This is a genomic window from Amycolatopsis sp. NPDC050768, assembly GCF_040654155.1.
Taxonomy (GTDB): domain Bacteria; phylum Actinomycetota; class Actinomycetes; order Mycobacteriales; family Pseudonocardiaceae; genus Amycolatopsis.
This window is the reverse complement of sequence record NZ_JBFAHL010000003.1, coordinates 339519-396018: the sequence shown is the minus strand read 5'-3', so window position 1 is coordinate 396018 and position 56500 is coordinate 339519. Positions and strand designations below refer to the sequence as shown.

The 56500-nt window shown below is 68.9% G+C and carries 53 protein-coding genes and 2 pseudogenes (1 of these 55 running past the window's edge); 31 read left to right on the top strand and 24 right to left on the bottom strand.

Going from position 1 to position 56500, the window contains the following annotated elements; genetic code table 11:
* Both AB0H62_RS11980 and AB0H62_RS11975 read left to right on the top strand, forming a co-directional pair.
* Positions 1-313, top strand: the 3' end of a protein-coding gene (locus AB0H62_RS11980; RefSeq protein ID WP_360585789.1) for an acyl-CoA dehydrogenase. 1532 nt of this gene lie to the left of the window's left edge; the window shows 313 of its 1845 coding nt (coding positions 1533-1845); its start codon lies beyond the left edge, outside the window; the stop codon is at positions 311-313.
* Between the two features lie 229 nt (positions 314-542).
* Positions 543-818 carry a GlsB/YeaQ/YmgE family stress response membrane protein gene (locus tag AB0H62_RS11975; protein ID WP_220245201.1) on the top strand — a complete coding sequence of 92 codons (276 nt, stop codon included), beginning with the start codon at positions 543-545 and terminating at the stop codon, positions 816-818.
* Between the two features lie 55 nt (positions 819-873).
* Here AB0H62_RS11975 and AB0H62_RS11970 read toward each other — a convergent pair whose 3' ends face one another.
* Genes AB0H62_RS11970 through AB0H62_RS11960 form a run of 3 tightly spaced genes read right to left on the bottom strand, consistent with a single transcriptional unit; the run spans position 874 to position 4908 of the window.
* A complete protein-coding gene (locus AB0H62_RS11970) occupies positions 874-2706 on the bottom strand; it encodes a VanW family protein (RefSeq protein WP_360585787.1) in 1833 nt (610 codons plus the stop codon).
* A 23-nt stretch (positions 2707-2729) separates the two neighbouring features.
* The gene (locus AB0H62_RS11965) at positions 2730-3062 is read right to left on the bottom strand and encodes a co-chaperone GroES (RefSeq protein WP_360585785.1); all 333 of its coding nucleotides are present in this window, start codon (positions 3060-3062) and stop codon (positions 2730-2732) included.
* Between the two features lies 1 nt (position 3063).
* A complete protein-coding gene (locus AB0H62_RS11960) occupies positions 3064-4908 on the bottom strand; it encodes an NHL domain-containing thioredoxin family protein (protein WP_360585783.1) in 1845 nt (614 codons plus the stop codon).
* Positions 4909-5060: 152 nt separating this feature from the next.
* Between AB0H62_RS11960 and AB0H62_RS11955 the strand changes: the two genes are divergently transcribed.
* Positions 5061-5627, top strand: coding sequence for a hypothetical protein (locus tag AB0H62_RS11955; protein WP_220245199.1), 567 nt, complete (start codon positions 5061-5063; stop codon positions 5625-5627).
* A gap of 7 nt (positions 5628-5634) precedes the next feature.
* On the opposite strand, the gene AB0H62_RS11950 is transcribed toward AB0H62_RS11955, so the two are convergent.
* Positions 5635-7935 carry an oxidoreductase gene (locus AB0H62_RS11950; protein ID WP_360585781.1) on the bottom strand — a complete coding sequence of 767 codons (2301 nt, stop codon included), beginning with the start codon at positions 7933-7935 and terminating at the stop codon, positions 5635-5637.
* Positions 7936-8221: 286 nt separating this feature from the next.
* On the opposite strand from AB0H62_RS11950, the gene AB0H62_RS11945 reads away from it, so the two are divergent.
* From AB0H62_RS11945 to AB0H62_RS11930, 4 genes are all read left to right on the top strand, one after another.
* A complete protein-coding gene (locus AB0H62_RS11945; RefSeq protein WP_220245197.1) occupies positions 8222-8728 on the top strand; it encodes a PE domain-containing protein in 507 nt (168 codons plus the stop codon).
* Between the two features lie 3 nt (positions 8729-8731).
* A complete protein-coding gene (locus tag AB0H62_RS11940) occupies positions 8732-9352 on the top strand; it encodes a DUF3558 domain-containing protein (protein ID WP_220245196.1) in 621 nt (206 codons plus the stop codon).
* A 3-nt stretch (positions 9353-9355) separates the two neighbouring features.
* Entirely contained in the window at positions 9356-10606 is a 1251-nt protein-coding gene (locus AB0H62_RS11935; RefSeq protein WP_360585778.1) for a hypothetical protein, read from the top strand.
* Positions 10607-10760: 154 nt separating this feature from the next.
* Complete coding sequence (locus tag AB0H62_RS11930) at positions 10761-11639, top strand: ESX secretion-associated protein EspG (protein ID WP_360585776.1); 879 nt, start codon at positions 10761-10763, stop codon at positions 11637-11639.
* A 70-nt stretch (positions 11640-11709) separates the two neighbouring features.
* Here AB0H62_RS11930 and AB0H62_RS11925 read toward each other — a convergent pair whose 3' ends face one another.
* From AB0H62_RS11925 to AB0H62_RS11910, 4 genes are all read right to left on the bottom strand, one after another.
* On the bottom strand, positions 11710-12483 hold the full coding sequence (locus tag AB0H62_RS11925; protein WP_360585774.1) for an amino acid ABC transporter ATP-binding protein: 774 nt from the start codon (positions 12481-12483) through the stop codon (positions 11710-11712).
* Positions 12480-13448 carry an amino acid ABC transporter permease gene (locus AB0H62_RS11920; protein ID WP_360585772.1) on the bottom strand — a complete coding sequence of 323 codons (969 nt, stop codon included), beginning with the start codon at positions 13446-13448 and terminating at the stop codon, positions 12480-12482. The genes AB0H62_RS11925 and AB0H62_RS11920 overlap by 4 nt, the downstream gene beginning before the upstream one ends.
* A 24-nt stretch (positions 13449-13472) precedes the next feature.
* The gene (locus AB0H62_RS11915) at positions 13473-14396 is read right to left on the bottom strand and encodes an ABC transporter substrate-binding protein (RefSeq protein ID WP_360586009.1); all 924 of its coding nucleotides are present in this window, start codon (positions 14394-14396) and stop codon (positions 13473-13475) included.
* Positions 14397-14649: 253 nt separating this feature from the next.
* Positions 14650-16080, bottom strand: a complete 1431-nt coding sequence (locus AB0H62_RS11910; RefSeq protein ID WP_360585770.1) for a M20/M25/M40 family metallo-hydrolase — start codon at positions 16078-16080, stop codon at positions 14650-14652.
* 352 nt (positions 16081-16432) lie between these two features.
* On the opposite strand from AB0H62_RS11910, the gene pdhA reads away from it, so the two are divergent.
* The 3 genes from pdhA to AB0H62_RS11895 are packed head-to-tail and all read left to right on the top strand — an operon-like array spanning position 16433 to position 19999.
* Positions 16433-17638, top strand: a complete 1206-nt coding sequence (gene pdhA, locus AB0H62_RS11905; RefSeq protein WP_220245190.1) for a pyruvate dehydrogenase (acetyl-transferring) E1 component subunit alpha — start codon at positions 16433-16435, stop codon at positions 17636-17638.
* Positions 17638-18630, top strand: a complete 993-nt coding sequence (locus AB0H62_RS11900) for an alpha-ketoacid dehydrogenase subunit beta (RefSeq protein ID WP_220245189.1) — start codon at positions 17638-17640, stop codon at positions 18628-18630. The genes pdhA and AB0H62_RS11900 overlap by 1 nt, the downstream gene beginning before the upstream one ends.
* A gap of 16 nt (positions 18631-18646) precedes the next feature.
* On the top strand, positions 18647-19999 hold the full coding sequence (locus tag AB0H62_RS11895; protein WP_360585768.1) for a dihydrolipoamide acetyltransferase family protein: 1353 nt from the start codon (positions 18647-18649) through the stop codon (positions 19997-19999).
* 48 nt (positions 20000-20047) lie between these two features.
* Here AB0H62_RS11895 and AB0H62_RS11890 read toward each other — a convergent pair whose 3' ends face one another.
* Complete coding sequence (locus AB0H62_RS11890; RefSeq protein ID WP_360585766.1) at positions 20048-20182, bottom strand: hypothetical protein; 135 nt, start codon at positions 20180-20182, stop codon at positions 20048-20050.
* A gap of 6 nt (positions 20183-20188) precedes the next feature.
* Here AB0H62_RS11890 and AB0H62_RS11885 point away from each other — a divergent pair, with 6 nt between their 5' ends.
* The 3 genes from AB0H62_RS11885 to AB0H62_RS11875 are packed head-to-tail and all read left to right on the top strand — an operon-like array spanning position 20189 to position 21031.
* Entirely contained in the window at positions 20189-20416 is a 228-nt protein-coding gene (locus AB0H62_RS11885; RefSeq protein ID WP_360585764.1) for a hypothetical protein, read from the top strand.
* Between the two features lie 15 nt (positions 20417-20431).
* Positions 20432-20818, top strand: coding sequence for a hypothetical protein (locus tag AB0H62_RS11880; RefSeq protein ID WP_360585762.1), 387 nt, complete (start codon positions 20432-20434; stop codon positions 20816-20818).
* A gap of 12 nt (positions 20819-20830) precedes the next feature.
* Positions 20831-21031, top strand: a complete 201-nt coding sequence (locus AB0H62_RS11875) for a hypothetical protein (protein ID WP_360585760.1) — start codon at positions 20831-20833, stop codon at positions 21029-21031.
* Here the strand turns inward: AB0H62_RS11875 and AB0H62_RS11870 are convergent.
* Positions 21013-21525 (bottom strand): GAF domain-containing protein, encoded by a 513-nt coding sequence (locus AB0H62_RS11870; RefSeq protein WP_360585758.1) that lies wholly within the window; start codon positions 21523-21525, stop codon positions 21013-21015. The two genes, AB0H62_RS11875 and AB0H62_RS11870, sit on opposite strands and share 19 nt — an antisense overlap.
* Positions 21526-21654: 129 nt before the next feature.
* Between AB0H62_RS11870 and AB0H62_RS11865 the strand changes: the two genes are divergently transcribed.
* From AB0H62_RS11865 to AB0H62_RS11855, 3 genes are all read left to right on the top strand, one after another.
* Positions 21655-22221, top strand: coding sequence for a TetR/AcrR family transcriptional regulator (locus AB0H62_RS11865; RefSeq protein ID WP_360586007.1), 567 nt, complete (start codon positions 21655-21657; stop codon positions 22219-22221).
* A gap of 62 nt (positions 22222-22283) precedes the next feature.
* Positions 22284-24170, top strand: coding sequence for an ABC transporter ATP-binding protein (locus AB0H62_RS11860; protein ID WP_360586005.1), 1887 nt, complete (start codon positions 22284-22286; stop codon positions 24168-24170).
* A 76-nt stretch (positions 24171-24246) separates the two neighbouring features.
* The gene (locus tag AB0H62_RS11855) at positions 24247-24891 is read left to right on the top strand and encodes a TetR/AcrR family transcriptional regulator (RefSeq protein ID WP_220247242.1); all 645 of its coding nucleotides are present in this window, start codon (positions 24247-24249) and stop codon (positions 24889-24891) included.
* Positions 24892-24935: 44 nt separating this feature from the next.
* On the opposite strand, the gene AB0H62_RS11850 is transcribed toward AB0H62_RS11855, so the two are convergent.
* Together AB0H62_RS11850 and AB0H62_RS11845 are read right to left on the bottom strand one after the other, a co-directional pair.
* A complete protein-coding gene (locus AB0H62_RS11850; RefSeq protein ID WP_255638770.1) occupies positions 24936-26123 on the bottom strand; it encodes a GGDEF domain-containing protein in 1188 nt (395 codons plus the stop codon).
* A gap of 313 nt (positions 26124-26436) precedes the next feature.
* Positions 26437-27696, bottom strand: a complete 1260-nt coding sequence (locus tag AB0H62_RS11845; protein WP_220245182.1) for an MFS transporter — start codon at positions 27694-27696, stop codon at positions 26437-26439.
* Positions 27697-28038: 342 nt separating this feature from the next.
* Here AB0H62_RS11845 and AB0H62_RS11840 point away from each other — a divergent pair, with 342 nt between their 5' ends.
* Positions 28039-29940: an FAD/NAD(P)-binding protein gene (locus AB0H62_RS11840; protein ID WP_360586003.1), complete on the top strand. Its 1902-nt coding sequence runs from the start codon at positions 28039-28041 to the stop codon at positions 29938-29940.
* Here AB0H62_RS11840 and AB0H62_RS11835 read toward each other — a convergent pair.
* Both AB0H62_RS11835 and AB0H62_RS11830 read right to left on the bottom strand, forming a co-directional pair.
* A pseudogene (locus AB0H62_RS11835) lies at positions 29883-30930 on the bottom strand (IS481 family transposase). The gene AB0H62_RS11840 and the pseudogene AB0H62_RS11835 sit on opposite strands and share 58 nt — an antisense overlap.
* A complete protein-coding gene (locus AB0H62_RS11830) occupies positions 30927-32267 on the bottom strand; it encodes an MFS transporter (protein WP_360585755.1) in 1341 nt (446 codons plus the stop codon). The pseudogene AB0H62_RS11835 and the gene AB0H62_RS11830 overlap by 4 nt, the downstream one beginning before the upstream one ends.
* A gap of 184 nt (positions 32268-32451) precedes the next feature.
* Between AB0H62_RS11830 and AB0H62_RS11825 the strand changes: the two genes are divergently transcribed.
* The gene (locus tag AB0H62_RS11825) at positions 32452-33330 is read left to right on the top strand and encodes a LysR family transcriptional regulator (RefSeq protein ID WP_220245179.1); all 879 of its coding nucleotides are present in this window, start codon (positions 32452-32454) and stop codon (positions 33328-33330) included.
* A 61-nt stretch (positions 33331-33391) separates the two neighbouring features.
* Here AB0H62_RS11825 and AB0H62_RS11820 read toward each other — a convergent pair whose 3' ends face one another.
* Entirely contained in the window at positions 33392-34711 is a 1320-nt protein-coding gene (locus tag AB0H62_RS11820) for a PQQ-binding-like beta-propeller repeat protein (RefSeq protein WP_360585753.1), read from the bottom strand.
* A 242-nt stretch (positions 34712-34953) separates the two neighbouring features.
* Here AB0H62_RS11820 and AB0H62_RS11815 point away from each other — a divergent pair, with 242 nt between their 5' ends.
* Positions 34954-35511, top strand: coding sequence for a hypothetical protein (locus tag AB0H62_RS11815; RefSeq protein ID WP_360585751.1), 558 nt, complete (start codon positions 34954-34956; stop codon positions 35509-35511).
* Between the two features lie 13 nt (positions 35512-35524).
* Here the strand turns inward: AB0H62_RS11815 and AB0H62_RS11810 are convergent, their stop codons facing one another.
* The gene (locus AB0H62_RS11810; protein WP_220245176.1) at positions 35525-36187 is read right to left on the bottom strand and encodes an HAD family phosphatase; all 663 of its coding nucleotides are present in this window, start codon (positions 36185-36187) and stop codon (positions 35525-35527) included.
* Positions 36184-36831, bottom strand: a complete 648-nt coding sequence (gene ribB / locus AB0H62_RS11805; RefSeq protein ID WP_360585749.1) for a 3,4-dihydroxy-2-butanone-4-phosphate synthase — start codon at positions 36829-36831, stop codon at positions 36184-36186. The genes AB0H62_RS11810 and ribB overlap by 4 nt, the downstream gene beginning before the upstream one ends.
* Positions 36832-37035: 204 nt before the next feature.
* On the opposite strand from ribB, the gene AB0H62_RS11800 reads away from it, so the two are divergent.
* The 11 genes from AB0H62_RS11800 (at position 37036) to AB0H62_RS11750 (ending at position 49610) form a co-directional block, all read left to right on the top strand.
* A complete protein-coding gene (locus AB0H62_RS11800) occupies positions 37036-38316 on the top strand; it encodes an acyl-CoA dehydrogenase family protein (protein ID WP_360585747.1) in 1281 nt (426 codons plus the stop codon).
* Positions 38313-39317 carry a phosphotransferase family protein gene (locus AB0H62_RS11795; RefSeq protein ID WP_360585745.1) on the top strand — a complete coding sequence of 335 codons (1005 nt, stop codon included), beginning with the start codon at positions 38313-38315 and terminating at the stop codon, positions 39315-39317. The genes AB0H62_RS11800 and AB0H62_RS11795 overlap by 4 nt, the downstream gene beginning before the upstream one ends.
* 104 nt (positions 39318-39421) lie before the next feature.
* Positions 39422-40459 carry an LLM class flavin-dependent oxidoreductase gene (locus AB0H62_RS11790; protein WP_360585743.1) on the top strand — a complete coding sequence of 346 codons (1038 nt, stop codon included), beginning with the start codon at positions 39422-39424 and terminating at the stop codon, positions 40457-40459.
* A complete protein-coding gene (locus AB0H62_RS11785) occupies positions 40456-42027 on the top strand; it encodes a long-chain fatty acid--CoA ligase (RefSeq protein ID WP_360585741.1) in 1572 nt (523 codons plus the stop codon). Before AB0H62_RS11790 ends, AB0H62_RS11785 begins: the two co-directional genes overlap by 4 nt.
* Positions 42024-43142 carry an LLM class flavin-dependent oxidoreductase gene (locus tag AB0H62_RS11780; protein ID WP_220245170.1) on the top strand — a complete coding sequence of 373 codons (1119 nt, stop codon included), beginning with the start codon at positions 42024-42026 and terminating at the stop codon, positions 43140-43142. Before AB0H62_RS11785 ends, AB0H62_RS11780 begins: the two co-directional genes overlap by 4 nt.
* 28 nt (positions 43143-43170) lie before the next feature.
* Positions 43171-43971 carry an alpha/beta hydrolase gene (locus tag AB0H62_RS11775; RefSeq protein ID WP_360585738.1) on the top strand — a complete coding sequence of 267 codons (801 nt, stop codon included), beginning with the start codon at positions 43171-43173 and terminating at the stop codon, positions 43969-43971.
* Positions 43968-44681 (top strand): SDR family oxidoreductase, encoded by a 714-nt coding sequence (locus AB0H62_RS11770; protein WP_220245168.1) that lies wholly within the window; start codon positions 43968-43970, stop codon positions 44679-44681. The genes AB0H62_RS11775 and AB0H62_RS11770 overlap by 4 nt, the downstream gene beginning before the upstream one ends.
* A 148-nt stretch (positions 44682-44829) precedes the next feature.
* Positions 44830-45918, top strand: coding sequence for an LLM class flavin-dependent oxidoreductase (locus tag AB0H62_RS11765; protein ID WP_220245167.1), 1089 nt, complete (start codon positions 44830-44832; stop codon positions 45916-45918).
* A gap of 87 nt (positions 45919-46005) precedes the next feature.
* On the top strand, positions 46006-46491 hold the full coding sequence (locus tag AB0H62_RS11760) for a flavin reductase family protein (RefSeq protein WP_360585736.1): 486 nt from the start codon (positions 46006-46008) through the stop codon (positions 46489-46491).
* Positions 46491-47732, top strand: coding sequence for a bifunctional 3,4-dihydroxy-2-butanone-4-phosphate synthase/GTP cyclohydrolase II (locus AB0H62_RS11755; RefSeq protein WP_360585734.1), 1242 nt, complete (start codon positions 46491-46493; stop codon positions 47730-47732). Before AB0H62_RS11760 ends, AB0H62_RS11755 begins: the two co-directional genes overlap by 1 nt.
* 51 nt (positions 47733-47783) lie before the next feature.
* Positions 47784-49610: a GAF domain-containing protein gene (locus AB0H62_RS11750; protein WP_360585732.1), complete on the top strand. Its 1827-nt coding sequence runs from the start codon at positions 47784-47786 to the stop codon at positions 49608-49610.
* A 1-nt stretch (position 49611) separates the two neighbouring features.
* On the opposite strand, the gene AB0H62_RS11745 is transcribed toward AB0H62_RS11750, so the two are convergent.
* From AB0H62_RS11745 to AB0H62_RS11725, 5 genes are all read right to left on the bottom strand, one after another.
* Positions 49612-50046: an SRPBCC family protein gene (locus AB0H62_RS11745; protein WP_220245164.1), complete on the bottom strand. Its 435-nt coding sequence runs from the start codon at positions 50044-50046 to the stop codon at positions 49612-49614.
* On the bottom strand, positions 50043-50516 hold the full coding sequence (locus AB0H62_RS11740) for a MarR family transcriptional regulator (RefSeq protein WP_266118251.1): 474 nt from the start codon (positions 50514-50516) through the stop codon (positions 50043-50045). Before AB0H62_RS11740 ends, AB0H62_RS11745 begins: the two co-directional genes overlap by 4 nt.
* 697 nt (positions 50517-51213) lie before the next feature.
* Positions 51214-51426: a hypothetical protein gene (locus AB0H62_RS11735; RefSeq protein ID WP_360585729.1), complete on the bottom strand. Its 213-nt coding sequence runs from the start codon at positions 51424-51426 to the stop codon at positions 51214-51216.
* A 107-nt stretch (positions 51427-51533) separates the two neighbouring features.
* Complete coding sequence (locus AB0H62_RS11730; protein WP_360585727.1) at positions 51534-52172, bottom strand: HNH endonuclease family protein; 639 nt, start codon at positions 52170-52172, stop codon at positions 51534-51536.
* A 147-nt stretch (positions 52173-52319) separates the two neighbouring features.
* The gene (locus AB0H62_RS11725) at positions 52320-52991 is read right to left on the bottom strand and encodes a hypothetical protein (protein WP_255638547.1); all 672 of its coding nucleotides are present in this window, start codon (positions 52989-52991) and stop codon (positions 52320-52322) included.
* 74 nt (positions 52992-53065) lie between these two features.
* On the opposite strand from AB0H62_RS11725, the gene AB0H62_RS11720 reads away from it, so the two are divergent.
* Positions 53066-54352 carry an adenylosuccinate synthase gene (locus tag AB0H62_RS11720; RefSeq protein WP_220245160.1) on the top strand — a complete coding sequence of 429 codons (1287 nt, stop codon included), beginning with the start codon at positions 53066-53068 and terminating at the stop codon, positions 54350-54352.
* 44 nt (positions 54353-54396) lie between these two features.
* Here AB0H62_RS11720 and AB0H62_RS11715 read toward each other — a convergent pair whose 3' ends face one another.
* Positions 54397-56037 carry a Na+/H+ antiporter gene (locus AB0H62_RS11715; RefSeq protein ID WP_360586001.1) on the bottom strand — a complete coding sequence of 547 codons (1641 nt, stop codon included), beginning with the start codon at positions 56035-56037 and terminating at the stop codon, positions 54397-54399.
* 168 nt (positions 56038-56205) lie between these two features.
* Positions 56206-56370, bottom strand: a pseudogene (locus AB0H62_RS11710) (alpha/beta hydrolase); the annotation flags it as partial.
* Positions 56371-56500: the final 130 nt, after the last annotated feature.

Genomic DNA, 56500 nt, shown 5'->3' with positions numbered 1-56500 from the left:
CGGCGCGATGATCGGCTTCCTCACCGCTTCGCAGGAAGACCCGCAGAGCATCAACAAGGTCGGCCAGCACACCGTGCGGCTGCTGATGTCGATGGGCGACCTGCTGGTGGGCTGGCAGCTGCTCAAGCAGGCCGAGGTCGCGATCGCCAAGCTCGACGCGGGCGCGGCGGCCAAGGACGTGGCCTTCTACGAGGGCAAGGTGGCCGTGGCGTCGTTCTTCGCGAAGTCCGTGCTGCCGGAGCTGTCCTCGCGCCGCACGATCGTCGAAGGCGCCGACAACGCGCTGATGGAGCTGGACGAGGCGGCTTTCTAAGCTCTTCCCGTTCCCCTGCGGATGCCCTCGGCCCATCTCGGGCAGGGGGCATCCGTGTTTCTTCGGGTGACTTCGCCCGCTGCGGGTGATAGCTCCCGCCGCGGGTCACGGCACGCTGGTGCCAGGTGGGTGATTTCGCCGTGGTCTCAAGTTTCGGCCGTCCGTTCCCAGGGCATCCGGACGCCGAGTCCGCGGCTCGGCCCGGAACCCATCTGGCAGAGGAGTTTCGATGACCGTCTCAGGCATCATCAGCGCCATCGTGATCGGCTTGATCCTCGGCCTGCTCGGCCGCTTGGTCGTGCCCGGCAAACAGAACATCCCGATCTGGCTGATGCTCCTCGTGGGCATCGCAGCCGCCTTCGTCGGCAGCGCCATCGCGCGCGGCATCGGATACGCCGACACGAGCGGTATCGACTGGCTCGAAATCATCACTCAGGTCGGTGTCGCCGCACTCGGCGTGGCCTTGGTCGCGAGCCTGTGGAGCAGGCGAAGTATCAACAGGTGACTTCGCGGCCCGGCCCCTTCTGGGGGCCGGGCCGTTCCGTCCGGTGTGGACGCTGTCAGCAGATGACGATCGGCTGCGGTGAGTACGTGGTGTTGCGCGTTTCCTCGCGGACCTCGTTGCCCGTCGCCAGGTCGTGGAACACGCGCGTGTCGGACACGCTGAAGCCCGGCGCGCCGATGGACGGCCGGCACGCGCCGTCGGCACCGGGTCCGAACTGGACGGTCGGCGAGACCTCGTCGGACGTGCCCCCGGTGCGGCCCTCGACGAGGTAGTGCTTCGTGCCCCAGATCCGCACGGTGACGGAATCCCCGCTGACGCTGGCCTGGATCGCGAAGCCCGTGTCGTCGTTGTCGGTGATCTTCAGCTCCACCGGGTTCCCCGCGTCGTCGATGGCTTTCGCGTCGCGGCCGGCGGGGTAGCGGTCGAAGTAATGGTCGTGGGCGAGGTGGCCGCCGTCGCCGAGGCCGGCGAGGTACGCCGCGTTGTACAAAGTGGACGCGAGCTGAGAAACCCCGCCGCCCACCACGGAAGGACCGGTGCCGTCTTCGTTCGCGGGCGCGCTGACGTACCCGTCGGCCGCGGTCCGCGCGCCCGAGCGGGCGCCGAGGCTGAACGTGTCGCCGGGTTTCACGATGGCGCCGGAGACGCGTTCGGCGAGCGTCTGGATGTTCGTGGCCGCGGGGCCGGAGAACCCGCTCGTCGTGAACTCGCCGATCACCTCCTTGATGCCCAGCGCGTCGGCCGCGTCGGTGGAGAGGCTCGGCTTCGTGGCGTCGTAGGCCACCGGCAGGTCGCGCCCCGTCGGCTTGGCGAGCACGGCCGTGAGCGACTTGAAAGTGTTGGCCCAGTTGATCTTCCGGGCGTCTTCGGACGGCTCGACCGTCGGCGCGCCCGAGCTGAACACGATCTCCGCGTTGCGCCCGTCGGTCTCGGTCGTCGTGAGGTCCTTCTCCACGGCCTGCTGCAGCTTGCGCTGGTCGATGCGCAGCTCGAGCGAGCCGCCGTCGCGCGGCGCGAACTGGAACGACGACGCGATGGCCGCCGGTTTCAGCGCGACGTCCTTGCCCTGTCCGTGCAGCATCACCGGCGCCGCGACGGCCGGGGCGACGACCTGGTCGAGCAGCGCGTGGACGCCGTTCGACGTCGCCTTCGCCGGCGTCACGGCCATCCCCAACGTGACGCCACCCGGTACGAGCCACTGGTCGGCCACGGTCTGCGCGGCCGCGCGCACGTCGGTGAGCTCCTGGCCCTGGCGCGGCTCCACGGGGTACGGCGTGACAGTGCCGTCGGCTCCCGGCTGGAACCCGATACTGCCTTCGACCAGCGGATGGTTGAGCTTGTCGGCCGCGAGCCCGGTCAGCGCCTGCGCCACCTGCTCCTGGTCCGACCTCGTGACCACGCCGACGTCGCGCGTGGTGAAGAACGACAGGAACCGCGTGATGGGGCTCAACGGCTGGTGCCCGGCCTGGGCGAGCGTGCCCGGCCAGTCGAGGCCGAGGCCGGATTCCGCGGGCACCATCGACGTCGTGACGTCGCCCGCGTGCACGGTGACCGGCGCCGTCAGCCTCGGCTGCAGGTCCGCGCGCAGCTTGGCCTCGGCGTCAGTGTGGGAGAGGCCCCCGACGTCGACGCCCGCCACGAGCACGCCGCGCGGCACGTCGCCGGCGCTGGTGACCAGATCGATCGCGTACAGCAGCACGAAGAGCCCGAGCAGGCAGCCGACGATCATGAACGTGCGGGCGACACCCTTGCGCAGCTTCTTGTGCGGGGTTTCCCGTGGCCGGGGTCCGTCGACGACGGCGAAGATCTCCGTGGCGAGGTCGTCTTCGTCGCGTTGGGGCAGCAGGTCGTCGATGAAGAGGTCCTGCGGTGTGTCGTCTTCGCGCACGCCTGCCCTCCCGTGGCCGGGAGCTACAGGTAGAGCCCCGTGCCGTGTTCGGTCCGCTCGGTGGCGACGGCGTGGACATCCCGCTCGCGCAGCACGAAATGGCCCTCACCCTGGATCTCGACCTCGAGCTGGTCCTCCGGGTTGAAGAGCACGCGATCGCCCTGCTTGACGTTGCGCACGCTGTTGCCGACGCCCAGTACATCACCCCAAGCGAGCCTGCGCGCCACCTGCGCGGTCGCCGGGATCACGATTCCGCCGCTGCTGCGGCGTTCGCCCTCCTCCGGCGACAGGCGCACGAGCACGCGGTCCTGCAGCATCTGGATCTGGAGCTTGGGCTTGTCGGGCACGTCCCCCATGCTACTGACCGGGTGCCACCGCCTTCGGCTCACCCGCCATGACCAGGCTGAGCGTGCGCTCACCACCGTTCTCGAAGCGCACCGGCACACCCCAGTCCTGCCGCGTGATGCGGCACGCGGGGTGCTCGCCGCCGTCGTCACAGCTCGCCGCCTGGGCGACGACCTGCAGCACGCCTTCCGTTACGCCGTCGGCGAACCGGATGCGGCGGGTGAGGTCGGTGCCGATTCCGGCGCCGCCGGCGAGCAGCTCGGGCGGCGACGCGCTGACCTCCAGCCGCGTGGACGGCCCGTAGCGGTCGTCGAGCTTCTCCCCCGGCGGCGGCGTGAAGACCACGGCGAACTCGACATCGCCGGTCGCGAGCACCGTCGGCGGGCGGCGGACCGCGTTCTTCTCGCCGGCCACGGTCGTGACCTGGGCTCCGACCGGCGCGAGACGGTTGCCGGCCGACTCGACGACGAGCAGCTCACCGTCGTGCAGCAGCAGGCCCTGCGGCTCGGCGAGGCCGGTGGCGAGCGTGGTGACCTCGCGCGTGAACGGGTCGTAGCGGCGGACGGCGCCGTTGTAGGTGTCGGCGATCGCGATGCGGTCGCCGGGCAGCACGGCCAGGCCCAGCGGGTGCTGCAGCAGCGCTTCTTCGGCCGAGCCGTCGGCGTGGCCGAAGGAGAACAGGTCGGTGCCGACGGCGGTGTGCACGGTGAACGTCTCGCCCTCGGGCTCGATCCACCGCAGCGCCGAGGTTTCCGCGTCGACGAGCCACAGCTTGTCGCCGTCGGGCGCGAGGCCGGACGTCTGCGCGAAGAACGCTTCGCTCACTTCGCCGTCTTTGAGGCCTTCAACGGTCGTCCCGGCGAAGCGGCGGATGCCGCCGGAGATCGGGTCGAAAACGCTGAGCGTGTGGTTGCCGGCCATGGCGACCACGACGCCGCCGGCGGGCGCCCACCACGCGACGTCCCACGGGCTCGTGAGGTCGGTGTCGAGGGCTTTGCCGGTGTCGGTGCCGTTGCGCCACTGGTTGCCGGTGCCGGCGACGGTGGTGACCTCGCCGGTGTTGAGGTCGATGCCGCGCAGCCGATGACCCGCGGTGTCGGCGACGACGGCGTGGTAGCCGGCGCGCTGGGCGACCTCGTTGGGCAGCAGCGCGATACCGGACGGTTCGGTGAAGGTGGCGAGGTCGAACGGCCCGTCCTGCGCGCCGCGCTCGCCGCTGCCGAAGCGGCGGATCACGGTCTCGCCGTCGGACGCGAACTCGACCACGGAGTGGTGCCCGGTGTCGGCGACGAGGATGCGGCCCTCCGCCGTGGCGACGGCTTTGCTCGGGAACCGCAGCTCCGTCTGTTGCTCTTCGACCGGCACGTACGGGTTGCCGCCCCGGCGCAGCGTGCCCTTCGCGGCGTGCTTCGCCACGAGGTCCGCCACGACGCGTCGCAGCGCTTCGCCGTGCCCCTCCCCCGCGGCGACGTGCACGACATAGCCCTCGGGGTCGACGACCACCAGCGTCGGCCACGCGCGCACGGCGTACTGCGACCACAGCTCCATCTTCGGGTCGTTCACCACGGGGTGGTGCACCTCGTAGCGGCGTACGGCCGCCTCGATCGACGCGCGCTCGCCCTCGTGCAGGAACTTCGGCGAGTGCACCCCCACGGTGACCAGGACGTCGACGTACTCCTCCTCGAGCGGGCGCAGCTCATCGAGCACGTGCAGGCAGTTGACGCAGCCACTGGTCCAGAAGTCGAGCAGCACGATCCGCCCGCGCAACTCCGCGAGGGAGAGTCGCCGGCCGCCGGTGTTGAGCCAGACGTCGCCGGTCAGTTCGGGTGCGCGTACTCGCGCCTGTGCGGAACTCACGCGACGAGTGAACTACAAGTGGCTGTGGTGTGTTCCGTCAACCACGGTCTGAGAGAAGAACCTCACCCCGCCGAGGGAGGGTTGTTGTCCAACCGTCAAAGCGGCGGAAAAGGACGCGCGAGGCTGTGTGGGCGGTACGTACGCTTCTTCGTATGTCACACGTCCAGCAAGTCCTCACGGTGGAGGAGGCCCGCACGCTGCAGGAAAGCCTCGGGGAACCCCTGCGTCCGGGCTTGTCGGAAGCCGAGCTCACCGACGTCGAAGCCCAGTTCGGCTTCCGGTTCTCCCTGGACCACCGGGCGTTCCTCACCGCGGGCGTGCCGGTGGGCGACCGGTGGCCCGATTGGCTGCACGGTAACCCCGACCACCTGCGCAAACGCCTCGACTGGCCCGTCGACGGGCTGCTGTACGAGGTCGAGCACAACGGCTTCTGGCACCCGTCGTGGGGCGAACGGCCCAGGGTGCTCTCCAACGCGCTGGCCTGCGCCCAGCGATGTCTCGCCGCCGTGCCGCAGCTGGTGCCGGTCTGCGGACACCGCTACCTGCCGGCGATCGCGGGCGCGTCGGGGTATCCGGTGCTGTCCGTTTACCACGCTGACGTGGTGGTTTACGGCTGGGACCTGCGCGGTTACCTGCGCCACGAGTTCGGCGGCGCGCCGTTGGCCGAAGAGCCGGCCGACGCGCGCGAGGTGGCGTTCTGGTCGGGGCTGTCGGAGTGAGGTTTGTTCAGCTGTCGCGGCGCACCATGCGGCCGAAGCCGGCCGCGACGGTCGTCGCGAGCAGCCAGCCAGAGACGGTGAAGCCGGCGGCCACCCAGTTGTCCGCGCCGTGCATGTACCAGCGCGACTTGTTGCCGAAGTCGACGATCGGCACCAGCAGGTCGGCCGTGTAGATCACCGGGTTCCACTGCAGCCCCGTGTCCTGCTGGTTGACCAGGCAGCGCGGCCCGCTCACTGCGTAGCGGCCGGGGTTCTGCACGCAGTCGTCGCTGCCGAGGCCGAACCACAGGCTGCCGAGCACCAGCAACGTCAGCAGCCAGCCGAGCGCGCGAACGGGCCGGTAGCCGTAGCCGACCATCGAGCGTTGCAGGAAGCTCCACAGCCGCACGCCGGGGCCGAAGATCTTGAACCCCTTCGCGAGCGCTTCGTAGCGGAACTGCTGCTTGCGCAACCCGACCGTCGAGGCGTGTTCTTCGTTGCCGGCCGCGCGCAGGGTCGCGGCGAGCTGGTCGTACGGGCCTGGGCGGTAGCCGCGCATGGCTTTGCTCAGCAACGCGATGCGATGGTCCAGCGCGCGGTCGTCGTCGAGGGGGATGCCGCGTTTCAGGGCGTCGTAACGGAAGTCGTCGAGCTCGATGCCATCCTCGGCGGCCCAGAACTCCTCCGTGTCGCCGAGGGTCCCGCAGTGCGCGCGCCGCAGCACGACGCGTCCCGCGGGCGGCGTGCGGAAGCCGAAAAGGAACTCGTCGGCCGTCACGTCGCTCGCGTCGAGCGCGATCCCGTGCGACGGAAGGGATCCGAGCTGTGCGCCGCCGAGCTCGAGGCGCCGCGCGATCTGCGCGCCGTCGAGGTTGACGCCACCCTCCGCGACGAACGCGCGGTCCTTGTTCTCCGTCAGCACCAGGTCACGGCCGATTCGCGCGGTCCGGACGTCCAGCGAAAAGCTCGACGACGTGCGCTGCCCCGGCTCGGTGAGCTTGCTGCCGTAGAGGTTCACGCTGCCGCCCACCACGACGCCCTGCAGGCGCACAGTGCCCTGCAACGTCGCGTCGGTGAGCTGGAAGTTGCCGGCGATCTTGGCGCGGCGCGCGGAGAAGACGTCGCGTCCGGGATGCAGGAACATCGAGTTCCACGCGAGGAAGTTGCCGCCGATCTGCACGTCGGCCATGCGCAGCTGCCCCACGGGCACGCGCAGGCTGGTGGCCTCGACGTCGCCGCCGATGGTCGACCCGTCGAGGTGCAGCGCGCGGTCGTAGTACGGCGTCGCGCGGCCGCGCGCCATCTTGATCTCCGCGCCGGCCAGCCTGAGCGAGCCGCCGATGCGCGCGTTGACCATGCGCAGGGTGCCGAACGCCTGCAACCCGTCGGACAGCTCCAGGTTGCCGTCGACCTTCAGCCGATCGGCGACGAGCGCGGGCCGCGGGTCGAGGTACGGGTCGTTCGACTTCCACGCGTCCACGGCGACCGGCCCGCGCTGGTCCACGGTGAGTTTGGCCTCCCGCAGCACGATGTCACTGTCCACAGTGGCGCTAGGGAAGTACATGATCCCCTTGGCGGAGAACCGTTTCCGCTCGGCGGCCGGACCGTAGTTGTCCACTTCGCACAGCAGACTGCCGCCGATGTGGATGCCGTTGCCGTTGAACGCGAAGCCGTCGGGGTTGTCGAACGTCGCGCCGGAGAAGTTCACGTTGCCGCCCGTGCGCATGCCCGGCACGCGCACCTCGCCGCGCGCCACCATGCGGTACGCGAGCAGCGCGCCCGTGATCACGAGGCGGTCGGCCTGGATCGCTTTGCCGTGGGGGTGCTTGATGGTCGTGCGCGTGAGCACGACCGAGCCCTCGATCACGGCGTCGGTGAGGTTCACGGCGGCGTTGGGCATGCCGCGCTCGCGGTCGTCGCCGCGCATGATCGTGGTCTCGGGGATCTCACTGTCCTCCGGCCCGACCTCCACCACACTCCGGATGAGCCGAACGTCGTTGCGGCTACGAAGGTTGCGCGCCTTGAGCCCCGGCAACCAGCACTTCCGGAAGACGAGCCCGAGCACGTTCGCCTCCCGCACGTCCGGCGGAAACTCGAACCGGCACCGCTCGAAACGGAACAGGTACCCCAGCTCGGCGGCCCGCAGGTCGAACGTCCCGGTGATGTACGCGTCCTCGACCTGCACGATCGGCGCGTTGGTCGCCTGCCTGCGCCACCTGAGAATCCCGCCCGTGCCGGGTTTCAGCAGGTCCGCGGCCTTCACCTCGTACCTCTTGTCGGGCACCCCGGCAAACGGATCCAGCGGCGGCAGCGTCGTGTCGGTCGGCACGTGCCCCCTTCATCGCCGCGGTGTCGTGTCCCAGCGAATCGGAACCCGCCCGGGGGCGCAAGCGGCCTAACGGAGTAGCCCGGACGGCTGCTGACCGGTTGTTGGTTGTTGATCACCCTTGGTGGCCTTTTTCAACGCCGGACGAGCTCCTGCCATCGCCGGGGTGATCTTGCGGGAACCGATCCTGTGGACGAGTCGTCCCTGTTAAGGTCACTAACTGGAGCTAGAGCTGAACAGAGGGTAGGCCGCACCCCGGACCGGAGCGGCCCGTGCGGGGAGGCACGACATGCCAGACGGAAACCAGGGCGGACTGCAGGGCGTCTACAACGAGAACTTGACGCCGGGGCAGCAGGCCCCGCCCTCGAACTCCGGACTGCTGCCAGGCTCGACGGCGGCACCGACACCTGCCCAGCCTCCGGACTACAAGGCGCTCGGTGCCGGACAGGCCAAGGCCGACTTCGCCGCCGCATCCGGTAACGGCAGCTGGGAGTTTGATCCCGAGGCGATGGACAAGGTGATCCAGCAACTCGACGACACCGTCCAGGGTGACTACACGACCGCCGCCAATGAGGCTGATTACTTGGCAGGCATCCAGCCTCCCGGAAAAGAGATCGGCAGCACGCAGTATGCGGCTACGGCAAACGAGTCCGGACGATCCTATCAACAGTTTTTGGCATCAGCGCTCGAATACACTAAGGCGTACCGCGACACGCTGATCGATATTCAAAAAGCTTATCAAAATCAGGACCAAGCAGCGATCGACGCCCTGAAGAGCAGCGGAAAGGCCGACTGAACCATGCACTACCGGACCCGAATTGGCGCCGTCGCACTGGGTGTCGCAGCACTGCTCTTGACCGGGTGCAGCGGCGAGAAGTCGGGAAACGCCACGACGCCGGCGCCCTCGTCGGCTGCCCCTTCAGGAAGTAATCTTCCGGCGAACGGAGCCCCGAACGTCGCCAACCCGATCACCGATACCTCCAAGGTCGAGTCGGATCCGTGCGGTGCCGCCACTCAGGCGGAGGTCGAATCTCTTGGTGGCAAAGTGGCGAGCAGTCGAGTAGATGACCTCGACGGCCTCGGCAAAGAATGCGTCTGGGTGTACACGAACCAGTACGGCAACATCGCCGCCGGTCTCGCTACCGGAAACACCAACGGTCTCAGTGGAATCTACTACCAGCAAGGCCACGGTGGTCTCACCACCTTCGAGCCCCAGCCGAGCGTCGAAGGCTACCCGGCGGTCGTTTACACGAACGGCGGCGAGACTTCGGGTAAGTGCACGCTCGCCGTGGGCGTGCGGAACGACCTTGTCTACACGATCATCGCCCGCTTGGATACGGGAAACCCGCAGATCGACAACCCGTGTGCAACGGCGACGAAGTTCGCCGGCATCCTTATCGGACATCTGAAGGGTATGTAGGCCATGACTTACAGTGGCTTCGACATCTTCACGCTGATTCACGACCCCGGGAAGACTGACACGCTCGACCGCGCTCAAGGCGCTTCCTCGAAGTTGAAGACCATTCACGAGAACATCAGCCAAACAATGGTCCAAGGTCAGACCGCATTGAGTGCGTTCTGGAAAGGGCAAGCCGCCGACAGCGGGACTGCGGGTTTGTCCCCGTTGATCCAGTCCTCACAGATCACTGCTGAGAACCTCGATCGAGCTCAGCGCTCGATGCAGGAGCAATCTTCGGCATTCGTCTACGTTCGCGACAACGCGAGGGACGTGCCGAAGGACAGGGCCAACGACAACACGCCGGAAGACTGGCTGTCGTTCGGCGCGAGCGACGACGAGAAGACGGCAGCGAAGTTCGATGCCGACACTAAATTCAACGTCGACCTCTACGAGCCGTACTACCAGAGCACCCAGCCGCGCCGGACGACACTCGCACCGGACTATCCAGCAGCCCACGACCCCAACGTCTCCGCCGGGGGGATCACGCCTGCTCAAGTCACTCCGGTGACGTCCGGTGGTCCCCACAGTTCCGGCAGCGGCGGCCACTCGTCCGGGCATTCCGGCGGCTACAGGCCCGGCCCCAGCACCTACTCGGCGCCTCCCGGAGCGGCTGGCTACCACGCGCCGCCCCCGCCGGGGCACTCGACAGCCGGTGTGAACACGCCGGCGGCGAATGACACCACGAGTGCCGCGTTCGCAGGGCCGACGCAGACGCAGGGTGGACCCGGATCATCGTCGTGGCAGGGGCCCGGTGGGGTTGGGGTCAACGGGCCCGGCGGTGGCAACAGCAACGGCTTCGGTCCCGGCTTCGGGCCGGTCGGCGGATTCGGCGGCGGGGGCGGCTTCGGGCCGGGCGGCGGCCGGGGCGGCTTCGGTCCCGGTGGCAGCGGCAGCGGCAGTGGCTTCGGACCCGGCGGTGGTGGGGCATCCGGTGGCGCGGCCGGAGCCGGACGTGGCGTCGGTGCAGGTGCCGGCACTGGTGCCGGCGCAATGGGCGAAGGTGCAGGTGCCGCGAGGCCCGGCGGGATGGGTGCGGCCGGTGCCAAGGGCCAGCCCGGCATGGGCGGCGGCATGGGTGCCGGCGGTGCCAAGGGCGGCAAGGGGACCGAGGACGAGGAGCACCAGCGCAAGATCCTCCTGTCCGAAGAGGATCCGGACTCCATCTTCGGCGGGTACGACGGCAACAAGCCCACTCCGCCGGTGATCGGGGCGTAGGAAAGCGCCAGGGGCGGACGGCGGGTGGCCGACCGCCCCACTGAGGCGGGTGATCTTGAGGGAAGCGCGCTTCGGAGCGGTTGAATCCTGTTAAAGTCACCTAGCGAAGCGGGACATGAACAGAGGGTAGGTCGCACCCGAGCTGGAGCGGCCCGTGCGGGGAGGCACGGCAGCGATGCCAGACGGACGAAGTGGCGAGCGGCCGCTTTCCGCAGGCAAGCAACAGGAACGACGTGGTCATCCCGTCGACGCCGGCTGCCGAAGTCTGACAAAGGGGAGTGAGAAAGTGCTGCGCAAGCCGGTGGAGTTGAGCCTGCAGACGTACGAGGTGCTGCTCGAGCGGCTCAACCTTGGCGACATCCACCCGACGCTGGTGCGGGGCGCGCTGTGGTACTCGCCGGACGAGCGGAAGCGGCTCGCGGCCGACACGGACGCGGAGCTGAACCAGCGGGGGCTGACCCGCGGCGGCCGGCTGGACGACGACTTCGTCGAGGTGCTGCAGCTGCTGCAGCGTCCGGGGGTCGAGTACTACTCGTGGGTGAAGTCGGACAAGGGCGAGCGGACCGTGCGCGCCGCGGCGAGTGGGCGGGACGCGGTGAGCGTGGTGACGGTGAACCAGGTGCTCTACATCGCGCCTGTGTCGGCGGAGGCGTTGGCGCGGGAGTTCGCGCTGCTGCTGCCTGAGGCGCCGGCGGCGCGGATCGCGTCGCTGAACTGTTCCGACGCGGATCTGAACATGATCAAGAGCGGTGTGATTCCGAGTGGCACCAGTCCGAGTATCCGCGACGCCAAGCAGGTGGTGCAGTGGCTGCGGGCGCCGAAGACGTATTTCGGGCGGCTGTACGTCGCGGTCAGGGACAGTCGGGGAAAGCGCTTGCGGAATGAGAATCCGCCGGGATGGATTGACACCGAGCAGGGGCGGATTCTGTTCGGGGTGGACAAGTCCGGGTGGATCAGCCTGGCCGGGGCGGGGCCGCAGGACCTCGTGAAGAAGGTGCGGCAGCTGGAGAACGAGCTGCGCAGCGGACGCTGAAGGTTCCCGCGCGCTGACCCCGGAACAGCAGTGTGGCCGCCTCCCCGTGGGGAAGCGGCCACACCGGCGATCAAGCGTTCGGGCTCAGGACCCGGGCCAAGAATTCCTTCGTGCGCTGGTGTTGCGGGGCGCCGATTACCTGGGCGGGTGGGCCGGCCTCGACGACCACGCCGCCGTCCATGAAGAGGACCTTGTCGGCCACCTCGCGGGCGAATTGCATTTCGTGGGTGACCACGACCATGGTCATGCCGTCTTTGGCCAGTTGGCGCATGACGCCCAGGACGTCGCCGACGAGTTCCGGGTCCAGGGCGGACGTGGGTTCGTCGAAGAGCATCAGTTTGGGTTGCATGGCCAGCGCGCGGGCGATGGCGACGCGTTGTTGCTGGCCGCCGGAGAGCTGAGCCGGGTACGAAGCCGCTTTGTCACCCAGGCCGACGCGCTCGAGGAGTTCCAGGGCGCGCTGGCGGACCTCGGAGCGGGGTTCGCGGCGGACCTGGACCGGGGCCTCCATGACGTTCTCGAGCGCGGTCATGTGGGGGAAGAGGTTGAAGCGCTGGAACACCATGCCGATGTCCTTGCGCTGGAAGGCGACCTCTTTTTCCCGCAGTTCGTGGAGTTTGTCGCCTCGTTGCCGGTAGCCGACGAGGACGCCGTCGACGTACAAACGTCCTGCGTCGATTTTCTCGAGGTGGTTGATGCAGCGCAGAAGTGTCGATTTGCCGGAGCCCGACGGGCCGATGAGGCACAACACTTCACGTTCGTGGACCTCGAGGTCGATGCCCTTGAGCACATTCAGGCTACCGAAGCTCTTGCAGATCTTCTGTGCGGAAACGACCGCGGTCATGCGGCACCACCGCCGCCACCCTGGCCGCCTCCGCCCTGGCCGAACCGGAAACCGAGCATTCGTGAACCCCATTTGTTCTTTTCGGCGACCGCGCGCGATGTTCCTCGTGCAAACCGCTTTTCGATCTGCAGCTGGATGATCGTGAGGATCGACGTCATGATCAGGTACCAGATCACCGCCACCAGCAGCAGCGGAATGGTCTTGAAGTTCTGCGCGTAGATGGTCTGCACCGCGACCATCAGCTCGAAGTACCCGATCACGACGACCAGCGATGTGGTCTTGAGCATCGAGATCGTCTCGTTGCCCGTCGGCGGGATGATCACGCGCATCGCCTGGGGAAGGATGATGCGCCGCAACGTGGTCGTGCGCTTCATCCCCAGGGCCGACGACGCTTCGAGCTGGCCGGCGTCGATCGACTGGATGCCACCGCGCACGATCTCCGCCATGTACGCGGCCTCGTTCAGGCCGAGGCCGAGCAGCGAAGCCGTGAACTGGTTGATCAGCGTGTTGGTGTCCCACGAAACGAACTCGGGGCCGAACGGGATGCCGAGGCCGAGCCGCGGGTACGCGAACGCCAGGAAGTTCCAGAACACCAGCTGCGTGATCAGCGGGGTGCCGCGGAACAACCAGACGTAGATTCCCGCCGCACCCTTCATCAACGGGTTCGGCGAAAGGCGCATCACCGCGAGCAGTACGCCACCGACGATGCCGATGGCCATCGAGATGACCGTGAGGATCAACGTGTTCTGCAGACCGCGCAGCACACGGTCGTTGAACATGTAGGCCCACACCGTCGGCCAGTCCAGGTTGACGTTGGTGACAACGCTGCGCACGACGATGAACGCCAGGAACAGAATGATCACCCCGGCCACCCAGCGCCCGTAGTGGCGCACTGGGACGGCCTTGATGGGTGTCGTGTCGGCCGGCGCCTCCACGGTCGGAGGAGCCTCGAAGTTACTGGGCACGAGAACTACGTCCTATCTACGGCTTCAGGAAGCCGGGTTGATCTCCGACGTGGTCACGGCGCCCGCACCGGACAGGCCCCACTTGTCGAGGATCTTCTTGTACGTGCCGTCGTCGATCAGCGCCTGCACGGCCTGCTGCACGGCCTTCGTGTAGTCGCCGCTGTCCTTTTTGAGCACGATGCCGTAGGGCGCGGTGTCGTACGGCGCGCCGACGACCTCCAGAGCCCCGCCGGTCTGCTTCACGGCGTAGTCGATCACCGGGGAGTCGGCCAGCTCGCCCTGCACGCGCTTGGCCGTCAGCGCCAGGTTGACGTCCGTCTGCGCCTGCAGCTGCGTGACGTCGATGGCCGGCTTGCCCGCCTTGACGCAGGCGTCGGAGCGCGTCTGCAGGTCGTCGACCTGCGTGGTGCCCTTCTGCACGCCCATCTTCTTGCCACACAGGTCGTCGAGGTTCAGGCCGTCCGGGTTGCCCTTCAGGACGGCGAGCGACGTGCCGGCCTTGTAGTAGCTGACCATGTCGACCGTCTGCAGCCGCTCCGGGTTGATGCTGAACGACGACATCGCGAGCTCGTACTTGCCGGCCTGGATGCCGGGGATGATGCCGTCGAAGGCGGAGTTCTGGAACTCCATCTGCAGCCCCAGCTTCTGCCCGATCGCGGTGCCCAGGTCGACGTCGAAGCCGGTGACCTTGCCGCTCTCGTCCTGGAATTCGTTTGGCGGATAGCTCTGGTCCTGACCGACCAGGATCTTGCCGTCGCTGGTGACCGAAGCCGGCACCATCGCGGCGAGCTTGTCGTCCTTGGCCACGGCTGGGATGTCCGACGAGCCCCCAGGGGCCGCCGCCGACGAGCTTGCACTTCCCGCATCGCCCGCGCCACTGCCGCCCGCGCCGCAGGCCATGGTCAGGCCGACCAGCGCGAAAGCCGGGAGAAGGGCGAGCGCCTTCATCTGGTGTCCTCGGGCCACTTCGTCACTCCTCGTAGTTCTCAACTGTCGAGAGCACGCATATTGCCACTCGAAAGCGGGTAAGCACAGCACCCGTACGTTACGGCGCAGTTTCACCCTATGCAGTCGTGACTCCCGGTACCAGCTGAGACGCGAACAGTGTGTGGTCCAAACCACAGGGCGTCTACTGTGGAGCACCCACGGTTGGGAAAGTCCCGGCACCGACCAACCGGCGCCGGGACTTTTCACCACAACCTCAGCTCCGTGCGTGCGCGTCCAAGATGTGCGCGACGGCCTCCGTGACCTGCTGCGCGTAGTCCAGGTTCAGCCACTCGTCCGGCACGTGGATGTTCGAGTCGGCGCCGCACGCGCCCGTGACCAGGAACTGGGCCTGCGGGTACTTCTCGCCGAGCAGGCCCATGAAGGGGATCGACCCGCCCATGCCGGCGGCGCGGTGGGGGCGGCCGAACACCTCGTCGCTGACGCGGCGCAGCGCGGCCGAGAGCCACGGCGCCTCCTCGGGCGCGTTCCAGCCGTTCTCGGCCTGCGCGTCTTCGTGGATGGTCACCGAAGCGCCGTACGGCACGTCCGTGGTCAGCACGCGCTTCACGGCGGCCAACGCAGGAGCCGCCTCAGCCGTGGGCGGCAGGCGGAAGCTCAGCGTGAGCGTGGTGCTCTCGCGCAGCACGTTGCCGGCGTTGGCGGGCAGCGGGAAGCCGTCGGCGCCGATGATCGACAACGTGGGCCGCCAGTAGTTGTTCAGCAACAGCTCCAGCGCGTCTTCCGACATCGTCCGACCGCCGCTGACCAGCGGGAACGCGGTCTGCAGCTTCTCCGGCGCCACCTCGGCCACGGCCTCGATCTCGGCCAGTCGGCTCGCCGGCACCTCGACGTTGAGCTCCGCGAGCTTGATCTCGCCCGTCTCGCCGCTCTCGATGCGCTCCAGCAGCTGCCGCAGCACGCGGAACGACGAAGCGACCACGCCGCTGGCCAGGCCGGAGTGCTGGGCCGTCGCGAGCAGCTGCACGGTGACAGTGAGGTGCAGCATGCCGCGCAGGCTCGTGGTCAGCCACAGCCGCTCGTAGTCCATGCCACCCGCGTCGAGGCAGACGACGAGGCCGACCTCGCCAAGACGCGAGCTCAGGTGCTCGACGTACGCGGGCAGGTCGGGGCTGCCCGACTCCTCACCCGTCTCCAGCAGCACCACGGTGTGCGCGTGCTCGCCGCCGGCCGCGCGCACGGCCTCCAGCGCGGACACGGCCGCGTAGCCGGAGTAGCCGTCGTCGACGGAGCCGCGGCCGTAGAGGCGGCCGTCGCGGATCACCGGCGTCCACGGGTCGAGGCCCTCGGACCAGCCGCCGACCGGGGGCTGCTTGTCGAGGTGGCCGTACATCAGCACGGTCGGCTTGTCCGTGGCGCCCGCGGTGGCGGGCACGTCCACGAACAGCAGCGGGGAACGCCCCTCGAGCTGCACGACCTCGATCGACACACCCGGCAGGTCACGCCCGGCGATGAACGTCTTCACGTGTTCGACGGCCGCGGCGAGGTGACCGCTCGCGGCCCAGTCCGCGTCGAACGCCGGGGACAACGCCGGGATCGCGACGAGACCGGACAGGCTCGGCACGACGTCGTTGATCCACGTCGAGACGACGGTTTCACGTACGGATTTCTGTTCCACGCCGGCCATCCTGCCACGGTGACCGACGTCACGACCGCTGCCGAGTCGGTGAAACCCGCCACCCGGACGCGACCGGTGCCCGACCGGTGACGCCTGGTGGGCAGCGGTGCGGATTCCCGATCATCGTTCGTCCCATACTCGGATTTCCCAGCGTTTTGCCTGTTCAGGCGCCCGGATCTCAGCAACAAATCAGCATCCGCGGTTCACCATCGCGCGCGGCTTCGTGCCAGGATGGCGACGAGAACCGTCAACGCCGACGGTGGCCAGACGCCCCGAATCCGGGGCGTAGGTCCCCGCCGGTGCAGTCGCTGTGGCCGCCACAAGCGGCCACCGCGGCGCCGACACCGAGGAGATACTGCGCATGCCGTCCGAACAGTGGACGCACCCCGAACCTGGAGACGGGCCCGCCGCCGTAGCGGCCAAGCCCTCGCCCGAACAGGTGATCGCGGGTCTGCGAGCAACGAGCGAAGGTGGCGCTGAGCTGACTCAGCTGCTCACCCCCGAAGGTCAGCGAATCCCGTCGCCGCGGTTCGACAAGTACGTCGCGGACGTCGACGACGAGGCGCTGCGCAACCTGTACCGCGACATGGTGCTGGTGCGCCGCGCCGACCGCGAGGCCAACGCGATGCAGCGCCAGGGGCAGCTGGGGATCTGGGTCCCGCTGCTGGGCCAGGAGGCCGCGCAGATCGGCTCCGGCCGCGCGCTGAAGCCCACGGACATGGCGTTCCCGAGCTACCGCGAGCACGGTGTCGCGTACACGCGTGGCGTGGACCTGCGTGAGCTGCTCGGCATCTTCCGGTGCACCGACCAGGGTGGCTGGGACTTCGCCGCACACCGTTTCCACCCGTACACGATCGTCATCGGCAACCAGGTGCTCAACGCCGCCGGTTACGCGATGGGCCAGAAGTTCGAGGGCAAAGTCGGCGACGACGACGGTGAAGCCACGATCTGCTACTTCGGCGACGGCGCCACTTCGCAGGGCGACGTGCACGAAGGCTTCGTCTGGGCCGCCGTCTACGATGCGCCGCTCGTCTTCTTCTGCCAGAACAACCAGTGGGCCATCTCCGAGCCGACCGAGCGCCAGTCGCGCCTGCCGCTGTACCAGCGCGCCCGCGGCTACGGCTTCCCCGGCATCCGCGTGGACGGCAACGACGTGCTCGCCTGCCTCGCCGTCACCCGGTGGGCGCTGGAGGAGTGCCGGCACGGCAACGGTCCGGTGCTGATCGAGGCCTTCACCTACCGGATGGACGCCCACACCACCACCGACGACCCCACCCGCTACCGGCTCTCGGACGAGCTGGAGGAGTGGAAGCTCAAGGACCCGATCGAGCGCGTGCGCGCCTACCTCGCGCGCGGCGGCGGTGCGGACCACGACTTCTTCGACCAGGTGCAGGCCGAAGCCGACGAGTTCGCGACGCAGCTTCGCGACTACACGTTCAACATGCCGGAGCCGCCGCCCGAGCGGATCTTCGCCAACGTCTACGCCGAGTCCTCACCGGCTCTCGAAGCGCAGCAAAAAGAGTTCCTGTCCTACTTGGACGGTTTCGCGACGGCGGGTGAGCACTGATGGCCGAACCGCAGAAGCTCACGATCGGCAAGGCCATCAACCTCGGCCTGCGCCGAGCGATGGAAGAGGACCCGAAGGTCCTGATCATGGGTGAGGACGTGGGCAAGCTCGGCGGCGTCTTCCGCATCACCGACGGCCTGCAGAAGGACTTCGGCGAGCAGCGCGTGCTCGACACGCCGCTGGCCGAGTCGGGCATCATCGGCACCGCCGTGGGCCTGGCCGTGCGCGGGTTCCGGCCCGTGTGCGAGATCCAGTTCGAGGGGTTCATCTTCCCCGGGTTCGACCAGATCTCCTCGCAGCTGGCGAAGCTGCACTACCGCACGCAGGGCAAGATCAAGATGCCCGTGGTGATCCGCGTGCCGTTCGGCGGCGGGATCGGCGCGGTGGAGCACCACTCGGAGTCGCCCGAGTCGCTGTTCTCGCACATCGCCGGCCTGAAGGTCGTCTCGGTGTCCAACGCGGTCGACGCCTACTGGGGCATCCAGGAGGCCATCCGCTCCGACGACCCGATCCTCTTCTTCGAGCCCAAGAAGCTCTACCACTCGGGCGCGCTGAAGATGGAGGTCGACACCGACGCGTCGCCGGGCCGGGTGTTCGGCTCGCGCGTGGTGCGCGAGGGGACCACCGCGACCGTCGTCGCCTACGGTCCGTCGGTGAAGGTGGCGCTCGACGCCGCCGGGGCCGCCGAGGACGAGGGCAAGTCGCTCGAGGTCATCGACCTGCGCACGCTCTCGCCGCTCGACCTGGGTCCGGTGTTCGAGTCGGTGCGCAAAACCGGCCGGCTGATCGCCGTGAGCGAGGCGCCGTCCGAGTCGTCGCTGACCTCGGAGATCGCGGCCCGCGTGCAGCAGGAGTGTTTCTACTCCCTGGAGTCCCCCGTCCTGCGCGTCGCCGGTTTCGACACGCCGTACCCGCCGGCCAAGCTCGAGGAGTACTACCTCCCCGACCTGGACCGGGTGCTGCACGCCGTCGACCGCTCGCTGAACTGGTAAGGGGGAACTCGCTGAAATGCCTGAGTACAAACAGTTCCCCCTGTCGGACACGGCAGAGGGGCTGACCGAGGCCGACATCCTCGCCTGGCACGTGAAGCCGGGCGACGCGGTCACGGTCAACCAGATCGTGGTCGAGGTCGAGACCGCGAAGGCCGCCGTCGAGCTGCCGATCCCGTGGGCCGGGGTGATCACCGAGCTGCTCGTCGAGGTGGGGCAGACGGTCGAGGTCGGGGCTCCGTTGCTGACCTTGGACGTCGATCCGGGCGGGAAGGCGGCGCCGGCTGCTGCTCCGGAAGCTGCGGCCGAGGAGGAGATGAAGCCGCTGGTCGGCTACGGCTCCAAGGCGGTGGAGACGAAACGGCGGGCGCGCAAGGCCGCTCCGGTGGCTGTTGCTGCTCCGCCGGCCCCTGCGCCGGTGGCTCCTGCTCCCGTGGTCGTGGCTCCGGTGGCCGTGGCTCCGGTGGCTCCGGTGGCTCCGGCTGGTGGTTACGTGCCGCTGGCCAAGCCGCCGGTGCGCAAGCTCGCCAAGGACCTCGGCATCGACCTCTACGCGGTCACCGGCACCGCCGACGGTGGCGTCATCACGCGTGAAGACGTCGAGCGCGCGGCAAACGGCTCTGCCCCGGCAGCCGCTGTGGCGTCCACTGTGGACATCAGTTACGACGCCGCCACCCGCGAACGTCGCGTACCGATCAAGGGCGTCCGCAAGGCCACCGCCGCCGCGATGGTCCAGAGCGCCTACACGGCACCGCACGTCACGGAGTTCCTGACCGTCGACGTCACGCCGATGATGGAGCTGCGCGAGAAGCTCAAGAAGTCGCGTGAGTTCAGCGGCGTAAAGCTGACGCCGCTCGCGTTCGCCGCCAAGGCCGTGTGCCTCGCGGCGAAGCGCACGCCCGACGTCAACGCGGTGTGGGACGAGGCGGCGCAAGAGATCGTCTACAAGGACTACGTGCACCTGGGCATCGCCGCGGCGACCCCGCGCGGGCTCGTGGTGCCGAAGATCTTCGACGCCGACGCGATGTCGCTCAAGCAGTTGGCCGTCGCGCTGACCGAGCTCACCGACGTCGCGCGCGAGGGCAAGACCACGCCCGCGGCGATGGCCAAGGGCACGTTCACGATCACCAACGTCGGCGTCTTCGGCGTCGACACCGGCACGCCCATCATCAACCCGGGCGAGTCGGCGATCCTGGCGGTCGGCGCGATCCGCGACACCCCGTGGGTCGTGGACGGCGAAATCAAGGTCCGCAAGGTGATGCAGCTGTCGCTGAGCTTCGACCACCGCGTGGTCGACGGCCAGCAGGGCTCGGAGTTCCTCGCCGACGTCGGCGCGCTGCTCGCCGACCCGGCCGTGGCGATCACGTACTGAGCCGTTCCGGCACGGTTGCGGCCCGGTGGTTTCCGGGCCGCAACCGGTTCACCGGGTCCTGCGCCACAGGCCGCGCAGGACCCCACCCCTCGCTTCGATCGCCGTCGGCGGACGCCGCCGCGCCGCCATTTCGTCCAGCAGGCGGCCGAGTTCCTGCTGGTAGTCGACGAGCAGCGTCTTCACCAGCTCGTGGCGGACCGCCGGATCGAAGTCGGCGTACGCCGGCTGCTCGCCTTTCCCATCACGGGTTTGCTGAATAGGCAACGCAAAGCGCGCGGTGGCCACCGGGACAGCCGGCTCGATCTGTTCACCGTGGACTTGGTTTTCGGTGTGGTCGTGAGCGGTTTTCTCCAGGGGATCCTGCTGACCGCGGTGTCGACCATCGTGGTGGTCGTTCTTTGTTTTCTGATCTTCTGAACGGAGGGGTGAATCTTGGCGGGCGACGAGCTGGCGCCGAGCGGCCTGAATGTGCCGTTCGAGGTTCAGGACGCGAATGGGAATCTGCCGGCGAGCGGCAGTGCCGATCTCGCGGAGGTCGTGGTCAGCGCGATCGCCCATGCTCTCGGCTTCCCGACGGCCGCACTCGTGCGTTCGGTCGTGGTGGTGGTCGCGCGAACCTACTCCGAGATCAAGGTGGAGCTGCAGGGGCAGCGGGTGGACCGGCGGATCAAGCTGCAAACGATGACCATCGAGCGGTTCTACACCGCCATGGCGCGCGTGGACGCCGATCCCTACTGGCACCCGGAAGCGAAAGCGACCCTCGCCGAGGCCCTGGCGGCGGAGATGAAGCAGGAAATCGCCAGGCTGCTCCGAAGCTAGAGAGGAACTGCGATGTCCAAACTGATCAGGAGGACCGGGGCCGAGGTCGAGCGCCGGCCGCTGGAGAAGGCGGTGGAGCTCGCCGCGACCGCGCACCGCAAGGTCGTGGTCAAGCGTCAGGAACTCCGCGTGGCGCTGAGCATCGCTGCGCGAACGCGGCTTCCCGGTACTTCTGAGCCGACACCAGGAACAGGTCACGGTCGGACGCGGTGATGAGTCCTTCGGCCAGCAGCTGCCGCAGCCGCACCGCGGCGGGCGTCGCCGTAGCTGCCGGCGGTGTAGGTCTGGGCCGAGACGACGCCGATCACCTCGCCGGTGTGCGTGCGGCGCATCGGGACGACGAGCGCGTCGGCCGAACGGCGTTCCTTGTCGCCCCAAGGGATGCCGCGGTTGAGGATGGCGCCGGCGTCGGTGCGGTAGGCGTAGGAGCGGTTGTGGGCGCGCACCCAGCCCGTGGGGCCTTCGGGGTTGACCGGCCGGACGCCCGGGAGCGCGTACTCGGCGCCGTCGTACTGGTAGGCGTAGAGCACGTGGCCGGCGTCGCGGAAGAGGGCGACGAAGAACGCGTCGAGCCGCAGCACGCCACTGACGATCTCGCGCAGCTTGGCGTACAGCGCGTGGTGGCTCTTCTCGGCCTCGGCGGACAGGACCTCGCGCGCCTGGCGCAGGCGTCCCACTGTGGGCTCGTCGAACGGCTTGCTGCGCACCGGCGCTCCTCGGGTCGGCGGATGTGCGTCCCTAAGTCGACGGCACCTCGCGCCGCGTTACCGGGTTGACGGAGTGAGTACTCACTCCGTAGCTTGGTCGGCATGGAGACGAGGAAACGTGCGCCGGGGATGGCGCCCGACGACCGCCGCCGGATGATCGTGCGCGCGGTGCTCCCGCTGGTCGTGGAACACGGCCGGGGGGTCACCACCGCGCAGATCGCCCGCGCGGCCGGCATCGGCGAGGGCACCATCTTCCGCGTTTTCACCGACAAGGACGAGCTGTTCGACGCGTGTGTGGAAGCCGCGCTCGACCCTGGGGAGGCGTTGGAGATGATCGGGGAGATCCCGAGTGAGCTGCCGTTGGAGAAGCGGCTGATGGAAGCCGTCGACGCACTGACCGCGCACCTGCAGCGAGTCGGTGCCGTGATGGCCGCGACCATGAAGGGACGGACGCCGCCGGAGGAGGCGCGCAACCGCAAGTCGGTGACCGGCGACAGCCGGCGCGAGTCGTTCGAGGCGATGCACCGAGCCGTCCGTGAGCTGTTCGTCCCGGACACCGACCGCCTGCGGCTGCCGGTGAACAAGGCCGCTTCCTTGTTCCTCTCGATGCTTTTCGCGCAGAGCCGGCCGTTGCCCGGTTCGCCGGAAACCACGGAGATGATCGACGTTTTCCTGCACGGCGCGGTGTCCGCGTGATCCCAGGCGGGTTCATCCCGGGCGGACGGCCCGGCGGCCGGGGGCGCAGGCCGGCGCAGACGGTGCCCGACAGTGGCCTGACGGGACCGGTCGACATCCCGGAACCCCCGCAGCCGGACCAACCCAAAGACCTGAAGTCGCGGTTCAAGCGGATGAAGACATCGGTGTCCGGCACTGTCCGCGGCCTGCCGAAGGTCGTGCGGCTGACCTGGCAGGCCAGCCCGACGCTCACCATCCTGCTGGCGCTGGTCACGCTGCTGTCCGGCCTCCTGCCGACGGCCACGGCGTACATCGCGAAGCTGCTGCTGGACGCCGTGGTCGCCGCCATCCAGCACAAGGGCTCGACCGGCGACATCGTGCGGATCACGCTGTTCCAGTTCGGCGTGCTGGCCGCGACCGCGATCAGCAGCGCGATCACGTCGATCGCGCAGACGCTCCTGCAAGAGCGGATGACGCTCACGATCCGGCACCAGGTCATGGACCACGCGAGCAAGCTGCAGCTGGCGTACTTCGAGGGTTCGACGTCGTACGACATGCTGCGCCAGGCTGCGCAGGAGGCGCCGACGCGGCCGTTGTCGATGATGAACTCGGCGCTGGGGCTGGTGCGCACGGCGATCACGTTCTCGAGCATGATCGCGCTGCTCGTTTCGGTCAGCCCAGTGCTGGCGCTGGTGGCGTTGCTCGCGCCGATCCCGGCGTTCATCACGCAGTCGAAGTACGGGTCGCGCGCGTTCTGGCTGACGTTCCTGATGTCGCCGATCAAGCGGCGGATGGATTACCTGTCGTCGCTGGTCACCACGGACACGTACGCGAAGGAGACCAAGCTGTTCGGCCTCGGGCCGTACTTCGTTGAGAGGTTCCGGCGGCTCGGCGTGGTGTCGTACGAGCGGCAACGGCGGCTGACGGTTCGCCGCAACGTCAGCTCGACGTCGTGGGGGCTGCTCTCGACGCTGGCCGGCTCGGCGATCGCGTTGTACATCGCGTTGGAGGCCGTCGGCGGGCGCCTGACGCTGGGCGACCTGGCGCTGTACACCGCCGCGGCGACCTCGGTGCAGGCTTCGGTTTCGGGCTTGTTCACGGCGTTTTCGGGGATGTACGAGAACAATCTCTACCTGGACACGCTGTACCGGTTCCTGGACACGGAGCCGGAGATCGTGGCGCCCGCCTCGCCGCGGCCCTTGCCGTCCACTGTGGAGGGACACATCACCTTCGAGTCGGTGAGCTTCAGCTACCCGGGCGCCGAGGAACCGGCCCTGGACGGGGTTTCGTTCGACATCCGGCCGGGCGAGACGGTGGCGGTGGTCGGCCGCAACGGCGCGGGCAAGTCGACCCTGTTCAAGCTGTTGTGCCGGCTCTACGACCCCACCGGCGGCCGCATCCTGCTCGACGGCGTCGACATCCGCTCGTACGACCCGGACGAGCTGCGCACCCAGATCAGCGCGATGTTCCAGGACTACGTGACGTACCAAGGAACGGCGGCCGAGAACATCGGCCTCGGCGACCTCCACCGGCTGGAGGACCGCCCCCACATCGAGGACTCCGCCCGTCGCGCCGGCGCCGACGAACGCATCGAACGCCTGCCGTCCGGCTACGACTCGCCTCTGGGCCGATGGTTCGACCAGGGCGTCTCGCTGTCCGGCGGTGAGTGGCAGAAGATCGCCCTCGCCCGCGCCTTCCAGCGCGAGGCCCCGATCCTGATCCTCGACGAACCGACATCCGCCCTCGACGCCCAGGCCGAACACGATCTGTTCACGCGCCTGCGGTCCCTCGCGGCCGGCCGCACGACGCTGTACATCTCGCACCGCTTCTCCACCGTCCGCCAGGCCGAACGCATTCTCCTGCTGGACCACGGCAAGGTCGCCGAGTACGGCACGCACGAGGAGCTGATGGCGGCTCAAGCGGGGTACGCGGAGCTGTTCACGTTGCAGGCGCAGGCCTATCTGGTGTGATGGTCGCCGGGTGTGGTGCAGCATGCTTGAACCAGGACGAGAGCGCAGGGGGGAAGCACGCGAGGTGAGCGCACCGATGTCGAGCCCCGCGCAGCGTGGGAGGCCGCGGAAGTTGCCCGTGGCGGAGCAGCGCGGCCGCGTCGTGCGGGCGGCCACGGAGGCCGTGGCGCGGCATGGGTTCGAGGCGGCGACGATCGAGGAGATCGCGAGGGCCGCGGGGGTGTCGCGGCAAGCGGTCTACGAGCAGTTCGGGGAACGGAAGAATCTGTTCGCCGAGGTGGTCGGGGCCGCTGAAGAGAGGGCGTTCGAAGCGATCGGGGCGCCGGCGAGGGATGCGTCCGAGCCGGATCTGCGGGCATGGGCGAGGGCGAACTACGCGAACATGTTCCGGTTCGTCGAGGAGGACCCACACTCGTTTCCCGTCCTCAGAGAGGCCGAGCGGGCGGGGAATCCGGCGCTGACGAGGCTGCGGGAGCGGCTGGCCGTGATCTACGCGGAGGCGAGCCGCAAGCGTTGGGCGGCGTACGGCGTGGACTCGGGGCGGGCCGACAAAGCGCTGGTGACGCTGTACTTCGCGATGACCGAAGCGTTGGTCCAAGTGTCCTGGGAAGGTGACCCGCCGGCCCAGGACGCGTTGGTGGACCTGCTCACGGAGTTCACCGTCGGTGGGGTGCTGAGGCTGCAGACCCAGGCGGCGGATGTGATCGAAAGGCTGCGGTAGTCCGGCCGGCTCGGGGGAGGAAGCCGGCCGGACCCCATGCCGAGCTACGCGACGGCCGCGAGCTCCCGGACCGGCGAAGAAACCGCGCCGATCACCCGGTTGCGGCCGCCATGTTTCGCCGCGTACACGGCGGCGTCCGCGGAAGCCATGACTTCATCGACGCTCGTGCCGTCCATGGGGAACGACGCGACGCCGATCGACGCCGTGCGTTCGGAGATCGCGACGGCCTCGCCTTCGTTGGTGCGCGTCTGGATCACGAGCTCGCTGATGCGCCGGCGGATGCGTTCCGCCGTGACGATCGCGTCTTCCTTCGACGTCGAGGGCAGCAGCGCCACGAACTCCTCGCCGCCGAAGCGGCCGACCAGGTCGTGGGCGCGTGTCTCCTGCTTGACGGCGGCGGCGACGGCCTTGAGCACGTCGTCGCCCGCGAGGTGGCCGAAGGTGTCGTTGATGGACTTGAAGTGGTCGAGGTCGATCATCAGCGCGCCGAAGCTGCCGTTCTCGCGCTCGGCGCGGGAGACCTCGCGCTGTGCGCCGTCCTGCCAGGTGGTGGCGTTGAGCAGCTGCGTCTTCTGGTCCGTGGTCGCGAGCTCCTCGAGGCGCTTGATCAGCACCGAGCGCTGCAGCACGTACAGGGGCAGGATCACCAGCACCGACAGCAGCGGCTCGTTGGTGAGCACCATGGTCAGCAGACCGCCGACGCACAGGATCGACGCCTCGAGGACGTTGTCGTCCATGGTGCCGAGGCAGGACGCGGGGGTTGCCTTCGCCGGGTCGGCGAGGTACAGGCCGAGGCCGGTCAGCGCGGTGTTCACGACGAAGTAGCCGAGCGCGGCGGCGGCGACCATCGCGACACCCTGGCTGCCCGTGAGGTGACCGGCGAGCGCGGCGCCGAAACCGGACAGGATCATGGTCGTCGCGTTCGCCGCGACGCGGTGCGCCTCACCCGGACGGGTGCCATTCCAGCTCCGGAACGCGAGGTAGACGTAGAGCAGAACGGCCAGCGCGGCCACGAGCTGCGGCGGCACCAGCAGCGCGGCGGGCAGCAGCCACACGGAGGTCACGTTGATGTGCGGGCCCCGGCTGAGCATCCGGCGCTGGCGCTCGATCTGCCGGGTGATCTCGGTCTGGGCGACGGCCAGGCCTGTGATCAGCGCGAACAGCTCCAGCTGAGCCGCGGTGACCGGGACCAGCACGCTGCTCACGACCGCCAGGACCACGGCGACGACCATGCTCGTGAGCGTGACGGCGATCCACCGTCGCGGCCGCGACCACAGCGCCCAGCCCGCCACGGAACCGATCAGGCCCCGTCCAGACCATTCCCCCGATGTGACCATTTTTCCCCCAAACCCTTGCGCGAATGTCCGGTGACACTCTCCTCACGCACAGTTTCAGGCCGTTTGCCGCCTGTCCACAAGGGCCTTAGGTGTGTACCTTTTTCCCGAACACGCCGGATGAAGGGTGACCAGCTATGCGCAGCAAGGACCAGTGACCGCGTAGCAGCACCGCAAGGTCGCGCAGGTCAGAGCCCACGCGCGGAGCATGTCACGCATGCTCGGCGCGTGTGGCTTCCTTCGCCGTACCCTCGCTCGTCCGGGCGGAGAACGTCCTCTGCCACATGATCGTTAGCGGAATCGTAATCAGAAGTCCGACGAACCCGAAGATCCCGACAGTCGTCTGGGCGGTCAGGTGGTCGGCGATCACTCCGCCGATCAGGGGAACCACGCCCATCGTGGTCGTCAGGCCCGTGTTGGACAGGCCCATCGTCTGCGCCCGGGTCTCGTCGGGCACCGCGACGGTCAGCGAGGCCGTGGCCTGCAGCAACGCGATCGTGCCGAACCCGCCGGAGATCACGAACAGGATGATCGACGCGACGGGCCCCGGCTGCAGGAAGCAGAGCAGGAGCGGGATCGCGGCGAGCGCCGTCATCGGCCCGATCAGCTTCGGCCGCACCTCGGCGGGCACCCAGCGCGTGTAGATGAAGGTGAAGATCACGCTGCCCACCGGGTCGGCGGCCAGCAGCAGGCCGATCACCTCGGGGCCGCCGCCGGACGACGCGACGTAGGGCGCCGCGATGCCCTCGTACACCGGCATCAGGCCGGCCAGCCAGGTGAACAGCATCAGCGAACGCAGCGCCGAGGTCGCGAAGCCGACCTTGCCGCCCGCGCTCAGCGACGCGAGGAACGGCTTGCGCTTCTCCCCGGTCGCGGCCGCCGGGCGAGCCTTGACGCCGAAGCGGATGAACAGGGCCGAGAGCACGAACGTGCCGGCGTCGAGGACCAGCGCCAGGCGCGGGTCGACCGCCAGCAGCAGCGCGCCACCGCCGGCGAAACCGAGCAGCTGGGCCGACTGCACCGTCATGCTGCGGATGCCCATGCCGACAACGAACCGGTCGCCTTCGAGCACCTGCGGCAGGAGAGCCAGCTGGGACGCCTTGAACGGCGGGTTCAGCAGTGAGACGCAGCCGACGAGCACGCACAGGACCCAGAACGGCAGCCCGGGGATGGCCACCAGCAGGATCAGCGCGGCCCGCGCGGAGTCGACGGCCACCATCACCGTGCGCCGGGAGAAGCGGTCGGCGATGCCGGTGAGGAAGATGCCGCCGAGCAGGGACGGGAAGAACGTCAGCGCGTAGGTGAGGCCGGTGAGCGTGGCCGACTGCGTGGTGGCGTAGACGAGCACGGACAGCGCGACGCGGGCCAGCTGGTCGCCGGCGATCGACAGCAGCTCGCCGAACCACATCGCGCGGAACTCGGCGACCCCGAAGACCTCGCGGAACGTCACCCGTCCCGGTGCTGCCGTCATGCGTGCTTCTCCCCGACATTCGTGTGCGGACGGTTCCGCACGGTGATCAGGCGGTGACTTTAGGACCTCGTGGTCACGAGCCAATCACAAAACGTGAGTTGCCAAGGTCAGTGTCTCGTGACTGTTGGTGAATCTCTAGGTTCTTTCGCCGGTATCCAACGGGTCACAGACAGTTCTCCGAGTGTCCAGACCATAGCGCCGAGCACCGGCAAGATCACGAGGGTAGCGAGATGTGGCCTGCGCCACACTCGGCCGGATGCCGCCCTGCATAGTGCAGTTGCACCGGTGTCCGCACTGTGGGAGCGCCACTTCGTGGCCGCCTTACGGCGTAGCTTCGAGTCCGTGGCCGATCACCCGACGTTCACGCTCGCCGTCGTGGGCGCCGGACCTCGCGGGGTCGGCGTCCTGGAGCGGCTCTCCGTCAACGCACCCGAACTGCTCGGCGACCGGCGCTTCGTGGTGCACCTGATCGACCCGTTCCCCGTGGGGCCGGGCCGCGTGTGGCGCTACGAGCAGTCGCCGCTGCTGCGCATGAACTCCATGCCCGAGGACGTCACGATGTACACGGACGACTCGGTGCGCATGGCGGGACCGGTCGCGCCCGGGCCGTCGCTCATCGAGTGGGCCCGCGAGGTCCGTTCGGGCTCTTTGTCCTTCCCCGTGCCCGAAGACCTGCGTGCGGAGTTCGACGCGCTCGCCAGCACGGACTTCCCGACGCGGCGGCTGCAGAGCCTGTACTTGAGGTGGTTCTACGAGAAGGTGCTCGCCGAGCTGCCCGAGGGCATCGAGGTGGTGGAGCACGCCGGCTCGGCCGTCGCGATCGACGACGGGCCGCCGCAGCGCGTGCGCCTCGACAACGGTGAGGTAGTGACAGCCGACGCCGTGCTCCTAACCGTCGGCCACCTCGACGCGACGCCGGACCCGGCCGAGAGCGCGCTGGAGTCGTTCGCCGAGCGACACGACCTGGCGTATTACCCGGCCGGCTACACCGCCGACGTCGACTACTCCGGCGTGCCGGCGGGTGAGTCCGTGCTGGTGCGCGGGTTCGGGCTCGCGTTCGTCGACCTCATGCTCCTGCTCACCGAGGGCCGCGGCGGCCGCTTCGAGGACCTGCCCGGCGGCGGCCTGCGTTACCACCCCAGCGGCGCCGAGCCGGTGCTCCACGTCGGCTCGCGGCGCGGGGTCCCGTATCACGCGAAGACGGGGTACCGGTTGCGCGGGAAACCGTTGCAGCTGCCCAGGTTCTTCGATTCCTACGCGATCGAGGCGCTGTGCGCGAAGCCGGGGCCGATCGACTTCCGCGCGGATGTGTGGCCGTTGATCGCCAAGGAACTGGCGTGGGCGTATTACACGGAGCTGTTCACCGGTCATCCCTCGCGGGTCCTGATGGATTTCGCGGTGTTCGCGGATCGGTTCGCGGATCTGGACTGGGGGGCGTCCGAAATGGACGCGCTGGTTGTCTCCGCAGTGCCGGCCGAACAGGACCGGCTTGACCTGGAGCGGTTGGATCGGCCGTTCGGTGGCGCGCATTTCGAATCCCCGGAGGAATTCGGAAAGGTCGTCCGGGAGTACGTGGAGGCCGATCTCGCGCGGCGCACGGATCAGCGGTTCAGCGCGGATCTCGGGGCGTTCATGGCGTTGTTGTCGGTGGTCGGACAGCTGCCGGCCTTGCTGATGACGGGCCGGCTTTCGGCGGCGTCGCAGGTCTCGGACATGGACGGCTGGTTCCGCGGGTTCTTTTCCTACTACGCGAGCGGGCCGCCGCCGCGCCGGTTGGAGGAATTGCTGGCCCTGGCCGACGCGGGGCTGATTTCGTTCCTGGGCGCGGATTTACTGGTGACGGCGGACGAATCGGCGGGGGTTTTCGCCGCGTCGAGTTCGAGTTTCCCCGACGTGGTCCGGGCCCGGACGTTGATCGAGGCGCGGCTGCCGGAAGCGAGTGTGCCGCGCGTATTCGACACCTTGCTCCGCCAGATGCGCGACGCCGGCGCGTTGGTCGAGGAAACCGTTCCCGACGCGGCGGGCGACGACCAGCCGTCGGGCCGGATCGCCACGCGCATCACGGATTCGCGCCTGGTCGACGCCGCGGGCACCCCGCACCCGCGCCGGTTCGCCATGGGCGTGCACACGAGCATCCGTTCGCCCGGGGCGTTCACGCGGCCCCGGACGAACGCGATCATGTTCCGTCAGAACGACGCACTGGCACGGGAATTGCTCCGGCTGTCACCGGAGGACCAGGTGTAGGAGGCCAGGACCTTGCTGACGCCTTCGCGTAGCCGCGAGGCTGGCGGCTCTCCGTCGGCAGAGCCGCGGGGTCGGTGGTAGCTGTAGTGGACGTTCCAGATCTTGAGGGCTTCTGCGCGTTGGTCTTCTGAGGTCCGGGTGCGGGCGTAGAGGAACTCCTCGGAGATGATCCGGTTGTAGCGTTCCAGCTTCCCGTTGTGCCGCGGCGTGTACGGCGTGATCCGCTGCTCTCGCGAGCCGAGCAACGCCCGAGCGAAGGCCTCTGAGCGGTAGCAGGCTCCGTTGTCGGTGACGATCCGTTCGATCCGGGTGATGCCGTGCGCGGCGAACCGGACCCGGGCCCGGTGCATGAACTCGATCGCGGTGGCGGCCTTCTCGTCCGCGAGGGCTTCGGTGTAGGCGAGGCGTGAGTAGCCATCGATCGCGGAGCGCAGATAGACGTATCCACGCCGTTTCGTCTTCGCCTTCATGCGCTCCGCAGCCTTAGTTCGATCACTTCCCGACCATGAGCGCGTCAGCCGCTGCCATCGGGAATCCGGCCTACCTTCTTCACATCGATATGGACCATGTGCCCGGGACGGCGGGCGATGATCTTGCGGATCTCGCGGTTGTTCTCGCCGTTCGGGTCGATGAAGCGGCGCTGGTTCAGCCCGAGTGCCGCAAGGTGGCGTGTGACTGTTCGTCGGGAGATGACGATTCCGTCGGCGGCGAGTTCGTGGGTGATGCGGGCAGCCGACCACTTGTGAGTATGCCGCATCTCTTCGATCCGGCTAACCACCTCGCTTGGGATGGCTGCCGGCTGACGGTTCGGCGTCGAGGGGCGATCCAGGAGACCGAGTTCGCCGTAGCGGCGGTAGCGGTTGACCCACTTCGACGCGCATGCCCGCGAGATGCCCATCTCGGCGGCGACGTGAGTGATCGGTCGGTGCGACAGCGGACAACGAGCCGCCGGCGGCCTTCAGTGGACAAAGGTGCGTTGGCGTGGGTCATGTCTGGTTGTCCGCTGCGTTCGTCCGGACGACGGATGGCGCTCCTGTGCGGGCAACGCGCTGCGTCGTGGCGGTGAGGAGGCCGAGCGCGCAGACTGCCGCCGCGATCAGGAACGGCATGGCCGAGGCGGTGTTGCTGTGGTGCTGAGTCAGCATGGCGCTAGCGAGGGCGGCGGCGATGGTGGCGCCGGCTTGTCGGGTGGAGTTGAGGATGCCGCCGATTGAGCCGGCGGCTTCGGGGGCGGCGTGGTTGACAGCGAAGCCGACCAAGGCGGGCAGTGTCCAGGACACTCCGAGCCCGGATAGCAAGAGCCCGAGGGCGAGGACGACCGGTTGATGCTGGACTGCCGTTGCAACCGCGACTAGACACAGCCCCACTGGGAAGGCGACAAAGCCCATCCGGATCGGCCGTAGGGGTCCGTAGGCGGCGACGATGCGCCCGGTGAGCAGCGGGTTCAGGGCGACCAGCAAGGTCATCGGCAGCAGCGTTGCTCCGGCTGCCTCTGCGCTCGTGTGCAGGAGGAGCGGGATAGAGAAGATCACCGTGGTCAGGGCGTAGTTGACCGCGGCGCCCCATCCGAAGGCCGTCCACACCGGACGGTTACCGCGCAGTGCCGCCGGGACCAGCGGTGCGGGCGAGGTTCGATCTACCACAGTCGTGCCATACGCAAGCCCCACGGCGATGAGACCGAATACCGCGGCCAGAAGCCAGGAGCGTTGCCCTGCCTGGGTGAATGAGAGCGTTGCGGTGGCCAACGTTGCTGCCAGTCCGAGGTGCGGTAGCCAGGAGATGGCGCGTGCGTGCCGCGTGCGCGCGATGGACGTCCGGCAGAGTGCCAAGACGACAAGGGCCATCGGAGCGTTGATCACGAAGACTGCCCGCCAACCATCGACGGCGATGAGCCACCCGCCGAGTACGGGCCCGGCAGCCATCGCTACGCCGCTGATCGCGGCCCACGCGCTGATGGCGCTCCCGCGGCGCACTGGGTCGAGGTACAGGCTGGCGATCAGACTCAGTGAGCTCGGGATGATGGCTGCGGCGAACAGCCCCAACATGGCCCGGAACACCAGGAGAACCGACAGCGTGGGCGCGAGCGCGCAGCCCAAGGACGTCGCGCCGAAGCCCATTACACCGCCGATGAAGAGTCGGTGGGCCCCCCAGCGGTCGGCCAGGCTGCCGCCGAAGACCAAGGCGGATGCCAGCGCCATGGTGTAGATCGTGGTTGCCCACCCAACGCCAACGACGTCGATGTGTAGTGAGGCCATGATGCTGGGCTCGGCCACGGCAAGCACCGTGGTGTCCAGCAGCACCATGAAGTAAGCCAGCGAGATGCCCACGAGCTGCGGTATTGGCCGACGCTGCTGGCGCCTGGCGGACTTGGCTGATACTTCTGGCATGGATCTCCTTGGTCCGGCGAGAATGATTCGTCGAGAGAGGAGAGTCCGCTTTCGCAGGGTTCGGTTCGACCGCCACCACCGCATCGGCATTCGGAATATCCGAACACCCGCCTAGAGTGAGCGTGTGGACTTCGACCAACTGCGCACGGCGATCGCGCTAGTCCAGCATCGAACGGTCAACCAGACGGCAGCAGTCCTGGGCCTTGCGCCGTCCTCGATCTCTGATCGGATACGCCGGCTCGAAGGCGAGCTCGGGGTCCCGTTGTTCACACGCGATCGGACCGGCATGAATCCGACCACAGCCGGCCGTGCCTATCTCATCTGCGCAGGCGAAGCGCTTGAGGCACTCGATGTCGCGGCCGAGCAACTTCATGCCGCTCCAGGACTCACCGTGGGAGCCCAGGCCTCGATCGCGGACGAACTCCTACCCGCTGTCTTGGACGACCTTCGCCGAGCGCGGCCGGACCTCCAAGTGCACCTACGCCCCGATCCCGACCGCGCTCGGCTCCTCGACGCGCTCGATCGCGACGAGATCGACGTCGCGGTACTCCTCGACGCCGGGGAACGCGTTGGGGATCTTGGGTTCGCCCAACCTGCCTCAGCCCTGGAGTATCTCGACGTCCGTGAGGTCCCCATGACTGTGGTGGTCCCGCCAGATCATCCACTCCTCGGGCATCCGGTCACGATGCAGGAGATCCAGCAGACAGGAGGTCTGATCGGCAGGGAAGCCCGCTGCTCGTTCTGGATGGCCACCAAGCGATGGCTCGGCCCCGACGTCGATCTGACCGCCGTCGGCGGACTTGCGCAGGTCCGTGAATGGGTCGCCACCGGTCGCGGGATCGCGCTACTGCCCGAGTTCGCAGTCCACGCTGACTTCGGCTCGCGACGGCTCGCAAAGCTCGACGTGCACGCACCTCCGCTGCAGCTGCGACTCATCTGGCGCGAAGACCACGAGGACGCGAACGCGCTCCGCCACCTCCTCTACGCACTCACCCAGGCGTAAGGCACGGAGTCAGCGTTGCGTGGTCAACAACCTGTTGGCCGGCAACAACCAGGCGGTCAGCTCACTTCTTGACCGGATAAGCCTTGGGCGCTCCGTCCTGGTCGGCCCCGATGCCGGCGTACTCGCTGACCAAGACCGGGGCGGCGCCGACGTTCTCCGTGGACAAGTCCTTGCCGGTTTTGGCGTCCAGCACGATCGGCTGGCCGCCTTGGGTTTTGCCGTACAGGGCGCCGTGCCAGGCGACGGTGACGCTCGGTGCGACGCGGTTGGTGGCCTGGTCCGGCAGGCTCCACAGCTTGGCGGCGGTCTTGGCGTCGTAGCCGGTGAGCACGCCGTCTTCCTCACACGTCAGCACGGACTGCTGGTCGTAGAGGCAGTCGCCGTAGGCCTGGGAGCCGAAGCCGTGCGCGCCTTCGATCTTGGCCTTCTCGGCGCCGGTGGCGGGGTCGAGGAACAGCAGGAAGGAATGGCCGGAGCCGTAGTCGGTGCGGTTGGCCACGACGAGCGCCGGATCGGCCTGGACCATTGTGAGCCCGTAGGACTCGCGCGCGCCGATCCACTTCTGCTGTCCGGTGAGCAGGTCGAGCGCGGTGGCCTGGGTCATCGAGGAGTTCTCGGGCACGTTGAAGTCGGTGCCGACGAGGATGTCGCCGTGGAGGCTGCCGGCCACGTAGTCCTTGCGCTGCCACAGGGTTTTGCCGGTGGCCGGGTCGAGCGCGGCAGTCACGTGGTCCTCGTCCTGGCTGTAGCTCGCGACGACGGCCTTGTCGGTGACGGCGACGACCTGGGTGACGGCGTTGCCGGCGTCGGCGTACTGGTCGTCGGACACCTTGATGTCCGCCTGCCAGGCCTTGGTGCCGGTTTCCTTGTCGGCGGCGACCACCGACAGCGTGATGTAGGACGGGGTGGTGCCTTGTTCCGGCATGAGGACCGGAACGGCGCCGACCGCGAGCTTGTCGCCGACGGCCGGCGGGCGCGGTCCGGTCTCGTTCACGAACGGCGTGCTCTGGTTGTACGGGTCGCCGGGCTTGCCGGCGACCGCGACGGTCCACTTCTGCCGGCCGGTCAGCACGTCCACCGCGTTGAGCGCGGTCGGCGTGATGATGTAGGCGGTGCGGTCGCGCAAGGTCGTGAACGTCGACACGACGCTGCCGGCCACGTTGGCGCGCAGTGCCTCGGCGGGCAGGCCGACGCCGGCGCCGGCGTCGAACGCGGTCGGCGGATCGGCGGTCGTGGCCGCGGGCTCGGTGGATGCCGGTTGCTGCGCGGCGGGTGCTGATCCGGACGGCGCCGAAGCGGTGCCGTCGTTCGTGCCGCCGCCGCAGCCGGCGACCGTGATCGCTGTCCCCAAACACGCCACGATGACCAAAGCTCGTCGCATGTGCGCCTGCCTTCCCCCAAGGTCAACTGCTTCGACCGCCGCACCATAGCCGAGCGGATGCGCGCAATGTGGCAGTTCATACGAATGTGTCACTATTTCCTGATCAGGGCGGTGTGTCGGCGAAGATCTCGCGGTGAAACCCGCCTCCGTGTGACGAATCGTCGGGCTTTCCGGTTCCGCCCCACAGGCCATCCGCGGTCCCTTACCCTCCGGATGTTCTTCCTGATCCGAAAGGTGCCCCCATGTCCGCTCGCGCACTCCTCGTCCTGACCACGGGCGCTGCCCTGCTGATCGCCGGATGCTCGAGCGGCGTCGCCGGCTCGGCGGCGCCGGCTGCGTCGAGCAGCCCGGCGCCACCGTCCACGGCCACCTCGTCCGCGCCGCCGTCGACCTCGACGCAGCCGGCCACCTCGTCGTCGCCGGCCACGTCGTCGCAGTCGGCTACCTCGGAGAAGTCCGCGGCCGGCGCGGTCGCGCGCTACGAGACCTATCTGCACGCGGTCGGCGAGCAGGACCTCGCGACGGCGTGCGAGATCGCGGCGCCGGCCGCCAAGAAGGCGCAGGACGAAGGGTGGGGACCGTGCGAGCAGACGTTCCCGATGATGTTCCAGATGATCTCCCCCGCGCAGAAGAAGGCCCTGCAGAGCGCGACCGTCGACCGGGCCCGTGTCACGGAGGACAGCTCGACGAAGGTGGAGATCCCGGCCGCCGCGGTGCGGGCCGCGGTGAAGTTCACCGACAGCGACCTGGGCGACGTCACGCTGGAGTACCGCGGCGGCCAGTGGTTCGTCACCGACTGAGCGCCGAGCCGGACTACCGGCCGGCCGCCCGCAGCAGCTGGTCCACGGTCTTCGCCGCGATGTAGGCGTCGGTGGCGTGGTGGGCGGCGAGGGCGAGCGCCGCGCAGTCGCGCGCGGCGGTCGGGTTGGGGATGGCGAGCACGGTCATGCCGGCCGCGTGGGCCGAGCGGATGCCGGAGCTCGAGTCCTCGACGGCGAGGCACTGCGCCGGAGCCAGGCCGAGGCGCTGTGCGGCGAGCAGGTACGGGTCGGGCGCGGGTTTGCCGCGGGTGACGTCGTCGCCCGTCACCGTGGTGCGGAAAGGGAGGCCGAACGTGGTGATCGCGGCCTCGACGTAGGGGCGGGGTGAGGCGGAGACCAGGGCGACCGGGCCCAGTTCAGCCGCCGTGGCGACGAGGTCGGCGGCGTCGGGGACCAGGCCGAACTCGCCGCGCCGAACAGCCGAGACCATGCCGTCGACGCATTCGGCGACGGCGGACTCCGGCGTGAGGCCGGCGCAGCGAGAAGCGAGGTACGCGGCCCAGTGCGCGGTGCTCTTGCCCTGGATCGCGGCCCAGTCGGCGGGGGTCCACGCCTCCCCGTGGCGGGTGGCGACCGCGGCGAAGACCCGGTTCCAAGTGGTGGCGCTGTCGACCAGCGTCTCGTCGAGGTCGAAGACCGTGGCGGTGAGCGTCACCGGGCCGCCGCGGGCTGGGGCGCGAAGGCGCAGATCCGCTCGATCGATGTGACCTTGAGCCACAGCCGGTCGGCGAGCGCGCGCAGCTGAGGCAGGCGGGCGACGCTGCCGTCGTCGTTGCACACTTCGCTGATCACGGCCACCGGCGCGAGCCCGGCCAGCCGCATCAGTTCGACGGACGCCTCGGTGTGGCCGCGGCGTTCGGCGAGGCCACCGGCCCGCGCGCGCAGGGGGAACACGTGCCCCGGCCGGCACAGCGCGCCGGGCGTGGTGGCGGGGTCGGCGAGCAGGCGCAGGGTGTGTGCGCGGTCTGCCGCGGAGATGCCGGATTCGATGCCTGCCGCGGCGTCGACCGACACGGTGTAGGCAGTGCCCGCGGGGTCTTCGTTCGCCTGCACCATCGGCGGCAGCCGCAACCGGTCCGCGATCTCCGGAGTCATCGGCGCGCAGACCAGTCCGCTGGTGTGGCGCAGGTAAAAGGCGAGGGCCTGGGGAGTGGCGTGTTCGGCGGCCATGATGAGGTCGCCCTCGTTTTCGCGGTCCTCGTCGTCGACGACGATCACCGGCCGGCCGGACCGGAGGTCCAGGAGCGCGGCGGCGACGGTGTCCAATCCGGACGAAGGGCGAAGTTGTGCGGGGATCATGGTCGCCGACTTTAAGGTCGCGGTGTCCCGGTCACCGGGACGAGCCACTCCACGGTCGGGTACCGGCTCCCGTCGGGTGACGCCCGGTTGCGCCGGGTGGAGCAGCCGCTGTGGAAATCCACAACGGCCCGCCGTCGCGCGGCTGGTTCGCCCGGCGCGCCCTTCCTAGCGTGAGGGGCGTACGGCGAACCGGAAGGGCGGCAGATGACCTGGGACTTCTCCACGGAACCGGAGTTCGCGGCGAAGCTGGACTGGGCGCGGGAGTTCGTACGCGCCGAGATCTACCCGCTGGAGGTGCTGGGGCTGGACCACGCGGGGTTCCGGCGGGTCGCGACGCCGTTGCAGCAGGCCGTGAAGGACAACGGCCTCTGGGCCGCGCACCTGGGGCCCGAGCTGGGCGGCCAGGGCTACGGGCAGCTGAAGCTCGGCCTGTTGCACGAGATCCTCGGGACCAGCGAGTACGCGCCCTACGTCTTCGGGTGCCAGGCGCCGGACTCGGGCAACGCGGAGCTGCTGGCGATCGCGGGCACTGAAGACCAGAAGACGCGCTGGATGCGGCCCCTGCTCGACGGCGAGCTGCTCTCCGCCTTCTCCATGACGGAGCAGGGCACCGGGTCCGACCCGCGGCAGTTCACCACCGCGGCGCGGCTCGAGGGCGACGAGTGGGTGCTCGACGGCGCGAAGTGGTTCGTCGGCAACGCCTCGCGGGCGGATTTCCACATCGTGATGGCCGTGACGGAGCCCGACGCCGACCCGTACCACCGGATGTCGATGCTGATCGTGCCCACCACCGCGCGGGGGATCACGACGCGCGAGATCGGGCTGATGAACGACCCGGACCACAAGAACGCCATCTGGTCGCACTGCGAGGTCGGGTACGAAGGCGTCCGCGTGCCGAAGGAGAACCTGCTGGGTGAGCGCGGTGAGGCGTTCGCGTTGGCGCAGAAGCGGCTCGGGCCCGGGCGGATCCACCACTGCATGCGGTGGGTGGGCGTGTGCCGGCGGGCGTTCGACATGTTGTGCGAACGCGCGGTGAGCATCGACGTCCACGGTGGACCGCTCGCGGACAAGCAGACGGTGCAGAACTGGGTCGCCGACAGCGCCGCGCAGATCGAGTCCACGCGGCTGCTGACGCTGCAGACGGCGTGGCGGATCGACCAGGTCGGCGCGCAGGCCGCGCGCACCGAGATCGCGATGATCAAGTACCACGGCGCCACGGTGCTGCACGACGTGATCGACCGCGCCATCCAGGTCCACGGCTCGCTCGGCTTCTCCACGGACATGCCGTTGGAGCAGATGTACCGCTGGGCCCGCGCGGCGCGCATCTACGACGGGCCCGACGAGGTGCACCGGGTGACCGTCGCGCGGCGGCTGCTCAAGAAGTACCAGCCGGCGAAGGTGCCGACGGAGCACATCCCGACGCGGCGGGCCGCGGCGCTGGAGAAGTTCCGTGACCGGCTCGAAGAGTTCACGGCGGCCCAGTGAGCACGCGGCTGCTGGACCGGTCGCCGGCCGGCTGGCTCACCGCGCACACGGGCGACCCCGGGCCGTGGGAGCTGCGGAAACTGACCGGCGGGAACTCCAACGAGACGTGCCTGCTCACCGGCGACGGCACCAGTTACGTCCTGCGCCGGCCGCCCGATCACGCGTTGTCGGCGTCGGCGCACAGCGTTGCGCGGGAGCACCGGCTGCTGACCGCGTTGGCTCCCACGAAAGTCCCCGCGCCGAAGCCCATCGCGTTGTGCGAGGACCCCGAGCAGACGCTGGCGCCGTTCCTGATCATGGAGCACGTGGCCGACTCGGTGTCGATCACGGACACGCTGCCCTACCCCGCGCAGGACATGACGCAGGTGGCCGACGAGGTCGTCGACGCGCTCGCCACCGTCCACACGCTCGACTGGCAAGCCGCCGGGCTGACCGGGTTCGGGCGGCCGGAGAACTTCCTCGATCGGCAGGTCGAGCGCTGGTACCGGCAGTGGGAAGGCATCGCGCGACGGCCGCTGCCGGCGATGCCGAAGATCGCCGCGTGGCTGGAGCAGAACAAGCCGGAGCCGAGCGAACCCGCGCTGTTGCACGGCGATTTCCACCTCGACAACTGCCTGTTCTCCGTGCACGAACCGCGCCTGAAAGCCGTGATCGACTGGGAGATGGCCACGATCGGCGATCCCCTGCTCGACCTGGGGTTGCTGCTCGCGTTGTGGGGTGGCCGAGGCAGTGCGATGCCCGCCGTCCAGGGCGTGTCCCGGGCCCCCGGCGCGCCGCCGCGCGAGCACCTGGTCCAGCGCTACGAGCAGCTCGTCGGCCGCGAGCTCCCGCAGATCCGCTACTACCAGTGCCTCGCGCTGTTCAAGCTCGCCGCGATCGTCGAGGCCGCGTGGTCGCAGTTCCTCACTGGAGATCTCACCAGCGCCTACGCCGCCGCGCTGGAGCACGACGTGCCCGCGCTCCTCGACGAGGCCCTCGACACGGCGGGGGTGACGCCCTGACGTTGGAGCGAGCCACAACGGCCCGCGCGATCGGGGCTGGCCTGCCGCCGGCCGGCTGAGCACGGTGGGAGACAACCAGCCGCTACGTCGACAAAGGAGACGGCGTGACCGAGCAAAGCGTCAATTTCGGGCTCTGGTACGACTTCCGCAACCCCGAGCAGTGGTTCCGGCCCTTTTCCACGCTGTACCGCGAAGCGCTGGACCAGCTCGCGTGGGCGGAGAGCGTCGGGATCGGCTCGGTCTGGCTGACCGAGCACCACTTCTGCGAGGACGGCTACACGCCCTCGCCGTACACGTTGGCCGCGGCGATCGGCGAGCGCACGAAGACCATGCGCATCGGCACGAACCTCGTGATCGCGCCGCTGCACAACCCCGTGCGCCTCGCCGAGGACGCCGCGACGCTGTCGCTGCTCACCGGCGGTCGCTTCGACCTCGGGCTCGGCCAGGGTTACTGGGCGCCGGAGTTCGCGGCGTTCGACCGCAACCTCAAGCACCGGCCGAGCCTGCTCGAAGAGAGCGTGGCGGTGATCCGCCAGGCGTGGTCGGGTGAGGAGAAACCGTTCGAGGGCAAGCGGTTCTCGCTGCCGTCGGTGCGGATCACGCCGAAGCCGGAGGTCCTCCCGAAGCTGCTCGTGGGCGCGATGGCCGACCCGGCGATCGAGCGCGCGGCCCGCATCTCCGACGGGTTCCTCAGCACCCAGAACGTGCACCAGCAGTCCTATTTGGACGCGCTGGACCGCGTGGGCAAGTCCTCGGCCGACGGCCAGATCTTCGCCGGCCAGTGGGCTGTGATCGCCGAGGACCCGGAGCGCGAGTGGGCGCGGATCGGGCAGTACGCGTTGTACCAGCTCAACAACTACATCGAGTGGGGCGCCTTCGGCCCGCCCGACGTGGTGCCGAAGTTCGAGAACGCGGACCAGATCGTCGAAGGTGGCGCGTTCCAGCTGTGGGACGTGGCCACGGCCGTCGACGAGCTGACGGCGCTGCTGAAGGACAAGCCGCAGATCAAGGACGTGCACTTCTGGGCGCAGCTGCCCGGCGAGCCGGTGGACAGCGGTTCGGCGCGCATCGAGCTGCTGGCCACGAAGGTCGTGCCGCAGGTTCGGGAGCGGCTGGGCGAGAAGGCGGGGGTGGCGGGGTGAACCAGCCGCTCGTGCTCACCGACCTCCTGCACCGCGCGCGGGAGTTCTTCCCCGCCCAGGAGATCGTGGAGTACGGCGGCGGTGCCGAGACGCACCGGTACACCAACCGGGACTTCCACGAACGCGTCGTCGCGCTCGCCGGCGCCCTGGTCAGGCTGGGGGTGCGGCCCGGTGACCGGGTCGCCACCCTCGCCTGGAACCACCACCGCCACCTCGAGCTGTACTTCGCCGTGCCGCTCGCGGGCGCCGTGCTGCACACGGTGAACCTGCGGCTCGAGCCGACGGAGATCGCGTACGTGCTGGGCCACGCCGAGGACGTCGTGGTGTTCGCCGATCTGTCGCTGCTGCCCCGGCTGGAGGTGGCGCGGGCGGAGCGGCCGGCGATGCTCGTTGTCGCCACCGACGGCTCCGCGCCTGGGGTACTCACCTACGAGGACCTCGTATCCGAGGGGCTGCCCTTCGAGAACCCGCCGCGGATCAACGAAAACGATCTCGCCGCGCTCTGCTACACCTCCGGCACCACGGGCCCGCCGAAGGGCGTCGGCTACTCGCACCGGTCGCTCTACCTGCACACCTTCGCCGCCTGCCTCGCCGACGGCCACGCGATCAGCGAGCGCGACACCGTGCTCCACGTCGTGCCGATGTTCCACGCCAACGCGTGGGGAATCCCGTTCGCCGCGCTCATGACGGGCGCGAAGCAGGTGCTGCCCGGTCCCCACCCGGTGCCGGCCGAGATCGCGAAAATCGTCGAGGCCGAGCGCGTGACCTACACCGGCATGGTGCCGACCGTCGCGGCCGACCTCGTCCGTCACGTCGCCGCGACCGGCGCCGACCTGAGCAGTCTGCGCGCGCTCGTGCTCGGTGGCTCGCCCCCGGACGACGAGCTGCTGCGCGCCCTCGACGAGCTCGGCATCCCGTCGTTCCAGGGTTGGGGGATGACGGAGATCTCGCCGATGGGCACGTTCTCGCGGCCGCTGCCGACCGTGACGGATCCGGCCGAACGGCGCCGCAGCGTCCGCAAGCAGGGCCGGCTGCTGCCCGGCCTGCGCTGGCGGCTCGTCGGCGAAGACGGCACCGACCGGCCCCACGACGGCGTTTCGCGCGGTGAGCTGCTGATCCGCGGGCCGTGGGTCGCCACGCAGTACTTCCGCGACGAGCACCCCGACAGCTTCGCCGACGGCTGGCTGCGCACCGGTGACATCGCGACCATCGACGCCGACGGGTACCTGGAAATCGTCGACCGCGCCAAGGACCTGATCAAGAGCGGTGGTGAGTGGATCAGTTCCGTCGCGCTGGAGCAGGCGCTCACGGCCAACCCCGCCGTGGCCGAGGCCGCTGTGGTCGCTGTGGCGCACGAGCGTTGGCAGGAACGGCCGTACGCGCTCGTCGTGCTCGAACCCGGCCGTGCGGACACGTCGGCGGAAATCCTCGCTGACCTGCGTGAACGCGTGCCGCGCTGGTGGCTGCCCGAGGGCGTGCTCGTGGTCGGGGAACTGCCGCGCACGAGCGTCGGCAAGATCGACAAGAAGGTGCTGCGCGCGAAAGTGGCCGCGGGGGGTGCCGGATGAAGTTCGGCGTCTTCTATGTCCTCGAGTGCCGCGACCACGACTTCCGCCGCGCGTACGAGGAGATGCTCGCGCAGATCGCGTACGCCGAGCAGCTCGGGTTCGACGAGGTGTGGCTCGCCGAGCACCACGGCAGCGACTACGGCTCGATGCCGTCGCCGCAGGTCGCGGCCGCCGCGGTGGCCGAGCGCACGAGCCGGATGCGCATCGGCATCGCCGTCAGCAACCTGACCTTCGATTGGCCGGTGCGCGTGGCCGAGGACTACGCGATGGTCGACGTGCTGTCGAACGGTCGGCTCGATTTCGGCGCCGGCCGCGGCTACCAGCCGGGCGAGTTCCACAACATGGGCGTCGGCGACCGCCAGGACGTGAGCCGCGAGGTGTTCGACGAGGCGCTGGAAATCGTGCGCGGCCTGTGGAGCAAACGCGCGGGCGAGCCGTTCTCCTTTCACGGCAAGCACTTCGACCTGACCGAGGTCGACTGCCGGCCCACGCCGGTGCAGCGCCCGACCCCGCCGATCTACGTCGCGTCGATCAGCCCCGAGACGTTCCACCTGGCGGCCGCGCAGGGGTACAACCTGCTGGTGACGCCGACGTTGATGACGTTGCCGGAGCTGAACCGGCTGGTGGTGGACATCAAGCGTTCGCTCATCACCGGCGGCCGCGACCCGCTGTCGCTCGACTTCCCGATGAACTGGCAGGTCCACCTCGCCGACACCACCGAGGAAGCACTGGCGAACGTCGCCGAACCGCTGTCCTGGTACTACCGCCACGTGCTCGACCTCGTGCCGAGCGGGCCCCGGGCACCGCATACCTACGAGCGTTACGCGGAACTCGTTGCCGCGTCGGAGGAAGCGGGCGGGCCGACGCTCGACGGGCTGCGGGAGAGCGGCGTGGTCTACGTGGGTGACCCGGCGGGGCTGGTCGCCGAGATCGAGACGCTGTACGAGGAAACCGGGCTGCAGCACCTCATCTGCTGGATGCGCATCGGTGGCCTCGCGCACGAAAAGGTGCTGCACTCGCTGGAACTGTTCGCCGAGCACGTGCTGCCCCGCTTCCGCGACCGGCCGCCGGTCGTGCCGCGGGCGTTGCGCGCAGAAGTCGCTGCCATCCATTGATTTTCATCGAGGAGAGAGGCGAGATCCCATGGGCTACCTAGAGGTCGAAGACGGCCGGCGGGTGTACTTCGAGCACCACCGGGGCTCGGGCCGCCCGATCGTGCTGATCCACGGCTGGGGCGCGACCGCACGCTGCTGGGACACGACCGCGCCGGCCTTGCGCGCCAACGGTAACGAGGTCGTGTTGCTGGACCAGCGCGCGTGCGGCCGCTCGGACAACGATTTCTCCGACGTGACGATCTCCGCGCTCGGCTCCGACGTCGTGCGGCTCGTGGAGCACCTCGGCCTGCGTGCGCCCGTGGTCGACGGCTGGTCCCTCGGCGGCGCAGTCGCCGTCGACGCCGCGGCGAAGCTGGGCTCGAACTGCTCTGGCGTGGTCTTGACCGGTGGTGCCACCCCGCGTTACACGTCCACTTCGGACTGGCCGCACGGTGGTGGGGTCGACGACGTCAAGGCCGTGCTGGGCGCGGCTGCCGCCGACCGCTCTAACACGTTCAAGGGCGTCGCCGAAGCCGTGTGCGCCGAGCCGCAAACGGCCGACACGCTCACCTGGCTGTGGGGGATGTTCATGGAGATGGGCCCGATCGGCGACGAATCCCTGCTGGACTTGGCCGAGCTCGACCAGCGCAAGATCCTCGGCGGGCTCGGCGTTCCCGTGCTGTTCCTGCACGGGCGCAAGGACGCCTTCGTGCCCTTCTCCGGCGCCGAAGCCGCGCGTGACCTGTGCTCCGACGCGCGGCTTGTGGAATTCCCCAACGCCGGCCACGCGCCGTTCCTGGAGGACCGCGACACCTACCTCGCCGAGCTCACCGGCTTCCTGAACCGATGACCACCTGGCTCGTCACCGGCGGTTCGCGCGGAATCGGCCGCGCCGTCGTCGACCACGTCGCCGCCGCGGGTGACAACGTGGCGTCGCTGGCGCGTTCGGCCGGCTCCTCGCCGCCGGCGGTGCCGAACCGCGTGCTCGAGGTCAAGGGCGACGTGACCGACGAGGACTCGATCCACCGCTGCGTCGAGGCCGTGACCGAGCGGTTCGGCTCGATCGACGTGGTGGTCAACAGCGCCGGCGTGCACCGCGGCCGCCGCATCGACGCGCTCGCCAGATCCGCGTGGGACGAGGTGCTCGCCACGAACCTCACCGGCGCGTTCGAGGTCTGCCGCGCGGTGGTGCCCAAACTGGCGCGCGGTTCGGCGATCGTCAACGTCGGCGCGGTCGTCGGGTTGCGTGGTTTTCCCGGCGACGTCGCGTACGGCTCGGCGAAGGCGGGGCTGTCGGGGCTGACGCAGGTGCTCGCCGTGGAGCTCGCTCCGCGAGGTGTGCGCGTGAACCTCGTGGTCCCGGGCTTTGTGGACACCGACATGACCGCGGGGCTCAGCGATCGGGCCCGCAAGAGCATCGTCGACAAGATTCCCGCCGGACGCATCGGGACGACGGCCGAGATCGCCGAGGTCATCGTGGCCGTGGCGCGCTCGACGTACATGACGGGCGCGACCGTGCCCGTCGACGGCGGTCTGCTCGCCACATTCGGCGGCGGCTGACCCGCGCGTTTTGTGTGGACCTCCAACAGCCGCACGTGAAGAGCGTTCTTCCCGCGCCCGGTCCTGGTTAGCGTCGGAAAACGAACCAGGGCACGCCCCACCCGTAGACGGAGAACACCGACCACCCCACGAAGAAGGAGAACCACCCATGGACGTCGGAATGCTGCTGGTCTTCCAGAACTGGTTCGAGGACGTCAGCGACCACGAGGTCTTCACGCGCGAGCTCGAGATGGGCGTGCTGGGCGAGCAGTACGGCTTCGACTCCGTCTGGTCGGCCGAGCACCACTTCGACGACTACTCGATGTGCCCGGACAACCTCCAGATCATGGCCTATCTCGCCGGGCGCACGTCGAAGATCAAGCTCGGCACGGGCGCGGTCATCCTGCCCTGGAACGACCCGCTCCGCGTGGTGGAGAAGGCCATCATGCTCGACCACATGTCCAACGGGCGCCTGCTGCTCGGCATGGGCCGCGGCCTGGCGAAGATGGAGTACGAGGGCTTCCGCGTCGACATGAACGAGTCGCGCGAGCGCTTCGACGAGGCCGCCGCGATGATCATCCGCGGGCTGCAGAACGGGTATGTCGAGAACGACGGCAAGTATTACAAGCAGCCGCGCGTCACCGTCCGCCCCGGACTGGCCGGGCACTCGTGGGAAGGCCGGATCTTCGGCGTCGCGATGTCGCCCGACTCGATCCCGGCCGTCGCGGAGCTGGGCGCGCAGATGATGACGTTCATGCAGTACGACTTCGCCCAGCACCTCGAGGCGATCGACCGCTGGCGCGGCCTGCACCGCGAGAAGCACGGCACCGAGCCGGGCGCGCCGCTGATCCAGGACTTCGTGTACTGCCACGAAGACCCTGAAGAGGCGAAACGCATCGCGCACGAGCACATCTCGCGCTACTTCCTGTCGGTGATCAAGCACTACGACTTCGCCGGCTCGCACTGGCGTGAGACGAAGGGCTACGAGGCCTACCAGGCCGGCGCCGACATGATCCGCGAGGCGGGCATGGAAACGGCGGCGAGCGCGTACGTCGACGCGAACATCTGGGGCACACCCGAGGAGATCGTGGAGAAGTACGCCGCTCGGCGCGCGCAGGGCGGCGAGTTGATGGCCAACGCCGCGTTCTGCTTCGGCGGCCTGCCGCTGGACAAGGCGGAGGCGAGCATGCGGCTGTTCGGCGAGAAGGTGGTGCCGCAGCTGCACAAGATGTCCTCGCGCGCGCCCGCGGGGGTGTGAGGCCGGGCCGTGGCCCGGGTTCCGCCCGGGCCACGGCTGATCGCTTTTCGGACCTTCGGGCTTTCGGACTGGAGCTGGATGGAAACCGTGACCAGACCGGCATTCGCCGAGCAGTTCCGCGAAGTGATGTCGGGCGTGTGCACCCCGGTTTCGGTGGTGACCGCCCTCGACGGCACGCGGCCGCACGGCACGACGGTGAGCGCGTTCGCGTCGCTCTCGATGGACCCGCCGATGGTGCTCGTGTCGCTCGACCGCACGTCGGACCTGCTGACGGTGGTGCGGCGAGCCGGGCGCTTCGGGTTGAACGTGTTGGAAAGCCGCCAGGCGAAGCTCGCGAAACGCTTCGCCCGCAAGGGAATGGCCAAGTTCGACGGCGTCACCTGGGAGCTCGAGGACGACCTGCCGCGGCTCGCGGGCTCGTCCGGCTGGGTGGCGTGCACCGTCGAGAAGTTCATCGAAGGTGGTGACCACGTGGTCGCGCTCGGCCTGGTGGAGGCGGCAGACTCGCGGCCGCTCGCGCCGTTGACCTACCACGCGCGCACCTTCGGCACCCACACGCGGACAGACGACTGATGGCGCCCGGCGAGCAAGTGCAGCACGCCGTCGCGGCGTTGGCGCAGGGCCGGCTGGTCGTGGTCGTCGACGACGCCGACCGCGAGAACGAGGGTGACCTCGTCGGTGCCGCGCGGACGATGACCGCTGAGCAGATGGCGTTCCTCGTGCGGCACACCACGGGCATCGTCTGCGCGCCGATGCCCGGCGAGCGCGCGGACGCGTTGCGGCTGCGGCAGATGGTCGCGGACAACACCGACGCGCACGGCACGGCGTTCACGGTGAGCGTCGACCACCTGGCGAGCGGCACGGGCGTGTCGGCCGCGGACCGGACCACGACCGTGCGGGCGCTGGCGGACCCGGCCACGAAACCCGGTGAGCTGCGCCGGCCCGGCCACGTGTTCCCGCTGCGGGCGCGCGAAGGCGGCGTGCTGGTGCGGGCCGGGCACACGGAGGCGGCCGTCGACCTGCTGGCGATGGCCGGCGCGGGTGACGTCGGCGTGATCAGCGAGCTCGTGGCCGACGACGGGTCGATGTTGCGCGGCACCGCGGTGGAGGAGTTCGCTCGGCGGTTCGACCTGCCGTTGCTGCGGATCGCCGACCTCGTGCGCTACCGCGGGGCGACGGAACGCCTGGTGGAGCCCGTGGCGAGCGCGGCCATGCCGACGGCGTTCGGTGACTTCCGCGCGGTCGCGTACCGGTCCGTGCTCGACGGCACGGAGCACCTCGCGTTGGTGCGCGGCGACGTCGCGGCGGCCGGGCAGTCGTCTGCCGGTGCCCTGGTCAGGGTGCACAGCGAATGCCTCACCGGCGACATCCTGGGCTCGCTGCGATGCGACTGCGGCGCACAGCTGGAGTACGCGCTGCGGGAGATCGCCGCCGAGGGCGCCGGGGCGGTCATCTACCTGCGTGGCCACGAGGGCCGCGGGATCGGGCTGGCGCACAAGATCCACGCGTACGCGCTGCAGGAGCAGGGTCTGGACACCGTCGAGGCCAACCTCGCGCAAGGCCTGCCGGTCGATTCGCGCAGCTACGGCATCGGGGCCCGGATCCTGACCGACCTCGGCGTCCGCCGGATGCGGCTCATCACGAACAACCCGGCCAAGTACGGCGGGCTCGAGGGCTACGCGCTCGACATCGTCGGGCGGGTGCGCCTGCCCGTGACGCAGACGCCACACAACGTGCGTTACCTGCGGACCAAGCAGGAGCGCATGGGCCATGACCTGGGCGTACTCGCTTCGGGCATGGACGGGAGCGGGTGAGGTAAGGCACCCTCAGACGGAGTCCGGATTTCAACGGTGAAGGCGGATCCCATGCGCGATGCTTCGGTTCGGTCCCTGGCGCGCCCCGTGGACCCGTCGCACCGTGAGCGTGAGGTCATCGCCGCGTTCAGCGAGATCACGACCGAGGCCATCACCACCACGCGGCTCGAGGATCTGCTGGGCCTGCTCGGCAAGCAGCTGTGCCACCTGCTGGGTGTCACGCGCTGTTCGGTGTACCTGCGCGACGGTGACGGCCGGTTCCGCGGCGCCGCCGGCTACTGCGAGAGCGAGGGCGACATCTCGGCCGCCGTGCAGGCGCAGGAGGCCGGCATCCGGGGCGACCGGTTCAGCCGCGAGGTCATCGAGTCCGCCGCGCCCGTGCTGATCTCCGACGTGCCGCGCGACCCGCGCCCGCACCGCCGCACCATGGAGCACTGGCACGTGCGCGCGATGCTCGGCGTGCCGCTCGTGTTCGACGGCAAGGTGATCGGCCTGATCTTCGTCGACAACGTGCAGAAGGACCACGTGTACGCCGACGAAGACGTGGCGCTCGCGGAGCTGTTCGCCCGGCTGGGCGCGTTGTTCCTGCGGCAGGCCATGCTGAACGCGCACCTGAAGAACAAGGCCGCCGAGGTCGTGCGGCAGAAGAACACCTTGGCCTATCTGGCGGACGTGCACCAGAAGCTGACCAACGCCGTGCTCGACGGCGCGAGCATCCAGACCGTGGTGACGCTGCTCGGTGAGCTCTCGGCGAAGCCCGTGGTGCTGTACAACGAGGATTTCCAGGTGCTGGCGTGGTCCGCACCTGCGGGGTTGAAGATGACTCAGCCGCCGGAGCTGGCTCAGCGAATCCGCGAGCTGCCGTCGGTGAAGCAGGCGCTGGCGTCACTCAGCGCGAGCTGCCCGTCGACGATCGTGCCGCCGACGCCCGCCGTGTGGGTCGGGCGCCGGCACCTGATGTGCCGGCTGATCATCGAGGGTCAGCCCAGCGGGTACCTCGGGATCGTCGAGGTCGGGCGCGGGCTGGAGGAGCTGGACACGAAGCTCGCCGAACACGGGGCGACGGTGCTGTCGTTGCAGGTGCTGTCCGAACGGCGCCAGGCGGAGGCGGAGGGGCAGGCACGGGAGGACTTCCTGTCGGATTTGCTGCACCGCACCCGCGATGCCGAGCAGCTGGCACGGCGGGGTCCGCAGTTCGGGGTGAATCTGGCTCAGCCGCACGTGCTGGTGCGGTTCGCGTTGGACAACGCGAGCCAGAACGTGAGTGTTTCGGTGGGGCGGAAGCTGGTGATCCGTTCTCTGGCCACGGTTTTGTCGGTGTCGGAACCTGCCGCGGTGAGTTTGCCGGGCGCGGTGGTGGCGTTGCTTTCGCTGCCCGACGGCTCCGAACCTCGGGACTTGCGCGCCGCCGTCGACGAGGTGCGCTTGGCTGTGGGCCCACGCCTGCGGGTGCGGACCGCGGTGATCTCGGGGGTGTGCCGTTCGCCGGAAGATTTCCCTTTGGCGCACAGGGAATTGCGGGAGATCGATGAGCTGGCCACGTCGTTCGGCTGGTCCGGCGGCGTGGTGACGGTGACTGAGCTGGGGTTGTTCCGGCTCGTCGCGTCCAGCGGGCGGGTGAAGGAGGCCGTGCAGTTCGCGCACGAGACGATCCGCCCGTTGCGGGAGGCGGACTCGTCGTTGCTGGAGACGTGGCGGGCTTTTGTGGCCGCGGAGGGGCGCGTTCAGGGCACGGCGTTGGAGCTGGGCGTGCACGAGAACACGATCCGGTACCGGCTGGGGAAGATCGGGAAACTCATCGGGCAGGATCCGGGTGCGCTGGATTGTCTGCTGCAGTCGCGGATCGCTTTTCAGATCTTGGATCTGGCCGGCTGGTGAGTTATTTTTGCAGGATTTTGGCGAGGGTGCCGAGGTTGTCTTGCATTCCTCGTTTGAACAGCTTTTCGGCCAGGGGCCCGAGTAGCGCGGCCGGGCCGGGGAGTCCGGCTCCGCTGATGGTTCCTTCCAGGGTGAGCTTGGTCCTGTTCTGTGCGGGCTCGACTTTGTAGCGGTAGACGAACGGAGTCGGGCCGCTGAGCGACGTGAACGTGACTTCCTTTTCGGGGGTGAGTTCGGTTATTTCCACCTCGTTTCGGGCAGGCCCTCCGGGCAGGTTCCGGTGGACCTCGTAGCGTGTCCCGATCCCTGTGTTCTCTCCTGTCCGGTCGACCCGCTGCACAGCTGAATACCACTGCGGCATGGTCGTGAAATCAGCTACGAACTCGAATACCTCTTTGGGTGATGCGTTTATATTTATGGTTAGCTCGAAAGTCATTTCGTTTTCCTTCCTTCGGCGGCAAGGCGGTTCTCGAACGCTCGCCCTGCCGGTGATTCCTGGGTAAACTTCTTGAGGAACTCGAGAAACGCTTCGACGTCAGTTCCTTTGGCCGCCCTGTCGAGCTGGTCGTACAGCTGATCCTCGATCTCGGCGACGCGCTCAGCCTTGTCGCGCCCCGTTTTGGTGAGCTCCAACCGCACCTGCCGCCGATCCCGCTCACTCGCGGCCCGCTCCACGAGCCCCGCCCCCACCAACCTGTCCACGATCCGGCTCGGACTCGCCCCGGTGTCGCACACGAGCATCTCCCCGAGCTCCCGCAACGCCATCGGCCCGTGCCCCGCGAGGATCCGCAACACCTCCGACTGCGCCGGCGTCACCCCGATCTCCCCCAGCCGCACTGTCAGCTGTCGGTTCCCTTCCCGCTGTGCCGCGAGGATGAGGTAGCGGAGTTGCTCGGCCCTTCGCACTTGGCCTCCTTCGTTCGGTGTTGTGACATGTATGTCGTGACACCAATTACACGCCTGTGTGGCTCCGGCGTCAAGGGCGCTGGGAGGACTGCACGATCCGCGGCCGGGCGGGACAGCTTGTTCACCGGGCGCTGATTGATCAGGCCGCTCCTGTGGTGCTCCGCATAGCTGGCCGGCCGCGGTGGCAACCCCGCCACCCCACCTCACACGGAGGGCCCCAGTGTTTCCGGTAGTACTCCAGCACCTTGGCCGCCGCGTAGATTGCCGCGAGGGGCCAGGCGAAGGTGGTCGCCAGGGTGTGCCAGATGGGCAAGTAGTCGGCCTGCGAGAGTTCCAGGAGCATCAGCCCCGAGCACGCCAGGGGCATCAGCCAGCAGAAGGCGTGCGTCCGCGCCATCTCGCCCAAGTGCAGGCCCTGCACGGCCCTTGATGTGCCAGCGGGTGGGCCACGAACTGGCGTATGGGCCCCAGAAGTCGGACCGGCCTTCGCCGAGGCGACGGGAAAGACCGGGGGGCCGAGCACCATCAACCACCGCGTGGCGAAGCGGAAGCCCGTGGGGTCGGCGCGAGTGAAGCCGAAGCCGAAGTCCTTGAAGCTGCTCGACCTCCGAGGCGTAGGGGTAACCGCGGAGATCAGCCAGACTTACTCGGGCACAACCCGAAAACCAGACACAGCCACCAGCGACCGGCCCCCAGATCAGCCCTTCACAACCGGCGCGACCTGCTGCGCCCACTGCCAACGCGCACCCGTGCCGCCCGGCAAAGAGTTGAAGTACTCCGACCCGTCGACGCCGCCGAAGTCCGGGTACTTCGCGGTGAGCGAGCGGATCGTCGACTGCAGGCGCGGCATGTCGACGTAGCCGCCGCAGTTGGCCGGGTTGGTGACGGTGCCGGCAGAACGTGCTCGCACTACCACCGTCCGTAGGGTTCCGCGCGGGGCGGGGCCGGGGTGATCGGTCGTTGAACCCCAGACCCAGAACCGATCCCGGCCCCGCGCGAAACACCTCGACAAAGACCTCAGCAGCGGCCGAGCATGTCCGTCAGCGCGGACTTCTCGGCGGAGTTCACCGTGAGGTCGAACTTCGACTTCACCGCAACCCACATGCGGGCGTAGGTGCACCAGTAGCCCGTGGACGGCGGCTTCCACTGGTCCGGCGACTTGTCGCCCTTCTGCTGGTTGACGTTGTCCGTCACGGCGATCAGCTGCGGGTCGGACAGGTCGTTGGCGTAGGCCTGGCGCTGCGCCGTGGTCCACGACGAAGCACCGGTGCGCCACGCGTCGGCCAGCGGCACGACGTGGTCGATGTCCACATCGGACGCCGCGGTCCAGGTCGCGCCGTCGTAGGGCGAGACCCACGTGCCCGAGGTGGCGGTGCAGCTGGAGTTGGTGACGACGTTCGTGCCGTCGCGCTTGAGCACGACCTCACGGGTGTCGCAGTTGTTCCCCTGCTGGATCCAGTGCGGGAACTTGTCGCGGCTGTAGCCGGTCAGTGAGCCGTCGGCCTTCACGGTGAGGCCGGCGAGCTCGCTCTTGGCCGTCGCGGCCGACGGGATGCCGGGCGGGGTCGCGTCGGCGATGCCGACCATCGTGCCGCCGAGCAGCGTCACGCCGACGAGGACGGCCAAGTAGTTTCGGACACTACGCGCTGTGGGCATATTGCTGCCTCCGTGTCGAGTGTGGGACTGATTCACCTTCGACCACGGAAGTGGCGCAAGCAACACTTACGGGTGACATGTAACAGACCTTCAGTGAACAGAAAGTGCTGTTAGGCCACCTGGCGCAGAACTATCGGATGAAACCGGTCACGGGCGGATCAGGCGCAGGTCCTCGGTGTGCCGGTACCAGGTCCGCTTGGTGACCTCGCGCGGGTGCGCGACGCCGTCGCTCACGAGCGAAGTGGTCGGCAGGCAGCCGAGCTGGAAGGCGCGGCCGTGGAACACCGTGGTGCGCTTCACGAGCTTCCCGCGCGTCACCCGCGCGACCAGGCCGTTCTCGTCCGAGGACACCTCCACGGCGGCCGCGGCGCCGTCGAACGCCAGGTGCTCGTCGCAGTACGCCTGACCCTGGACGTTACGTAGAGTGGCGAGCCCGGCCAGGATCCCGCCGGTGTCATCGCGCACGAGCGGCACGTCGGAGGCCGAACCGTCGAGGGCGATTTCGAGCGCTTTGACGGGGTCTGTGGGCAGTCCCCAGAGCGCCGCGACGGCCGAACCGGACTCGGACGGCACGAACCCGACCGACACGCCCGACACCCGATCGGTACGCAGCAATCGCACGAGCACCGCCGAGAGGTCGGCGTCGGTCCCCGCGACGATCAGGCGCTCGTGTTTCCCCAGCAAGGGATCGATTTCCGTCTTGCCCGGAAGCGCTGAAACGCGCACGATGGAGACGTTCGGGAGGCCCGTGAACGAGTGCGGATCATCACCGCAGGCCACCACGATTCCGCGCACGCGCACGTCCTCCGTTACAGTCATGCACCGGCATTTCCCAGCGCCACCCCGTGTCCCATCGGGACACTTTCCCTGTTGCCGAACACCTGGAGTGTCACATGCCGGCGATCGTGCTGATCGGTGCCCAGTGGGGGGACGAAGGCAAGGGCAAGGCGACCGACCTGCTCGGTGACCGTGTGCAGTGGGTCGTCCGGTACCAGGGCGGCAACAACGCCGGCCACACCGTCGTCCTTCCCAACGGCGAGAACTTCGCCCTCCACCTCATCCCGTCCGGGATCCTCACGCCGGGGGTGACCAACGTCATCGGCAACGGTGTGGTGGTCGACCCGGGCGTGCTGCTCGACGAGCTCGCGGGTCTGGAGGAACGCGGCGTCGACACGAGCGGGCTGCGGATCTCGGCCGACGCGCACTTGATCATGCCGTACCACGTGGCCATCGACAAAGTCACCGAGCGCTACTTGGGCAGCCGCAAGATCGGCACCACCGGCCGTGGCATCGGGCCGTGCTACCAGGACAAGATCGCCCGAGTCGGCGTCCGCGTGCAGGACCTGCTCGACGAGAAGATCTTCCGCCAGAAGGTCGAAGCCGCCCTGGAGTTCAAGAACCAGGTTCTGGTGAAGGTCTACAACCGCAAGGCGCTCGACGCGAACCAGGTCGCCGACGAGGTGCTCGCCGCCGGCGAGAAGTTCGCGCACCGGATCGCCGACACGCGGCTGCAGCTCAACCAGGCCCTCGAGCGCGGCGAGACCGTGCTGCTGGAGGGTTCGCAGGGCACGCTGCTCGACGTGGACCACGGCACGTACCCGTTCGTCACGTCGTCGAACCCGACGTCGGGCGGCGCGAGCGCGGGTTCGGGCATCGGCCCGGGCCGCATCACCACCGTGCTGGGCATCCTGAAGGCCTACACGACGCGCGTCGGCTCGGGGCCGTTCCCGACGGAGCTCGACGACGAGGCCGGCGAGTACCTGCGCAAGCAGGGCGGCGAGTTCGGCGTGACCACCGGCCGTTCGCGGCGCACCGGCTGGTTCGACGCCGTGATCGCCCGCTACGCCGTGCGCGTCAACGGGATCACCGACTACTTCCTCACCAAGCTCGACGTGCTGTCGGGCCTGGAGAAGGTGCCGGTGTGCGTCGGCTACGACGTGGACGGCCGCCGCACCCACGACATGCCGATGACGCAGACCGACGTGCACCACGCCGTGCCGGTGTACGAAGAGCTGCCGGGCTGGTTCGAGGACATCTCGAGCTGCCGGACGTTCGACGAGCTGCCGGCCAACGCCCGGTCCTATGTGGAGCGTCTCGAGGAGCTCTCGGGTGCGCGGATCTCGGCGATCGGCGTGGGTCCGGGTCGCGAGCAGACGATCGTGCGGCACGAGTTCGTCTGACGGAGTCTTCGCTGAGCTGACGGGCGTTCTCGACCGAACGCCCGTCAGCCCATGCCCATCCGGTTGGTGAGGGTGTTGGTGGCGGAGAGCTCTTCGAGGTCCAGCTCGACGAGGACCTTGCGCAGCACCTCGTCGTCGAGGCGCCCGGCGCGGTTCTCCGTGATCATCGCCGCGCGCTGGGTGATCAGCAGCTCACGCCGGGCCTGCGCGAACTTGGCCTGCGGGCTGGCGCTGCGTTCCTCGCCGGACAGCGTGATCGCGGCCCGCGCGAAGCGGTAGCGGGTGTCGACGAGCCGTTCCAGACGTTCTTCGAGCCGCTTCATGCGGTCCGGTGGCAGGTCCGCTTTCGACATCGCCGCCTGCGTGATCTCCTTCAACCGCGCGTGCGCCGCCTTCTGCGCGACTTCCCGCGCGGCCAGCTCCTCGGCCTGGTCGCGTGCGGCCTCGGCCGGGTCCTGCACCTTGAGCCAGCGGATCAACGGCGGCAACGTGAGGCCCTGGATCAGCACCGTGCCGACGGCGACCGTGAACGCGAACAGCTGGATCTCCGGGCGCCCCGGCGTGCCGAACGGCACGGCCGACGCCGCGGCGAGCGTGACCACGCCGCGCATCCCGGTCCACGACACCACGGCCAGCGCCTGCCACGAAGCCGAGTCTCGCGTGCGGCCGAACAGCCGCAGTGTTCTCGGCAGGTAGCTCGACAGGAACACCGCGGGGATCCGCACGGCCATCGTCACCAGCAGCACCACGATGGCGACGATCGTGAGGGTGCCGTTGTCGCGCGCCGCGCGGTCGGCGCCGTCGAGCACGAACGGCAGCTGCAGGCCCATCAACGCGAACACCAGCGCTTCGAGCAGCACGTCGATCGACGTCCACACGGACCGGTCCTGCATGCGCGTGGCCGGGGACGCGCGCAACGACCGTTGCCCGAGGTACAGGCCGGCCGTGACCACGGCGAGCACGCCCGAGCCGCTGAACTCCGAGCCGAACGGGTGCAGGTGCTCGGCCGTCACGTAGGCCGCGAACGGCACGATGATTCCGAACGCCGACTCCAGCAGCGGGTCTTCGAGCCGCGAGCGGATGAACACCACCACGAACCCGGCCACGAGGCCCACGGCGATACCCAGCACCGTCGCCACCGCGAACACGCCCAGGCCGTGGCCGATCGACCCGGCCGTGCCCGCGACGGCGGCGAGCGCGACCTTGTACAGCGTGAGCGCGGCGGCGTCGTTGACCAGGCTTTCGCCGGTCAGCACGGTCATGATCCCGCGCGGCAGGCCGAGCTTGCGCCCGATCGCCACGGCGGTCACGGCGTCCGGTGGCGCCACGACGGCCCCGAGCACCAGCGCCGACGCCCACGGCAGGTCGGGCAGCAGCAGGTGCACCACGAACGCGACGACCACGGCCGTGACCACCACCAGCACCACCCCCAGCCCGATGATCGGGCGCAGGTTCGCGCGGAAGTGCGTGAGCGAGCTGTCGAGCGACGTCGAGTAGAGCAGCGGCGGCAGCACCACCGTGAGGATCAGCTCGGGCTCCAGCTCGATCCGTGGCACGCCGGGAATCAGCGCGACCCCCAGCGCGACCACGACGATCAGCAGCGGCGCCGACACGTTGTAGCGCCGGGCGAGCGCGGTCAGGCCGAGCGAGCCGGCGAGGACTCCGACCAGCGTGAGGGTCTCCATGCCCGCATCTCCACCCAGGTTGATCTCGGATGACGGTGTCACGGGCAGGTCGTGTCGCGCCCGGGCAGGTGATCTTCGAGGAGGAATTCGGTAAGCCGCCCGGCGGTGCACGCGTTGCTGAGGTCGACGCCGTGGCCGACGTCGTCGATCGTGGGTCAGCTCCGCGCGGTGGCCGAGGGCGGCGCGCATCCGCAGGGCGCCGGAGTAGGCCCTGGAGGGGTCGGCGTGGTTCTGGAGCATCAGGACGTTGCGCGGGCCGTTCGCCGTGATGGGCACGGGCTGGTGCACGGCGTCGCGCGGCCAGAAGGCGCACGGCCAGATGTCGGCGGGCATGCCGTTGGTGAGGGTGTGGGCCTGGCGTTCCTTCCGGACGGCGGCGTACGACGCCGGGTTGCGGGAGACGGGCGCGTCACCGCAGAGGAGGGCGTACTGGTTGCTGGCGAAGTTGTCCGGGATCGGCTGG

Coding starts and splice junctions, on each gene's coding strand:
- AB0H62_RS11755 (WP_360585734.1), top strand. CDS start 46,491: ATGGCGCCCGGCGAGCAAGTGCAGCACGCCGTCGCGGCGTTGGCGCAG.
- AB0H62_RS11925 (WP_360585774.1), bottom strand. CDS start 12,483: ATGACCGCGGTCGTTTCCGCACAGAAGATCTGCAAGAGCTTCGGTAGC.
- pdhA (WP_220245190.1), top strand. CDS start 16,433: ATGCCGTCCGAACAGTGGACGCACCCCGAACCTGGAGACGGGCCCGCC.
- AB0H62_RS11725 (WP_255638547.1), bottom strand. CDS start 52,991: ATGACTGTAACGGAGGACGTGCGCGTGCGCGGAATCGTGGTGGCCTGC.
- AB0H62_RS11955 (WP_220245199.1), top strand. CDS start 5,061: ATGTCACACGTCCAGCAAGTCCTCACGGTGGAGGAGGCCCGCACGCTG.
- AB0H62_RS11895 (WP_360585768.1), top strand. CDS start 18,647: ATGCCTGAGTACAAACAGTTCCCCCTGTCGGACACGGCAGAGGGGCTG.
- AB0H62_RS11910 (WP_360585770.1), bottom strand. CDS start 16,080: ATGGCCGGCGTGGAACAGAAATCCGTACGTGAAACCGTCGTCTCGACG.
- AB0H62_RS11750 (WP_360585732.1), top strand. CDS start 47,784: ATGCGCGATGCTTCGGTTCGGTCCCTGGCGCGCCCCGTGGACCCGTCG.
- AB0H62_RS11720 (WP_220245160.1), top strand. CDS start 53,066: ATGCCGGCGATCGTGCTGATCGGTGCCCAGTGGGGGGACGAAGGCAAG.
- AB0H62_RS11765 (WP_220245167.1), top strand. CDS start 44,830: ATGGACGTCGGAATGCTGCTGGTCTTCCAGAACTGGTTCGAGGACGTC.
- AB0H62_RS11900 (WP_220245189.1), top strand. CDS start 17,638: ATGGCCGAACCGCAGAAGCTCACGATCGGCAAGGCCATCAACCTCGGC.
- AB0H62_RS11865 (WP_360586007.1), top strand. CDS start 21,655: ATGGCGCCCGACGACCGCCGCCGGATGATCGTGCGCGCGGTGCTCCCG.
- AB0H62_RS11935 (WP_360585778.1), top strand. CDS start 9,356: ATGACTTACAGTGGCTTCGACATCTTCACGCTGATTCACGACCCCGGG.
- AB0H62_RS11815 (WP_360585751.1), top strand. CDS start 34,954: ATGTCCGCTCGCGCACTCCTCGTCCTGACCACGGGCGCTGCCCTGCTG.
- AB0H62_RS11780 (WP_220245170.1), top strand. CDS start 42,024: ATGAAGTTCGGCGTCTTCTATGTCCTCGAGTGCCGCGACCACGACTTC.
- AB0H62_RS11800 (WP_360585747.1), top strand. CDS start 37,036: ATGACCTGGGACTTCTCCACGGAACCGGAGTTCGCGGCGAAGCTGGAC.
- AB0H62_RS11945 (WP_220245197.1), top strand. CDS start 8,222: ATGCCAGACGGAAACCAGGGCGGACTGCAGGGCGTCTACAACGAGAAC.
- AB0H62_RS11875 (WP_360585760.1), top strand. CDS start 20,831: ATGTCCAAACTGATCAGGAGGACCGGGGCCGAGGTCGAGCGCCGGCCG.
- AB0H62_RS11940 (WP_220245196.1), top strand. CDS start 8,732: ATGCACTACCGGACCCGAATTGGCGCCGTCGCACTGGGTGTCGCAGCA.
- AB0H62_RS11745 (WP_220245164.1), bottom strand. CDS start 50,046: ATGACTTTCGAGCTAACCATAAATATAAACGCATCACCCAAAGAGGTA.
- AB0H62_RS11850 (WP_255638770.1), bottom strand. CDS start 26,123: ATGGTCGTCGCCGTGGTCCTGGCGGTCGTGAGCAGCGTGCTGGTCCCG.
- AB0H62_RS11775 (WP_360585738.1), top strand. CDS start 43,171: ATGGGCTACCTAGAGGTCGAAGACGGCCGGCGGGTGTACTTCGAGCAC.
- AB0H62_RS11730 (WP_360585727.1), bottom strand. CDS start 52,172: ATGCCCACAGCGCGTAGTGTCCGAAACTACTTGGCCGTCCTCGTCGGC.
- AB0H62_RS11845 (WP_220245182.1), bottom strand. CDS start 27,696: ATGACGGCAGCACCGGGACGGGTGACGTTCCGCGAGGTCTTCGGGGTC.
- ribB (WP_360585749.1), bottom strand. CDS start 36,831: ATGATCCCCGCACAACTTCGCCCTTCGTCCGGATTGGACACCGTCGCC.
- AB0H62_RS11820 (WP_360585753.1), bottom strand. CDS start 34,711: ATGCGACGAGCTTTGGTCATCGTGGCGTGTTTGGGGACAGCGATCACG.
- AB0H62_RS11715 (WP_360586001.1), bottom strand. CDS start 56,037: ATGGAGACCCTCACGCTGGTCGGAGTCCTCGCCGGCTCGCTCGGCCTG.
- AB0H62_RS11855 (WP_220247242.1), top strand. CDS start 24,247: ATGTCGAGCCCCGCGCAGCGTGGGAGGCCGCGGAAGTTGCCCGTGGCG.
- AB0H62_RS11965 (WP_360585785.1), bottom strand. CDS start 3,062: ATGGGGGACGTGCCCGACAAGCCCAAGCTCCAGATCCAGATGCTGCAG.
- AB0H62_RS11915 (WP_360586009.1), bottom strand. CDS start 14,396: ATGAAGGCGCTCGCCCTTCTCCCGGCTTTCGCGCTGGTCGGCCTGACC.
- AB0H62_RS11770 (WP_220245168.1), top strand. CDS start 43,968: ATGACCACCTGGCTCGTCACCGGCGGTTCGCGCGGAATCGGCCGCGCC.
- AB0H62_RS11975 (WP_220245201.1), top strand. CDS start 543: ATGACCGTCTCAGGCATCATCAGCGCCATCGTGATCGGCTTGATCCTC.